The following is a 53,962-nucleotide window of genomic DNA, read 5'->3' on the forward strand; positions in this document are numbered from 1 at the left end:
CTGTTCTGCGGTCTCCGCACATCGATAAGAAATCGCGTGAGCAGTTCGAAATCCGTACGCATAAGCGTCTTCTCGACATTGTCGACCCGACTCCCCAGACCGTTGATGCTCTGATGAAGCTCGACCTGGCTGCAGGCGTCGACGTCGAGATCAAACTTTAATCGGGAGTAAGCCGCAATGCGTAGTGGACTTATTACCCAGAAGGTTGGCATGACTCGCGTCTTCACGGACGAAGGCGTGCACCTTCCTGTCACCGTTCTGAAAGTCGATAACCTTCAGGTCGTTGCTAATCGTACCAGCGACACCGACGGTTACGTTGCTGTTCAGCTTGGCTATGGCAAAGCAAAAGTGAAAAACGTATCGAAGCCGATGCGCGGTCACTTTGCAAAAGCCAAGGTTGAGCCGAAAGCCAAACTTGCTGAATTCCGCGTTAGCGAAGATGCGCTGATCGAAGTCGGTGCCGAACTTTCGGCAACCCACTTTGTTGAAGGCCAGTACGTTGACGTCATCGGCACCTCCATCGGTAAAGGTTTTGCCGGTGCGATGAAGCGCCATAACTTCGGTGGTCTGCGTGCGTCGCACGGTGTGTCTGTATCGCACCGTTCGCATGGTTCCACTGGTCAGTGCCAGGATCCGGGCCGCGTCTTCAAAGGTAAGAAGATGGCTGGTCATATGGGTGCGGCGCGCGTAACCGTTCAGTCCCTTAAAATCGTCTCTACCGACGAAGCAAAGGGTCTTGTTCTGGTTCACGGTGCTGTCCCGGGTCATGCCGGCGCTTATGTCCTTGTCAAGGATGCCGTGAAACGTGCTGCACCGGAAGGTCTGCCGTTCCCGGCCGCGCTAAAGGGTGCTGCCCCGGCTGCTGAAGAAGCTGCCGCCGAGGATAAGGAATAAGCATCATGAAGCTCGACATTCTTAAACTTGACGCGTCCAAGGCCGGTAACATCGATCTCGCAGAAGAGATCTTTGGTCTGGACGTTCGTCGTGACATCCTGCACCGCATGGTGAACTGGCAGTTGGCAAAACGCCGCGCCGGTACCCACAAGGTAAAGGAAAAAAGCGAGATCTCTGCGACCACGAAAAAGTTCGTACGTCAGAAGGGCAGTGGCGGTGCACGTCACGGTTCCCGTAAAGCCGTACAGTTCCGTGGTGGTGGTGTAGCGCATGGTCCGCGTGTTCGCGATCATTCGCACGATCTGACCAAGAAATTCCGTAAGCTCGCGCTGAAAACCGCTCTGTCGGCCAAAGCAAAGGACGGTAAGCTTATCGTTCTGGACTCCGCGGAATTCTCGGACGCCAAAACCAAGAATCTGGTCGCTGCTTTCGCTAAGCTCGGCTGGAAATCTGCACTGATCATTGACGGTGCGCAGATCAATGAGGGCTTTGCACGCGCTGCGCGCAACATCCCGCAGGTTGATGTGCTGCCAGAGATTGGTGCTAACGTCTATGACATCCTGCGCCGTGACACCCTGGTGCTGACCAAGGGTGCGGTCGAAGCGTTGGAGGCACGTCTCAAATGACGATCATCAGCAAAGAGCGGATGTACGAAGTCATCCGCGCCCCGCATATCACTGAAAAGTCGACGCTGATTTCTGAACACAACGCCGTTGCGTTCAAAGTTGCGATCGACGCCACCAAGCCGGAGATCAAGGCTGCTGTGGAAGGTCTGTTCGGGGTGAAGGTCAAGGCGGTCAATACCTCTGTGGTAAAAGGCAAGACCAAGCGTTTTCGCGGTACTGTCGGTCGCCGGAGCGATTTCAAGAAAGCGATGGTTACCCTCGAAGAGGGTCAGTCCATCGACGTGACGACGGGAATCTAAGACATGGCTTTGAAGAAGTTTAAACCAACCTCTCCTGGTCGCCGTCAGCTGGTTCTTGTCGATCGTTCCGATCTCCACAAGGGCAAGCCGATCAAAGCGTTGACCGAAGGTCTTCGCAAGAAAGGTGGCCGTAACAACTCTGGTCGTATCACCGCCCGCCGTATTGGTGGTGGTCACAAGCGTCGTTACCGCATTATCGACTTCAAACGTACCAAGTTTGATGTCGTTGGTACGGTCGAACGTCTGGAATATGATCCGAACCGCACGGCGTTTATCGCCCTGGTTCGTTATTCCGATGACGAGTTGGCCTACATCCTCGCACCGCAGCGTCTTGCTGTCGGCGACAACATTGTTGCAGCCGAACGCGTAGACATTAAGCCGGGTAATGCCGCACCGCTGAAGAATATTCCGGTCGGTACCATCGTCCATAACGTCGAACTGAAAGCCGGTAAAGGTGGTCAGATCGCACGTTCGGCAGGCACCTATGTGCAGCTTGTCGGCAAGGACCAGGGTTACGCCCAGCTTAAGCTGTCCTCCGGTGAGGTACGTTTGGTTCGTGGTGAATGCATGGCTACCATCGGTGCCGTGTCCAACCAGGACCAGCAGAACACAAACCTTGGTAAAGCAGGCCGCAATCGCTGGCTTGGCAAGCGTCCTTCGGTTCGTGGTGTTGCCATGAACCCGATCGATCACCCGCATGGTGGTGGTGAAGGTCGCACTTCGGGTGGTCGTCACCCGGTTACGCCGTGGGGCAAGCCTACCAAGGGCAAACGTACCCGCTCGAACAAAAAGACTGACGCGCTCATCATGCGCCGTCGTCATAAGAGCTAACGGAGGAGGCTAGACTATGGCGCGTTCCGTTTGGAAGGGTCCGTTTGTAGACGGATACCTTCTTAAGAAAGCCGAAACAGTCCGTGCTTCAGGCCGGAATGAGGTAATTAAGACCTGGTCGCGGCGCTCGACGATTTTGCCGCAATTCGTAGGCCTCACCTTTGGGGTTTACAATGGCCAGAAGTTTCTGCCGGTACTTGTGAACGAAGATATGATCGGTCATAAGTTCGGTGAGTTTTCGCCGACCCGTACCTACTATGGTCACGCGGCCGACAAGAAGGCGAAGAGGAAGTAACGATGGGTAAAAAAGCTGACATCCGTCGGCTGGCGGACAACGAGGCTGCGGCTTCGCTCCGGGCAGTACGCATTTCCCCGCGTAAGCTCAACCTCGTCGCCGAGTCGATCCGTGGTATGAAGGCAGAGGCTGCTTTGGCAGAGCTCACCTTCTCCAACAAACGCATTTCGCAGGACGTCAAAAAGCTGCTGGAATCGGCAATCGCTAATGCCGAGAACAACCACCAGCTCGATGTTGACCGTCTCTTTATCAAAGAGGCGACTGTTGGTAAGGCATTCGTGATGAAACGTTGGCGGGCCCGCGCACGCGGTCGCGTCGGCAAGATCATCAAGCCGTTCTCCAACATGCGCATCGTCGTCTGCGAACGTGAGGAGGCCGAGTAATGGGTCAGAAAGTAAATCCGATCGGTTTACGCGTTGGCATCAACCGCACGTGGGATTCCCGCTGGTACGCCAACAAGGCCGATTTCGCTGGCCTTCTTCATGAAGACCTGGCGATCCGTAAATACATCTTCGACCGTCTGAAACAGGCGGGTGTTTCGAAGGTGATTATCGAACGTCCGGCGAAAAAAGCCCGCATCTCGATCCACTCTGCCCGTCCGGGTGTTGTGATCGGGAAAAAAGGCCAGGACATCGAGAAGCTCAAGAACGATCTGCAGAAACTGACCAAGTCGGAAGTGCAGGTTAACATCATCGAAATCCGTAAACCGGAAATCGATGCCAAGCTGGTCGCTGACAACATCGCCCAGCAGCTTGAGCGCCGTGTTTCGTTCCGTCGCGCCATGAAGCGCTCGGTTCAGAACGCAATCCGTCTCGGTGCTGGTGGCATTCGTATTAATGCCGCTGGTCGTCTTGGTGGTGCTGAAATCGCTCGTACCGAATGGTACCGTGAAGGTCGCGTTCCGCTGCATACCCTGCGTGCGGACGTTGATTATGGCACTTCGGAAGCTCACACCACCTATGGTGTCTGCGGTCTGAAGGTCTGGATCTTCAAGGGCGAAATCATGGCTCACGATCCGTTGGCTTCCGAGCGTAAAGCGCTCGAGTCGGCTGGTTCAGGTCGTAAGTAAGGAGATAGAGAGATGCTTTCTCCAAAACGTACAAAGTTCCGTAAAGCACACAAGGGTCGCCTTAAAGGTGAGGCCAAAGGTGGTACGGAACTTAATTTCGGCGCTTATGGCTTGAAAGCCTTGGAGCCGGAGCGTATAACGGCGCGTCAGATCGAAGCGGCCCGCCGCGCGATCACCCGCCACATGCGCCGTCAAGGCCGTGTGTGGATCCGCGTTTTCCCGGATCTCCCGGTATCGCAAAAGCCTGCTGAAGTCCGTCAGGGTAAAGGCAAAGGCTCGGTCGAATATTGGGCGGCACGTGTAAAACCGGGTCGGATTATGTTTGAACTTGACGGTGTTCCGCTGGATCTTGCACGTCGGGCTTTCGAGCTCGCAGCGGCAAAATTGCCGATCAAGACCAAGTTTGTCACGCGTCTTGGTGAAGGGGAGTAATTAGTGATGAAAATTGCTGATCTCCGCGCGAAAAGCGCTGATGAACTAAAACAGATGCTGCTCGACCTGCGTAAGGAATCGTTCAATATGCGTTTCCAGCAGGCTTCCGGTCAGTTCGAGAACACTGCGCAGGTCCGTAAGGTCCGCCGTGATATCGCCCGCATCAAAACCCTTCTCGGAAACGAGAAGGGTGCTACTGCGGCCTAACTGGACACGCATAGGAGTTAAGACACATGCCGAGGCGTGTATTGCAGGGGACAGTCGTTTCGACAAAAAACGACAAGACTGTGGTGGTCCGTGTGGAACGCCAGGTCATGCACCCGCTGTATAAAAAGTATGTGCGCAAGTCGAAGAAATTCCACGCGCATGATGAAGAGAACCGCTTCAAGACGGGTGACGTCGTTCGTATTCGCGAATGCCGGCCGATCTCGAAATTGAAGTCTTGGGAAGTAGTGGTCGAGGAGTGAGTCCTCAGCCCAACCATAGTCAAGGGGTAAACCCATGATCCAGATGCAGTCCAATCTGGACGTTGCCGATAATAGCGGCGCTCGCCGTGTTCAGTGCATCAAGGTGCTGGGCGGCTCGAAGCGCAAAACCGCTAATGTCGGTGATGTTATCGTGGTTTCCGTCAAGGAAGCCATTCCGCGCGGTCGTGTTAAGAAGGGTGCAGTACACAAAGCTGTCATCGTTCGGACCGCAAAGGAAATTCGTCGTTCCGATGGTTCGGCGATCCGCTTTGACCGTAATGCTGCCGTTCTTATTAATGCGAACGGTGAGCCTATCGGTACGCGTATTTTCGGCCCGGTGACCCGTGAACTCCGTTCGCGTGGTTACATGAAGATCATTTCGCTTGCCCCGGAGGTGCTGTAATGGCTGCCAAGATTAAAAAGGGTGATCGCGTCATTGTTCTTACGGGTAAAGACAAAGGGAAAACCGGCGAAGTTATCGCCGCTTTCCCGACCGAGAACAAAGTTCTGGTTTCGGGCATCAACCTGGTGAAACGTCACCAGCGTCCGACCGGTGCTGATGCTGGCGGCATCGTCGAGAAGGAAGCGAAAATCAACGTTTCCAACGTGGCGATTGTCGACCCGAAAGAAAACAAGCCGACCCGCGTCGGTTTCAAGACCCTCGATGATGGTCGCAAGGTTCGCGTAGCGAAGCTCAGCGGCGAAGTCATCGACAACTGAGGGACGGAAAAATGACGCGCCTGCGCGAACATTACAAAGAAGTGGTGCGTGACGCACTCCAGAAGGAGTTCTCCTACGAGAACTCCATGGAGGTTCCGCGCCTCGAGAAGATCGTGATCAATATGGGTGTCGGCGACGCCACCCAGGATCGCAAAAAGCTGGAAGGTGCGGCTGCGGATCTCGCTGCCATCACCGGTCAGAAGCCTATCTTCACCAAGGCGAAAAAGTCGGTAGCGGCTTTCAAGCTTCGTGAAGGCATGAACATCGGTTGTAAAGTGACCCTGCGTCGCGACCGTATGTACGAGTTCCTGGACCGTCTGGTTTCGGTCGCGCTTCCGCGCGTTCGTGACTTCCGCGGCCTGAACAAAAAATCCTTCGATGGTCGTGGCAACTTTGCCATGGGCCTCAAGGAACAGTTCGTCTTTCCTGAAGTCGAGTACGACAAAGTCGACTCGGTCCGCGGGATGGACATCATCATTTGCACCACGGCAAAGTCCGACGCCGAAGCTCTCGCCCTTCTCAAGGGCTTTGATCTTCCGTTCGGAAACTAACTGGAGGTTGGCCCATGGCCAAGAAAAGCGCCGTTCAGCGCGAACTTAAACGTGAGCGCCTGGCTAAGCAGCATGCTGCCAAGCGTGCTGCCCTTAAAGCGGTCATTAACAATCGCGAGACCTCTCCTGAAGAGCGTATCGCGTGCGTGATCAAACTCGCCCAGCTGCCGCGTAACTCGGCCCGTATCCGTCAGCGTATCCGCTGCCAGGTTTCCGGTCGTCCGCGCGGTGTCTATCGCAAATTCCGCCTGTCCCGTATCGCGCTTCGTGAACTTGCTTCGCGTGGTCAGATCCCGGGCATGGTGAAGTCGAGCTGGTAAGGAGGACATCACATGTCGATGACTGATCCCGTAGGCGATATGCTCACGCGTATCCGCAACGGTCAGCGCGTTGGTAAATCCAACGTTGCTTCGCCGGCTTCAAAACTGCGTACCGGTGTGCTGGATGTTCTCCAGCGCGAAGGTTATATCCGCGGTTACAGCATTAATGAAATTCGCAAGGGCGTCAGCGAAATCAACATCGAACTCAAATATTTTGAGGGCGAAGGCGTGATTAAGCAGATCGACCGCGTCTCGACCCCGGGTCGTCGTGTGTATTCGAAGATCAAAGATCTTCCGAAAGTATACAACGGCTTGGGCATCGCAGTCCTATCCACTCCGAAAGGGGTTCTGTCGGATCAGGAGGCTCGCGAGCAGAATGTCGGCGGCGAAATCCTCTGCAAGGTATTCTAAGGAGGGCCAACGATGTCGCGAGTAGGAAAAAACCCGGTGGTCGTGCCTAGCGGCGTTACCATCACCCTGACCGAAGAACAGATCAGTGCAAAAGGCAAGCTCGGTGAGCTTCGTCTGCCGCTGACCTCGGACGTAACTGTTTCACAGGATGACAACCAGATCACCGTGAAACCGGCCAACGATACCAAGCGCGCCCGTGCCCTTTGGGGTACCACACGCGCCAATATCGCAAACCTCGTAACCGGGGTTTCGGACGGCTTCACCAAGAAACTGGAAATCACCGGTGTTGGTTACCGTGCGCAGGTCCAGGGCAATAAACTGGTTCTGCAGCTTGGCTTCTCTCATGACGTGGAAATGGAGATCCCCGCGGGTCTTAACGTCGTCGCAGAAAAGCCGACCCTTATCGCCATCTCTGGCGCAGATAAACAGCTCGTTGGTCAGTTCGCTGCAAATGCACGCGGCTGGCGCGGTCCGGAGCCTTACAAAGGCAAAGGTGTCCGTTACGAAGGCGAGTATATCTTGCGCAAAGAAGGCAAGAAGAAGTAAGGACTGGCACGATGAAAAACGCGAGAAACCTCTTCGAGCGCCGCAAACGCCGCGTTCGTTTTGCGATCCGCCAGAAAGCGGCCGGTCGCCCGCGCCTCAGCGTGCACCGTTCCAACGCGCATATCTATGCACAGATTATCGACGATCTGGCAGGCAAGACTCTTGTCTGCGCTTCGTCGGCCGAGAAAGATCTCGGTGGCAAAGGCAGCAATGCCGAAGCAGCTGTGCTGGTCGGTAAAGCTATTGCCGAACGTGCCGTTGCCGCTGGTGTGAAAACGGTCGTATTTGATCGTGGCGGGTATTTGTTCCATGGCCGGGTGAAAGCTCTGGCCGATGCCGCCCGTGAGGGCGGTCTGGACTTCTAAGGAGCACGACCATGGCACGTAATCAGAATACACAACAGCAGCAGCAGGCGCCGAAAGCCCGTGAAGAAAACGAACTCGTCGACAAGCTGGTTGGTATCAACCGCGTCGCGAAAGTCGTTAAGGGCGGCCGTCGCTTTGCTTTCTCCGCAATGGTTGTCGTCGGTGACCAGCGCGGTCGCGTCGGATACGGCACGGGCAAAGCCCGTGAAGTTCCGGAAGCGATCCGCAAGGCTACCGAAGCAGCCAAGCGCAACATGATCCGCGTTCCGTTGCGTGAAGGCCGTACCCTTCACCACGATGTGCAGGGCCACTTTGGTGCAGGTCGGGTTATTCTCCGTTCTGCTCCGGCTGGTACCGGTATCATTGCTGGCGGTGCGATGCGCGCAGTTTTCGAAACCATGGGTGTTCAGGACGTCGTGTCCAAATGCACCGGTTCGAACAACCCGCACAACGTTATCCGTGCAACTCTTGACGCTCTGGTCAACGGCGCTTCACCGCGTCAGGTCGCTGCAAAACGCGGCCTGAAGGTTGGCGAGATCGTTGCCCGTCGCGATAGCGGTTCGGCTGCGGCCGCCGTTCTCGAAAAGGAGTAATTCGATATGGCTGCTAAGAAAAAAGCGACCGTTCGCGTTACCCAGACGGGTTCGCCGATCGGACGTCCGGCTGATCAGCGCCAGACCCTTGTGGGTCTTGGCCTGAACAAACTGCACCGGACTCGTGAGCTGGAAGATACTCCGGCTGTTCGCGGTATGATCGCCAAGGTCAAGCACCTCGTCCGCGTGGACGAGGCCTGATTGGCCCCCAGATCGAAAAGGTGTTGATTAATGAAACTCAACGAACTTGCCGATAACCCGGGTGCCCGCAAGGCGCGCACCCGCGTCGGTCGCGGTATCGGTTCGGGCAAAGGCAAAACTTCTGGCGCAGGTCAGAAGGGTCAGACGTCCCGTTCCGGTGTAGCGATCAATGGCTTCGAAGGCGGGCAGATGCCAATCTACCGTCGTCTTCCGAAGCGCGGCTTTAAAAATCCGTTCCGGAAACTGTTCGGTGTCGTGAACCTTGGTACCCTTCAGACCGCCGTTGATAACGGTGTTCTTGAAGAAGGTGCGAATGTCACCATCGACGTTCTGGTCGAAAAAGGCCTGGCCCGTCCGCAGAAAGACGGTCTGCGTCTGCTCGCTAAAGGCGAACTGAAAGCGAAACTGAACATCGAAATCACCGGTGCTTCCAAGTCGGCTATCGAAGCCGTCGAGAAAGCGGGTGGCTCGGTCAAGGTTCTTGCTCCGGTTGCCGCAGCAGAAACCGCAGAATAAGCCTCTATGACTACGTGAGGGTCCGGTTCCCAAGATTACGGGACCGGACCCTCCAGTTTTAGCCTATTGGGAGATAAGTGCATGGCATCGGCCGCCGAGCAGCTTGCCGCGAACCTGAACTGGTCGTCTTTTTCTAAGGCAACCGAGCTTAAAAAGCGCATCTGGTTCACGTTGGGCGCGCTTATAGTTTACCGTCTGGGAACATATATCCCGATTCCCGGCGTTGACCCGTCCATTCTTGCTGATATTTTCCAGCAGAATGCTGGTGGCGTCCTGGGCATGTTCGACATGTTTGCTGGTGGTGCGCTAGGGCGTATGACCATCTTCGCGCTGAACATCATGCCTTACATCTCCGCCTCGATCATCATTCAGCTGATGACCACTGTTTCGCCAAGCCTTGAGGCTATGAAAAAAGAGGGCGAACAGGGGCGTAAAAAGATTAATCAATATACCCGTTATCTGACCGTTGTGATCGCCACGATCCAGGCTTGGGGCATTGCCGTTGGTCTTGAAAGCATGAGCGGTTCATCCGGCTCTGCAGTTCATGATCCGGGCATGTTCTTCCGCTTTACTGCGGTTGTGACCCTGGTTGGCGGCACCATGTTCCTGATGTGGCTGGGCGAACAGATCACCCAGCGCGGTATCGGTAACGGCATTTCGCTTATCATTTTCGCCGGTATTGTTGCGGGCCTTCCGGCCGCGATTGCGGGCACGCTTGAGCTTGGCCGTACCGGCGCGATTTCGGCACTGGTGATCGTTGCGATCATCGTGCTGGCGATTGCCGTCATTGCCTTCATCGTGTTCATGGAACGCGCCCAGCGCCGTGTTCTGATCCAGTACCCGAAACGCCAGGTCGGCATGAAGGTCATGGAAGGTCAGAGCTCGCATCTGCCGCTCAAGATCAACACGGCTGGCGTTATTCCGCCGATCTTTGCAAGCTCGCTTCTGCTGATGCCGCTGTCGGTTGCACAGTTCACTGCCGGTGCGGATGCGCCTGCGTGGCTTAGCACGGTGACAGCACTGCTTGGCCGTGGCCAGCCGCTTTATATCGGTCTGTATATCGCGCTGATCGTCTTCTTTGCCTTCTTCTATACGGCGGTTGTTTTCAACCCGGAAGATACGGCAGACAACCTGAAAAAGCATGGCGGCTTCATTCCGGGCATCCGCCCGGGCAAGAATACCGCCAACTATCTGGATTTCATCCTGACCCGCCTGACGGTCATCGGTGCAGCGTATCTGGCATTTGTCTGTATCCTGCCAGAGCTTCTGATCGCCGAATGGTCGGTGCCGTTCTACTTTGGTGGGACTAGCTTGCTGATCGTTGTCACGGTAACCATGGATACCGTAGCACAGATCCAGTCGCATATGCTGGCACACCAGTATGAAGGCCTGATCAAGAAATCCAAATTGCGTGGACGCCGCCGCTAAGGCGGCGCCACCAAGACCATCAGGGGGACGGACAACAATGAACATTATCCTTCTTGGCCCTCCGGGTGCTGGCAAAGGGACCCAGGCAAAGCGTCTTGAAACGGGACGCGGCATGATTCAGCTTTCGACCGGTGACATGCTGCGTGCAGCGGTCGCAGCCGGTACCGAGCTGGGGCAGAAGGCAAAGGAAGTCATGGATGCGGGCAAGCTCGTCTCCGACGATCTGATGATCGGTCTGATTTCCGAACGACTTGATCAGGATGATACCAAGAACGGTTTCATCCTGGACGGTTTTCCGCGCACCACAGCCCAGGCACATGCCCTGGATGTGATGCTGGAAACCAAGGGACTGGCACTTGATTATGTGATCGAGTTGCGGGTTGATGATGCCGCCCTTGTGGCACGTATCGTTGGTCGCTACACCTGCGCGAAATGCGGGCAGGGATACCATGACACGTTCCAGAAACCCAAGCAGGACGGTGTTTGCGACGTATGTGGCAGCACCGAATTCAAACGCCGTGCGGATGACAATGCCGAGACGGTCACCTCGCGACTGGAAGCTTATCACAAGCAGACAGCACCGATCATTCCCTACTATGAGAATGCCGGTAAGCTGAAAACAGTTGACGGGATGGCCGAAATCGACGAAGTTACGCGCGAGATAGAAGCCATCCTGGGGTAATTTCCCGGGCAGGGCATTTTTTTGCTGGCGGGTTGGCAGTATTGCTGGCCCGCTTTTGCAGCGCCCCGTCCTACCGGATCTGCCGCAGGGTTTGTTAACAGGAAACAGGAGTCTCACACAGTGGCTCGTATTGCTGGCGTAAACATCCCGACCGCTAAGCGCGTCGTGATTGCGCTTACCTACATCACCGGCATTGGCCCGGCGAAAGCTAAAGAAATTTGCGCAAAGGTTGGCATCGAAGCAGCAACCCGCGTTCATCAGCTCTCTGATGACCAGGTTCTCAAGGTGCGTGAAGTCATCGACGCTGATTACACCGTCGAAGGCGACCTTCGTCGTGAAACCGCAATGAACATTAAACGTCTGATGGATCTGGGTTGCTATCGCGGCCTGCGTCATCGTCGCGGTCTCCCGGTACGCGGTCAGCGTACCCACACCAACGCCCGCACCCGCAAGGGCCCGGCTAAGCCGATCGCTGGCAAGAAGAAGTAAGGTAGGGGACAGACAATGGCAAAAGCTCCTCAGACTCGCGTGCGTCGCCGCGAGCGGAAGAACATTACGAACGGTATCGCGCACGTAAACGCGACCTTCAACAACACCATGATCACCATCACCGACGTTCAGGGTAATACCATTTCCTGGTCGACCGCTGGTGGTATGGGTTTCCGCGGTTCGCGTAAATCGACCCCGTATGCTGCACAGGTTGCTGCCGAAGACGCAGGTAAAAAAGCTGCTGAACACGGCATGAAAACCCTTGAAGTTCAGGTTAAAGGCCCGGGTTCGGGACGTGAATCTGCTCTTCGTGCGCTTCAGGCGGTTGGTTTCACCATTACGTCGATCAAAGACGTAACGCCGATCCCGCATAACGGTTGCCGTCCGCGTAAACGTCGTCGCGTCTAATCGCGCCGATCTGCGGACGACCCCGCGTTTGGGCCCGGGCGACCGGGCCTCTTCGCGTTTCTCGCGGGGGCCAATTTTGTGCCCCCCTTACCATAGGCTCCAGTTGCGAAGGTGGGTCTCGTGATTCAAAAGAACTGGCAGGAACTGATTAAGCCGACCAAGCTTGATGTTACTCCGGGTACGGATGCCAGCCGCATCGGTACGATCGTGGCGGAACCGCTGGAGCGCGGTTTTGGTCAGACTCTGGGTAACGCGCTGCGTCGCATTCTGCTGTCGTCGCTCCAGGGTTCGGCGGTTACTGCGATCCAGATTGACGGTGTATTGCACGAATTTTCGTCGATCCCGGGTGTGCGTGAAGATGTCACCGACATCATCCTGAATATCAAGACCATGGGTGTGCGCATGCATGCCGAAGGTCCGAAGAAAATGGCGCTTAAAGCGACTGGTCCGGGTGCTGTCACCGCGGGTCAGATCGAAACCGGTGCCGACATCGAAATCCTTAACCCGGATCTCGAGCTGTGCCATCTTGATGATGGTGCGACGCTGAACATCGAATTTACCGTTGATAACGGTAAAGGCTATGTTGCGGCGACCTCGCATCGTTCGTCGGATGCGCCGATCGGTCTTATTCCGATCGATGCAATCTTCAGCCCGATCCGTAAAGTGGCCTACAAGGTGGAAAACACCCGTGTTGGTCAGGATACCGATTATGACAAGCTGTCGCTGACCGTTGAAACCAACGGCTCGGTCACCCCGGAAGATGCAATGGCACTTGCTGCCCGTATCCTTCAGGACCAGCTGTCGCTGTTCGTCAACTTCGACGAGCCGGAAGCGGTTGTCGAAGAGAAGAAAGAAGACGAACTGCCGTTCAACCGCAATCTGCTGCGCAAGGTCGACGAGCTCGAGCTCTCGGTCCGTTCGGCAAACTGCCTCAAGAACGACAACATCATCTATATCGGTGATCTGGTTCAGAAAACCGAAGCAGAAATGCTTCGTACGCCGAACTTCGGTCGTAAATCGCTGAACGAAATCAAGGATGTTCTGGCGCAGATGGGCCTGCATCTTGGTATGGAAGTCGGCGGTTGGCCGCCGGAAAACATCGAAGAACTGGCGCGTAAGTTCGAAGACCCGTTCTAAGACGGGGCTTCGGCCTTCGGGTCGGTGCTTTTTGACTGACGGGGCAGGCGTTCTGCCCCAACCAGAAACCCGGTTTTCGGAATTTCTGGCGGGCTGGTGCCCAAAACCGCACGTGCATGACCTGATTTAGTCAGGGTGGCGGCGCGGTATCACAATCGGTTTCGTGCGCGAAGCCAAGGCAATAAGGAGAGTTCCTATGCGTCACGGTATGCAAGGCCGTAAGCTTAATCGTACTTCGTCCCATCGTAAGGCGATGTTCTCTAACATGGCGGTTTCGCTGCTCACCCACGAGCAGATCAAAACCACTCTTCCGAAGGCCAAGGATCTTCGCCCGTATGTCGAAAAACTGATTACGCTGGGCAAGCGGGGCGACCTGCATGCACGCCGTCAGGCCATTTCGATCCTGCGTGACGAGAAAGTCGTTGCCAAGCTGTTCGGCGAAATTGCTGATCGCTACAAAGAGCGTTCGGGTGGTTACACCCGCGTTCTGAAGGCTGGCTTCCGTTATGGCGATGCTGCTCCGGTTGCTGTGATCGAACTCGTTGATCGCAACCCGGAAGCCAAAGGCGCGGAAGACCGTGCTCGCCTTGAAGCAGAGGGCGAAGGCGAAGAAGCGTCTGCTGAATAAGCAACGTTTCGGCCTTTAAGATAGAAACGGGCGGTGCCAATGGTGCCGCCCGTTTTCTTTTGGTTTTATCGCGGCAGCGAAATATTTCAAAATTCATCATATTTCCGCCAAGGTTGCGCGTAAATCCTGATCACCCTACTTTCTGTCGGGTATCCAGGGTTCTGACCCTGACCCTAACCAGACTGTTTTCCGCGCTGACCCGCTTTACGAAGAAAAGAGAGAGTTCGACGTGCAGGCACGATTGATTGCGACCGTCATGACCGGGATCATGATTGTATCAGGGGCCATGTTTGGCCAGATTGGCGTAGCATCCGCACAGGATCGGCGCCTGCCCGAAAGCCAGACCGAAATAAAGATGTCGCTGTCGCCGCTGGTGAAGCAAACCGCGCCGGCCGTTGTGAACATCTATACCAAAAAGGTCGTCACCACCCAGCAACGCAGCCCGTTTTTCAACGATCCATTCTTTCGGCAGTTCTTTGGCGAACGGTTCGGCGGGGCGTTTGGCGCCCCGCGCCAGCGGGTTGAACGGTCGCTTGGTTCCGGGGTGATTGTATCGTCGGACGGCACAATCGTGACCAACCATCACGTGATTGATGGTGCCAGCGAGATCCGCGTTGTTTTACATGACAATCGCGAATTCGATGCCGATCTGGTCGGTTCGGACGAACGCACCGACCTGGCTGTTCTGCGTCTGCGTGATGTGAAGGATGAATTGCCGGCCATCACGCTTGGCGATTCTGACGCGGTCGAGGTCGGCGACCTTGTCCTTGCCATCGGCAACCCGTTCGGGGTGGGACAGACCGTGACCAGCGGCATCGTTTCCGCACTGGCGCGTGCCGGTGTGACCGGGCAGGATTATCAATCCTTTATCCAGACCGATGCCGCGATCAATCCGGGGAACTCCGGCGGGGCGCTTGTTGATATTGATGGCAATCTGATCGGGGTGAATTCGGCAATCTTTACCAAATCGGGCGGGTCAAACGGCATCGGTTTTGCCGTGCCGGTCAATATGGTCAAGGTGGTGATGCGTGGCCTGATCAGTGGTGATCTGCGTCGTCCGTGGCTGGGGGCGGCAGGGCAGTCGGTAACCGCCGATCTGGCGGCGTCGCTTGATCTGGATCGCCCGCATGGTGTTCTGATCAACGAAGTCCGCGATGGTAGCCCGGCGGATCGTGGCGGCCTTAAACCCGGTGATGTGGTGGTTGCGGTGAATGGTCTTCCTGTCGATAACCCCAACGAGCTTAAATTCCGCATCGCAACACTGGAACTTGATCACAATGCCGAGCTTTCCGTGCTGCGCAAGGGGCAGGAAGTGATGCTCCGGATGCCGCTTGAAGTCGCACCCGAACTGCCTGCGCGTGATGAAACCGAGGTCGAAGGCCGCAATCCGTTCAGCGGATCAAAAATCGCCAATGTGAACCCCGCACTTGCCGATGAAATTGGCATTGATACGCTGAGCAACGGTGTCATCGTCCTTGCCGTACAGCGCGACAGCCTTGCGCGCCGTGCCCGCATTCAACCCGGTGATTATATCGTCGAGGTCAATGGTGTGCCGATTGACACGGTGGCCCGCCTGAAGGACGTTATCAAAGCCGGTGAACGCGGGCGTGACTGGTCGATTGCGGTCAAACGCGATGGCAAGGTTCTGACCGCTGAATTCCAGCTTTGATTCTTGTCAGCCAATAGATAGACAGAACCGGGGATCATTCCCCGGTTCTGTCGTTTTTGTCGCTGGCAATCGATAGCGGCCGATGGTCGATCTGGCTTTTCATGATGCCGCTGATCTGGCCGTATCGGTTTTAAGAAACATCATCGCCAGACAACTGAGTAAACCCAGCCCGACGGTCAGAAGTACTGCCCGGACGCCATATCCGTCGATCAGCAATCCGAACAGGAACGGGGCGGCGGCCTGCGCAAAGCGCGACGGTGCCATCAGAAACCCCTGCCGCAGGCCATAGCCAACCGGCCCGAACAGGGCAAGGGGCAAGGTCCCCTTGGCGATGGTCAGGATACCATTGCCCGCCCCATGCAGGCTTGTGAATATCATGCCGACGGGACCGGCAAAAACCAGCAGAAGCGATGCGCCAAGCGGATGGGCAAAGCCTGCTATCCGGGCGGAAATCAGTGGATGCATGCGTTGCAATACACCGAATTCCAGCAATCGTCCCGCGACCTGTGCCGGGCCGACGAGCGAGGCGGCAATAATCGCATCCGCCGTATCCATCCCCGAAATTTGCAACAATCGCGGCAAATGGGCGGCCATGGCGGTTGCGATAAACCAGCTTGCGGCGAAAATGAATGCCAGCAGGATCATCGGTACGGTGAAATATCCCGGCGTTACCGCCGTATCCGCTTTGACCCTGACATTATCGGGATTGTCAGCAGGGGCCTTGGCTGGGGCCATATGCTTGTCGTTTCCGGCCGGGATGATCAGGCGGTTTAGCGGCAACCCGACAAGCAAATGCATCGCTGCCCAGAAAAAGCAGGCGGCACGCCAACCATATTCGATTTCAAGCCCGGCCGATATCGGCCAGCAGATCGTGCTGGCAAATCCGGCAATCAATGTGATGCCGGTGATCGGCCCGCGTGCACCACGCCCAAAGATCCCGGCAAGGGTTGCGAAGGCCGCCTCGTAAAGCCCCATCGCCATACCGGCCCCGATGATGAGCCACGCCATGCACATGGCGATCATACCGTTCGACAGGCCAAGCAAACCAAGGCCAAGCGCGAAGACAAGGCTTGAAACCGTCAGGATATTGCGCCCGCCAAACCGGTCGATCCGCGCACCTGCCATCGGGCCCAGAAGGGCCGCAACCACAAGTGCCAGCGAAAAGGCACCAAACGCCCAGCCGGTCGGAATGCCGAATTCCTCTGCCATTGGGGCGGACAGAATGGCCGGCAGATAAAGTGTCGATCCGAACCCCAGTGTTTGTGCGCTGCCAAGTGCGATAATGATCGGCATTTTTTTGGGGGCTTTGGTCATGATTTGATGCCTCGATCATCGAGGTATGATGGCCTGAAAAAAGGACTACTCACAGCATGCCTTTCCCTGTGGTTGGGGGACCGGGGTGGTGGAGGATGCCGTGCGGGTCTGGGTTGCATCCCGGCTGGCAAGGATATGCTGGGTCACATCCATCCATGCCTCGGTCGCGACCCGGAATGCATCGCGCCCCTTGTTGGTCAGTTCGTAAACCTTGCGCTGACGGCCCTGAACGACTTCGGGGTGTGATGTCAGGTATCCACCGGCCTCGAATTCGTTCAGAACCGGATAGACGGTTCCTTCGGAAGGGGAACAGCAGCCATTGGTGGTTTTTTCGACGGCCTGAACGACCTCGTAGCCATGCATCGGCTTGCGATGCAAAACGCACAGCACGAAAAACTTCGACAAGGACATTTTGATTGTGCCCTGCCAATAGGAACGGTCAGTATAATCGGCAATCTGTTTCACGTCGGTGTTTCCGGCTGGTTTGACGGCGCGAACGGTATACCTCGATGGTCGAGGTGTCAATATTCTTGCCTTATCGCTATAAACGGGTCGATGTTCGTGATAAGTTCCGCGCAAAACCGGTCGCAAGATAACAATAGGAACATCTGCCCGATATGGCGTCACTGTTTGAAAGTCAGGCATCCCGGCCCTTGGCCGACAGGCTGCGTCCGGCCAAGCTGGATGAGGTTGTCGGACAGGGGCATCTGTTCGGGGATGAGGGACCGATCACGCGCATGATCAATACCGGGCGTGTGCCATCGGTCATTCTTTGGGGGCCGCCGGGCTGCGGCAAAACGACGCTGGCGCGCCTAATGGCCGATGTTGCCGATATGGCGTTCGAGCCCTTGTCGGCGATCTTTTCCGGGGTTGCGGACCTTCGCAAGGTGTTTGACCGGGCACGCGGGCGGCGGGCAACCGGGGCATCAACCCTTTTGTTCATTGATGAAATCCATCGTTTCAACAAGGCACAACAGGATAGCTTCCTACCGTTTGTTGAAGACGGCACCATTACCCTGATCGGGGCGACAACCGAAAACCCCTCGTTCGAGCTGAACGCGGCGTTGCTGTCACGCTGTCAGGTGCTGGTGCTTAAGCGGCTAGATGATCAGGGGCTTGAAGAGCTTCTGGTGCGTGCGGAAAAGGAAATGGGGTTCGAGCTGCCCCTGTCGCCCGAAGCACGGGTGACGTTGCGCGCCATGGCCGATGGGGATGGCCGTTATTTGCTGAACCTTGCCGAAGAGCTGTTTTTGCTGCCGCCCAGTGACGATGGGCCGCTTGGCGTTGCCGAACTGTCGCGTACCGTGCAAAAGCGCATGCCGCTTTATGACAAGGGCGATGACAGTCATTATAACCTGATCAGTGCGCTGCATAAATCGGTGCGCGGGTCGGACCCGGATGCGGCCCTGTACTGGTTTAATCGGATGCTGGCCGGGGGCGAGGACCCGAAATTCGTCGCGCGCCGCATCACCCGCATGGCGGTCGAGGATATCGGACTTGCCGATCCGCAGGCGCAGCAGATTTGTGTTGGCGCGTGGGAGGCGTATGAACGCCTTGGCAGTCCCGAAGGCGAACTGGCGCTGGCGCAGGCGGTGATCTATCTGGCGCTGGCCCCCAAATCAAATGCCGGTTATGCCGCCTATAAACGATCATTGAAGGTCGCGCGCGATACCGGGTCGCTGATGCCGCCGGCCCATATCCTCAATGCGCCGACCAAGCTGATGAAGGATATCGGCTATGGCAGTGGCTATGCCTATGACCATGATCAGGAAGACGGTTTTTCCGGGCAGAATTATTTTCCCGATGGCATGCGCCGCCAGAATTTTTACGAACCGGTCGAACGCGGTTTTGAACGTGATTTGAAAAAGCGGGCCGACTATTTCGATAAATTACGCCGGGAACGTCAAAAGCAGCGCGGCGAAGACTAATCGGCAGGTGTGTTGTTCTCTTTTGGTCAACAATCTGGTGAAAAGACATCGGATAATCATCGTCATGGAAACTGTTAAAGTCGGGGTAACAGAAACAAACCCGGACTTGGAGAATTCACATGACTTCGATCCTGCATATCAATGCCTCGGTTAACGGCGAAAATTCCAATTCGCGTCAGATCGCATCAAAGCTGATCGAACGTATTGTTGCCGCAACTCCGGCTGCCAATGTTGTTGAACGTGACCTGAACGACAAATCGATCCCGGCCCTGACCGGCGAGATTGTCGGCGCGTTCTATACCCCGGCTGAAAACCGTACCGAGGCACAGAAAGACGTGATCGCCGTTTCCGACAAACTGGTTGCCGAACTTCAGGCATCCGACGTCGTTGTGATCGGTGCGCCGATGTATAATTTCTCGGTCCCGTCGACGCTTAAGGCCTGGGTTGACCTGATCGCCCGTGTCGGTGTGACCTTCAACTACACTGAAAATGGCCCGAAAGGCCTGCTTGAAGGCAAGAAAGCCTATATCGTTGTTGCCACCGGCGGTGTTCCGGTCAACAGCCCGGCCGATTTCGCGACCCCGTATCTGAAACAGGTTCTTGGTTTCGTCGGTATTTCCGATATTGACGTTATCGATGCATCCGGTTTCGCGGTAAACGCCGAAGAAGCCATGGAACGTGCGATTGCCAATGTGGCTGCTGCACCGCTTCCGACGGCGGCATAACGCCTACCCCTGTTGCATTGCCCGCGGGAAATCGATCATCGCAATCCATCCCCCCCCGTTGCGGTCCATTGGTTTCCCAAAAATGCCCGAACGAGTATCTCGTTTGGGCATTTTCGTATTTGTTAACTTGACGAATTACAGGAATTAACCGGTATTTAGGGAGTCTTGCGTTACAGCAGGGCACGCAAAACGGGAACGGGGAATTTTTGTGAAACGCGTAGCGATTGTACTGGCATGGCTTCTGTTTGTCGGCGGACTGACATTTGCCGTAATCCGTTTCAGCGGATTGCTCGACAGTATGCTGATGGCAGATGAGCCGGCAGACATCAGTCTGGGACCGGATATCGACCTGCCGCAATCACCGACCTATTTCCTGGTCTGCCCGCCGGATGCCTGCCCATCGACCGATCGCAACGTGCCAAGCCCGGTATTCGATGCATCGCCCGATACCGTCGCAACCGCCTTGCAGGCAACCGCGGGCGCACAAGGCATGAAACTTGTCGAGGGGAATGGATTGGCGCTTGAATTGCGCTTCCTTGCCCGGACGCCTGTTTTCCGTTTTCCCGACTGGGTTGATGTCAAGGTCATTCCCGGTGAAAATGGCGGCAGCCGCGTTTTTGCCTATTCCCGATCCGTCTATGGCAGTGACGATTTCGGCCAGAATGAAAAACGCCTGAAATCATGGATGGCGGCAACCGTCGCCCTGATTGGCCGGCAGGCCGCGCCGCAGAACTGATTGTTCGTTTGCGACGGGGTTTGGTTGGTGTACCGGAATGCGACCCGCCCATGATGTTTTCACACGTGACTTTTCAGAACTGAAAGACTAGGTTCCGCGCCATGCAATTTTCACCGTTGTTTATCGCATCCATCGCATTGGGCGGGGCTATCGGGGCGGTTGCCCGATATGGTGTTTCGGCCCTGATGGGCGCGACACTTGGTCATGGATTTCCATGGGGGACTTTGACGGTCAATATCGTCGGCTCCTTCCTGATGGGACTTCTGATCGAGCTTTCGGCGGTCAAGCTGTCGCTCAGTCCTGAAATGCGGGCCTTCCTTGTGACCGGCTTTCTGGGGGCGTTTACAACGTTTTCGACTTTTTCGCTCGATGTCGCGACCTTATATCAACGCGGTAATATTGGCCTTTCTGGCCTTTATGTCGCGGTTTCGGTCTGCGTTGGCATCGCAGCATTGTTCGGCGCAATCGCGCTGGTAAGGGGAGTTCTGCAATGAGTGGCGTCACTCTGCGCAAGGTTAAGAATGACGAAGCCGAAATGCGGCTGGATCGCTGGTTCAAACGGAACTGCCCGGAATTTACCTTTGGGCAGGTTCAGAAGTTCCTGCGGGGTGGTCAGATCCGTGTTGATGGCAAACGTGCCAAGGCCGGTCAGCGCCTTGAGCCCGGTCAGGAAGTCCGTGTTCCCCCCGCGCCGGTCATGTCGGGCGGCGGTATGGGGCCATGGGCGGAGGGCAATTACGATGCGGCCAATGCGGCCCAGCATGTAAAATCCGGCCCGGCCAAATCGAACGCGACCGAGGAAGAACTTCAGGCGCTGCGCGATTCCGTCATTTTCTATGACGAGGTGGTTCTGGCGATCAACAAGCCCGCCGGTCTGGCGGTGCAGGGCGGGACCAATACCGACCTTCATGTTGATGGCATGCTTGATGCGTTAAAGCTTGATAGCAAGGAACGCCCGAAACTGGTGCATCGTCTTGATAAGGACACCAGCGGCGTGCTGTTGCTTGCACGGTCGGCATCGGCGGCCAATGCCCTGACCAAGGCATTCAAGGACAAGACCACGCGGAAATTGTACTGGGCGATTGTATCGGGTGCGCCCGATGAACGCGAAGGTCTGATTGATGCCCCGCTTGCCAAACATGGCGGTAAGGGCGGTGAAAAGATGGTCATCGACGAAAAAGAAGGCAAATCCGCCCAGACGATCTATCGTCAGTTGGCCCGTGCCGGTCGTCGGGCAGCGTGGCTTGCCCTGTCGCCATTGACCGGTCGTACCCACCAGCTGCGCGCCCATTGTCAGGCGATGGAATGCCCGATCCTTGGCGATGGGAAATATGGCGGCGCCAAAGCGTTTCTTGATGGACTGTCAAACCAGATGCATCTGCATGCGCGCGCGATTGACTTTCCCCATCCGGTGACCGGCCATCGCGTCGTGATCGAAGCCCCGGTGCCCGAACATTTCAGTGCAACCATCAAAGCGCTGAACTTTGATCCGAAAACGCCAACCAAATTCCTGACGCCGGAAATCCACCGGGAAAAGGAAATCAAACCGAAACCCAAGGCAAAGCCGTCCCGGTTGCGGAAAAGATAACGGATGCGGTCAGTGTCCGAAACGCGAAAAGCCGACGCAGTGCGTCGGCTTTTTCGTCCCTGTCAACGGCGTTGATGACAATCGATCTTTAAGGGCGCGCGACCATTTTGTCGAAGCGGTTGATAAACGCATCATGAACCCGGCGCAGATGTTGGGCGTGGACCGTATTTCCCGTACGTTCGCACATTTCCGCCTGGCTTTTGATCATAATAGCAATCCGTTTGCGCCCCCGTGGGGTGTGCACCATGCTTTCGCCTTCCTCAAGGGCGGTCAGAAGGGGGATGTGTTCACACTCGGCAATCGCGAGGATTTCCTCCTCGCTCAGATCGCTAAAATCGATGCAGTCCCGCAGTGTGAGCATGTTCAGCCTCCGCAGTTTGCGTGCTAACAGAATCATCCTAACTCTACCTTGGGGTGTTCGGAAGTGTGTTGAAATTCACCATTGGTTTCCATTGCTTGCCGCAGAGCAAAAAATGCGTCGACTTTGCATGGGCTAGAGACTCGATCTTTGGCGGACTTTGGAATAATCTCCGCCGCGATATGAACAGAACTGGATGACTTTTGATGGCGAACGATCCGCTCAGGCTTGTGGTATTTGATTGTGACGGTACGCTGGTTGATAGCCAGCATGCGATTGCGCATTGCATGGATCATGCCTTTGCCGCACATGACCTTGATTGCCCCGGCCTTGAAAAGACACGTACCATCATCGGTCTGAGCCTGCCTGAAGCGATCCGCAAGCTTGCCGCACCGGGCATGATCGATGACGCAATTATTGAAGGCGTCACCGCGGCCTATAAGGCGGCATTCTTTGAATTGCGCCAGACCCCGGATTTTTACGAGCCGCTTTTCCCCGGTGTGCGCGAAATGCTGGCCGCACTGGATACGCGCAACTGGCTTTTGGGGGTTGCGACGGGCAAGGCGCGCCGCGGTCTTGATGCCGTTCTGGCGCGCAACGCACTTGAAGGCCGGTTCGTTACCCTTCAGACATGCGACAATCATCCGAGCAAACCCCATCCGTCGATGTTGCACGCCGCCATGGATGAAACCGGCGTGGATGCGCCCAATGCGGTGATCATTGGCGATACCGCCTATGATATCGAAATGGGCCGGGCGGCGGGGATGCTGTCGATTGGTGTCAGTTGGGGCTATCACGATATTGAAACGCTGAACAATGCCGGGGCGCATGCCGTGATTGATCATTTCGATCAGCTGCCCGGATTGCTGGAAACCATGTGGGGAACTGGCCGCGATGTTGCCTGAAGCCGATCACAAAGATGACGACCTGAAACCGATCCGGGTGGAAATCACCGTTCCGGTCGAACCGGAATACGCGTTCGAGGCATTCACCAATGGCTTTGGCAATTGGTGGCCGACCGACAGCCATTCGCTGGCGCGTGAAAACTGCAAATCGGTCGAAATCAATCCGGGCCTTGGCGGCAAGATTGTCGAGCATGCCAAGGGCCGCGATCCGGTGGTCTGGGGCACTGTCGATATCTGGCAGGCAGGCGAACATGTTGCCTTTACCTGGCATCCGGGCTGGGAAGAAGGGGCTTATACCCGCATCAGTGTCACGTTCGAACAGAATGCCTTTGGCCGCTGTGTGATCCGGCTCAAGCATTGGGACTGGAAAAATCTGGGCGAAATCGCCCCGATGGTCCGCGACGGATACGAAAGCGGCTGGAAATATGTTTTCGAACAGTGCTTTGCCAATTACCTGACGGCCAAGCGGCACTGACTGTTTTTAAAGCAGGCCATATTCCATCAAATCACGACGCAGGCGGATCGGGTCACGGAACCAGTGGGTGGCAAAGCCCATTTCGCGCGCCTGCTGGATATTCTTTTCACTGTCGTCGATAAACAGGGTTTCGCGCGGATCAAGCTTGAACCGCGCGGCGGTAAGATCGAAAATCTGCGGGTCGGGCTTGGCCAGTTTTTCCTGACCCGAGACCAGAATGCCTTCGAAATGGCTTAGGAAACCGAACCGTTCAATCGCATGCGGCCAGGTATCCGCCGACCAGTTGGTCAGCGCAAACAAACGCACATTGCCGCGTGATTTCAGTTCTTCAAGAATATGAACGGTGCGGTCAATCGACCCCTTCATCATTTCCGGCCAGCGGTCCATCCATGCCGCGATCTGGTCGCTATATTCCGGATAGCGATGCTGAAGATCGGGGATCGATTTGGCAAAGCGAAGCGCACCCTTGTCATGCAGGAAATTCCAGTGCGGATGACAGATTTCTGTCAGGAAACGTTCCATTTCGGCATCATCTTTGAAAATCTTGCGATACAGATGCCGTGGATCCCAATCGACCAGAACGCCGCCCAGATCAAAAAGAACCGTTTCGATAGTACGCATGATTTCCTCGGATGATTGGGAACGGGATCGACGTTTGGCTGTTAAAGCAGGCAACAGCAGACAGGGCAAGGGGACATTTGCATGACAATTGCCAGGATGGCGGTACAAAGGGTTGATCTGTAACGGGTTTGAGTGCGTACTCTTTGGGGTGACAGGGATTTGTGACGCGCGCGTGATTTGCAAATTCTTCGCATCTTGCGAAATGATGACGCGAAGAGCATCATGCAAAATACAACCTGAAAAAAACGCCTGATCGTAACAAGACAGAGGAGGCTTGAATATGTGCACGCTTGACGGATGTGGCGTAAACGACCATCTCGGCCCGCCGCCGAAGGCCACGGATGAAGATCGCCGTCTGTTCCTTAAAGGCGCGGTTGCCTTGCCGCTTGCGGTTATTCTGGCCGATCCGATTTTGGCCCATGCCGCCGGATCGACATTGTCCCCCGTGACCATCACCACGCCGGGCGGGGAAAAAATGACCGCCGAAATCGCCATGCCGGCAACCCTTCCGGCCCCGACCGTCATTCTGATCCATGAATGGTGGGGGCTGAATGATCAAATCCGCGCGGTTGCGGCAGAATATGCCAAGCAGGGCTATATCGCGCTTGCGGTTGATCTGTATGGCAAGCCACCCGCAACCACGGCGGATGGGGCAAAGGCGCTGATGTCGGCGGTCAATCCGGCGATTGCCACCGAGAAATTGCAGGAATCCGTCAAATTCCTTAAAAATCACAAGGATTCAACCGGCAAGGTGGGAACGGTTGGCTGGTGCTTTGGTGGTGGCTGGTCGCTCAATACCGCGCTTGCCGCCGATGTTGATGCGGTTGTTGTCTATTACGGCAATGTCAAAAAGACCGCCGAGCAGGTTTCAACCCTGAACGCGCCGCTGATGGGGCATTTCGGCACCCTTGATAAAAGCATCAACAAATCGATGGTCAATGGGTTCGAGGAATCCCTCAAGGAAGCCGGGAAAACCGATTACCAGATTTTCTGGTACGAAGCCGACCACGCCTTTGCCAATCCGACCGGTGGCCGTTATGACGCCGAGGATGCCAAACTGTCGTGGGAACGCACGATGGGTTTCTTTGATACCCATCTGTCCTAAGGCTTTATCGCAATCGCCAGAACATCAAAAGGCCGGGGTTTTCCCGGCCTTTTGCGTGCCCAAGAGGTGCGATCTTAATTGGTCGGATTTCCGCGATTGGCCCATTTGGTGGACCGGCGTTCGATGATGTTAAACAGCTCGTACATCGCAATCCCCATCACCGCGATCACCAGCAACCCGGCAAACACCAGCGGCATGTTGAATTTCGATGATGCCGACAACATCAGATAGCCAACGCCAAGGTTCGATGCGACGGTTTCGGAAATCACCGAACCGACAAAGGCCAGCGTGATCGCGACCTTAAGCGATGCAAAGAAATAGGGCATGGCGCGAGGGAAGCCGACCTTGATCAGAATATCGCGCCGGGTCGCGCCAAGGGATCGCAACACATCGCGCAATTCGGGTTCAAGCGTTGCCAGTCCCGTCGCCACATTGACCACAATCGGGAAGAACGAAATCAGGAATGCGGTGATGATCGCGGGCACCGTACCGATGCCAAACCACATGACAAGAACCGGGACCAGTGCCACCTTTGGCACCGAATTGAACCCGACCAGAAGCGGGTTGGCCGCGTCATAAACCGCCTTGCTGGACCCGACAAGCGCGCCCAGAACCACGCCAAACACAACCGCAATGGCAAAGCCCGCCAGGGTCGTATAAAGCGTATGAACCGCATGCATCCAGATCGCACCGCGGAAATCCCAGCCGACCATGATGCTTTCCGACGGGGTCGGCAGGATATAGACCGGAATATTGAAAATCCGGACAATCAGTTCCCAGATCACGAAAAGCCCGATTGCACTGATCCAGGGAGTGGCTTTGGACAGGTCTTTTTTCTTGGCCATGATGCTTTCAACCTTCCCTTATGCCGCGCGCACGTCACGGATGTGACTGCGCAATTCGTGGACCAGATCGGTGAAGGGCTGCGTGAATGTCGTTTCCTGATCGCGCGGACGGGGCAGGGTGTTTTCGCGCTGGACCAAAATCGTACCCGGGCGCTTGGACATCACATAAATCGTATCGGCGAGATAGGCTGCTTCGCGCAGATCATGGGTGACAAGAATGACGGTAAAGGGCCGCACCATCCAAAGGTTCTGCAGAATGTCCCAAAGCTCTTCGCGGGTGAAGGCATCAAGGGCACCGAACGGCTCGTCGAGCATCAGAAGGTCCGGTTCATGGATCAATGACCGGCAGAGCGATGCGCGTTGCTGCATCCCGCCTGACAATTCCCACGGGTATTTGTCTTCGTGCCCGGCAAGCCCGACACTGGCGAGAAGCTCTCGCGCGCGGTCTTCATATTCGGCACGGTGCTTGCGCAGGCGGTTGCGATGCGGTTTGACGATTTCCATCGGCAGCAGGACGTTATCAAGGGTCGTTCGCCACGGCAGAAGGGTCGGGTTCTGAAACGCCATGCCGACGATCTTAAGCGGCCCGGAAACTTCCTTGTTATCGACGATAACCGTGCCTTCGCTGGGCGGCATCAGCCCCGATACCAGTTTCAGCAGCGATGACTTGCCACATCCCGAAGGTCCGACAACGGCAATGAATTCGCCCTTGTTGATCTTCATGTTTGTTGTTTCCAATGCCAGATCGTCACCTTCGCTGTAACGAAGCCGGACATTGTCGAGTTCGACAAAGCTTTTCGACACGGCAGTCATCCCCCTGCGTATCCTGATGATTTATTATGTATCGGGGCCGGTTTGCCCGGCCCCGTTTGCGTGGTCTGGCGTGCCAGTTATTTCAGCATCCGGTCTTTATCGCCGGGCATGAAAATGTCGGTGAAGATATCCGCAACGGTTGGCTTGTTTTCAATGCCAAATGCCAGGCTGACCTGGTCAATCGCCTTGTTCATGCGGTCGGTCTTGATCTGGCCCATGCCTTCTTTAAGCGTTACCTCGGTGACGACATTGTCATCAATCGTCATCTGAAGGCGCTGCAATTCAAGGGCCGGGTCAATCAGCGGATCGGTATCCTTAAGGGCCGCAATGGCTTCTTCGGGGTTGGCAATCGCATCCCGCCATCCCTTGACGACCGCACGCAGGAATGCGCGCAGTTCTTCCGGATGGTTTTCCATCATGTCGGGCGATGCAATCATCGCATTGCCATAGAAATCCATGCCGTAATCGAAATATTTGAAAACGGTCAGATCGTCCTTGGAAATGCCCTGTGCCTGAAGGTTCAGGATTGATGTGAAATAGTGACCGGTGATCGCATCAACGTCACCACGCACCAGCATCGGTTCGCGCAGCGGCGGGTCCATGCTTTCCCATTTGACATCGTCAAGCTTAAGTCCGGTTGCCTGTGCAAAGGCCGGGAAAAGTTTGCGCGATGCATCGAAAACCGGCGCGCCCAGCGTCTTGCCAATCAGGTCTTCGGGCTTGGTGATGCCGCTTTTTTTCAGCATGAACAACGAAAACGGCGGGCGGTCATAAACCATGAAGACCGACTTCATCGCGCGATCCGGGTTCGATGCATTGAATTCCAGCATCGAGTTGATATCGGCAAAGCCGACATCATAGGCGCCGCTGGCAACGCGTGTGATCGAACCGACCGATCCGTTACCCGAATCAATCGTCACATCAAGGCCCTCGTCGGCGAAATAGCCCTTTTTCTTGGCCAGCACATAGGGGGCTGCCGGGCCTTCGAATTTCCAGTCGAGTGTAAATTTGATCGCCATCTGGGCCATGGCGGATTGCGCACCAAGTGCAACGGCAATGCCGACGGTCGCGCCAAGTAGCCGCGCTTTAAGTCTCACCATTAATGAAGCCTCCTGTTTCGGGTCTTTTTGACGACCCATTGACCGAATGATACCCCTGATCGCACAGCAATGCCTGTGCCAAATCCCTTTTTTGCCGGTTTTCCTGATATGAAGGGACTGTTACGGGCAGAGTACGGTTGTTTAATAAATGGTCAATGGGGTAAATTGATCAAAAATTATACAGAAATTCTTGATAATCGCCTTTGAACATGGCGGTCCAATCAAATCGCTTGCACATGGAAACGGATTTGGGCATATCGCCATCATGCTTACAAAATCGATCAAACGTTTTTACAAAAAAGCCGAAGCCGTGCGCGACGAAGATGCGCAGGGCTGGCGTATCCATCTGGACGGAAGGCCGGTAAAATCGCCGTCCAAGGCCGAATTCGTGTTGCCGGCGGAACAGCTGGCGCATGAAATTGCGGCCGAATGGGATGCGCAGGGGGAAAAGGTTCTTCCGACCACGATGCCGATCATGCAACTGGCCGCAACCGCGATTGACCGCGTGCGCCCGCACCGGTTTGGCGTGATTGCGGAACTGACCGGATTTGGCCGGTCTGACCTGTTATGCTATCGCGCATCCTTCCCCGATGACCTTGTCCGCCAGCAGGCCGAAGCATGGCAGCCGTTGCTTGACTGGGCGCATCATGAACTGGGTGTGTCGCTTAAAGTGACCGAGGGCGTGATGCCGATCTCGCAGGAAGACGAAGCTCTTCTGCGTATTCAGGACGAGATCGAGGCGCTTGATGATTACTACCTGACAGCCCTTCACACCCTGACGACGGTGTCGGGATCGGTGATCATCGGGCTTGCGACCCTGCGCGGCCGGATCAGTGCCGAGCAGGCGTTTGAGGTTTCCCAGCTTGATGAAAGCTATTCCATCGAGCATTGGGGTGCTGATGCCGAGGCGGTTGCGCGCCGCGAACGTCATCGCGCGGAACTGCTGGCCGCGGGGCGGTATCTTGATCTGATCGGGCCGCGATAAACATTCGTTGCCCTGATCAATTCATCCATTTCGCGATCATGCGATGCTGTACGGCGGCCTGTGCCGCCATCCGGTAATAGGACAGCAACTCGCGCATTGGCGATGACATCCGGTCAAAACCGGAAATGAACGCGACAATAATCCCGACCGATGTTTCGCCCTTTATCGCAAGATAGCCGCCCACAATCAGCACCGAAAGCGGGGCAAGCGCATTAAGCAGATTGATCAGGGTTTTCATTCCGAACTTGAGGATGAAAAACCACATGCGGTTGTTATAAAGGTAACTGATGCCGCGATGGATCGGGTCCAGAAGTTCCTTGTGATCGTTATCTTCGTCGGGGTGGAGTTCGCTTAGTTCGTCGCTGACTTCGCGCATTTTTTCCACGCGCTTTTCAATCAGCTGGTTGATCTGTTTTTGAATGACCGGCACCAGCGCGATTTGCGGGATCAGCGCCAGAATACCGATCAGTCCGATGATCGGCTCGACACTGACCATATAACCGATCCCGAAAATCAGCATCCCCGCATTCACGACCGGCTGCGACAATCCATCGCCCACAAAGCCGCCCAGTTTTTCGATTTCCGATCCGATGATCGAAACTGCCCGGCCATTTTCGCCTTCGCCATTGCCGGTGCGGTCTTCGGCGTAAAGGCGGCTGAGATGGCGGCGGTTGTGGCGGATCGCACTTTCACTGAGCCAGCCTTCATACATCCGAAGCATGAATTTGGTCGCCGAATGAACCACAACAACCGCCAGATAGATCACCGCCAGCACGGTCAGAAGCGACATATCCTGTTTGCTGATCGCATCGTCGACCAAGCGGCGTTGCAGTTCCAGCGGCACGATGCCAAGGGCCGCCACCGATATGGCAATCAGGCAGACAACGATCTGGTGTCGGCCGCTCATAAGCCAGATATAACGCCATAAGGATTGCGCAGGGCGATCATCGCCGGTGGATTTCGGCTCGTGCGGGCGGATGCGAAACAGCTTCATGAAAGGACCGTTCTGATGGATATCATAAGGCCTTAACGCGCCAGAAGCCGTTTGGTGCCCGGCTTGTCCTGAATATTGGTATTTGTCGACCTGCTTCTAGACTTTAGTCCAGCCCGTCCTTACATATCGCAATGACGTTAGGGAAATCAGGCCTTTACAGGCTATTTTCATCTTGTGCCAGACTGTGAAAAATAATTGGCATTCCAGTACCGAATAATGCTATTCCAAATCATCATTCAGATTGCATCACCGGCATGACCATCGTCATGAACGCATTCCGGGCGGCCCAAAGTAAGGATCACGCAATATGCAGGATATTATCGCCAAGCTCGAAGTCAAACGCGCAGAGGCGGCCATGGGCGGCGGTCAGCGCCGCATCGACAATCAGCATGCCAAGGGCAAATTGACCGCGCGCGAACGGCTTGATGTTCTTCTTGACGAAGGCTCGTTCGAGGAATGGGACATGTTTGTCGAACATGATTGCGTTGATTTCGGCATGCCCGAAAACCGCATTCCCGGCGATGGCGTGGTCACCGGGCATGGCACGATCAATGGTCGGTTGGTGTTCGTCTTTTCCCAGGATTTCACCGTATTTGGCGGTGCGCTTTCGGGTGCCCATGCGCGCAAGATCTGCAAGATCATGGATCAGGCGATGAAAGTCGGCGCGCCCGTGATCGGGCTTAACGATTCCGGCGGGGCGCGTATTCAGGAAGGTGTCGAAAGCCTTGCGGGTTATGCCGATGTGTTCCAGCGCAATGTCGAGGCATCCGGCGTTATCCCGCAGATTTCCCTGATCATGGGGCCGTGTGCGGGTGGGGCTGTCTATAGCCCGGCCATGACCGACTTCATTTTCATGGTCAAGGACAGTTCCTATATGTTCGTGACCGGCCCCGATGTGGTCAAAACCGTCACGCACGAGGAAGTCACCCACGAGGAACTCGGCGGGGCGATGACCCATACCAGCATTTCCGGGGTGGCCGATCTGGCGTTTGAAAACGATGTTGATCTGTTGTTGCAGACCCGTCGTTTCATGGATTTCCTGCCGCTATCCAATAAGGAAAAACCGCCCGCACGCCTGTGCGAAGACCCGATCATGCGCGATGATTTCTCGCTTGATACGCTGGTGCCGGAAAATCCCAACATGCCCTATGACATGAAGGAACTGATCACAAAGGTCGTCGATGAAGGAGACTTTTATGAAATTCAGCCCGATCATGCCAAAAACATCATCATCGGCATGGCGCGCATGGATGGCCGCACGGTTGGCATCGTTGCCAATCAGCCGATGGTTCTGGCGGGATGTCTTGATATCGCCAGTTCGAAAAAGGCCGCGCGGTTTGTGCGGTTCTGCGATGCCTATAACATTCCGATTGTCACCTTTGTCGATGTGCCGGGCTTCATGCCGGGCACCGCACAGGAATATGGTGGCATCATCAAACACGGTGCCAAACTGCTTTATGCCTATGCCGAGGCGACGGTGCCGAAGGTCACCGTCATCACGCGCAAGGCTTATGGCGGGGCCTATGACGTGATGGCGTCCAAGCATCTGCGCGGTGATGTCAACTATGCCTGGCCGACAGCCGAAATCGCGGTGATGGGGCCAAAGGGCGCGGTGGAAATCATTTTCCGGGCCGATATGAACGATCCCGAAAAGATCGAGGCCCGCACGGAAGAATACCGTGAAAAATTTGCCAACCCGTTTGTCGCGGGGCGCAAGGGTTTCATTGACGATGTCATCATGCCGCATGGCACGCGCAGGCGCGTGTGCAAGTCGCTTGCGATGCTGCGCAACAAGGACATCAAAAACCCGGCCCGCAAACACGGCAACATTCCATTATAAAAGGAGTTGATTATGGGAATTCACGTTTTTTTTGATAACTCTAATGTATGGGGTGGCGCTCAAAATATTCGTTCAGAAAAAGAGCCACACGTACCTTGGTTTTTATTGAGAATATATTACAAAAACATCTTCTCGTTGGTTGAAGGCGGGCGAGAGGTGAAAACTAAAGTCATGGCTGGTTCAGTTCCTCCAGAATGTGATCAGTTATGGGAAAATGCTAAAGGCTTGGGTTGCGATGTAGATCTTTTGCACCGTGTAGAGGATGGAGCGCGTGTGCGAGAGCAGGGTGTTGACGAGCTTTTGCATTTAAAAATTGCGAATGCCATTCTTGATCATGATGCACCGCAGACTTTAGTGGTTGTGAGCGGTGATGGTTCAATATCGGAGTTCGGTACAGGGTTTATTACACAGGTAGAAAGGGCTCTTAAAAAGGGTTGGAAAGCGGAAATATGGTCGTGGTCTAATAGCCTGAAATCGAAATACTACGAATTGAGAGACCTCCATCAGGATACTGTGTCTATTAATACTTTTGATGAGTACTATGATGCGCTGACGTTTGTTAGGGAGGGCATTTACGAGGCTGATGGTAGTCAAATCAAAGTAAGAGAAAGAATCGTTTCTCCTTTGTATTCGTAACATGGAGGCAGTCATGTTCAAGAAAATCCTGATTGCCAACCGCGGTGAAATTGCCTGCCGCGTGATCAAATCGGCCCGCAAAATGGGCATTGCCACGGTGGCGGTTTATTCCGACGCCGATAAAAACGCCCTGCATGTGCAGATGGCCGACGAGGCCGTGCATATCGGCCCGGCACCCTCCAACCAGTCCTATCTGGTGATTGATAAAATCATCGATGCCTGCAAATCCACGGGGGCCGAGGCCGTCCATCCCGGTTATGGGTTCCTTTCGGAAAATCAGGCCTTTGCCAAGGCGCTTGATGCCGCCAAAATCGCCTTTATCGGCCCGCCGGTCGGCGCGATTGCCGCGATGGGCGATAAGATCACGTCCAAGAAAATCGCATCTGAGGCCGGTGTTTCAACCGTTCCGGGCTATATGGGCGTGATCAAGGACACCGACGAGGCGATCAAAATCGCCAATGATGTCGGCTATCCGGTGATGTTGAAGGCATCGGCGGGCGGTGGCGGCAAGGGCATGCGCATTGCGCGCAATGACGCCGAATGCCGCGAAGGGTTCGAGCGTGCCACGTCAGAAGCCGCAAGCTCGTTTGGTGATGATCGTGTCTTTATCGAAAAATTCGTCGAAGAACCGCGCCATATCGAAATTCAGGTGCTTTGCGATAAACACGGGCATGGCATTTACCTTGGCGAACGCGAATGTTCGATCCAGCGCCGCCATCAGAAGGTCGTCGAAGAAGCGCCGTCACCCTTTATTGATCCCGAAACCCGCAAGGCGATGGGCGAACAGGCCGTGGCACTGGCGCATGCGGTGGATTACTGCTCCGCCGGGACGGTGGAATTCATCGTCGACAAGGACAAGAATTTCTACTTCCTTGAAATGAACACAAGGCTTCAGGTCGAACATCCGGTGACCGAACTGGTGACTGGCGAGGATCTTGTGGAATGGATGATCCGCATCGCCAATGACGAAAAACTGACGCTCGCGCAGGATGATGTCAAGCTGACCGGCTGGGCGATGGAAACCCGCATTTATGCCGAGGACCCGTTCCGCGAATTCCTGCCTTCCACCGGGCGTCTGGTGCGGTATCAGCCGCCAGCCGAGAGCGCATCCGTGCGTGTTGATACCGGTGTGTTCGAAGGCGGCGAGATTTCGATGTATTACGACCCGATGGTCGCAAAACTGGTGACGTATGGCGAAACCCGCGATGATGCGATTGCGGAAATGCGGGCCGCCCTTGATGCCTATTACATCCGCGGCATTTCGCACAATATCCCGTTTGTTGCCGCCGTTATGGCCAATAAACGGTTCCAGTCGGGCAATATCACCACCAATTTCATCGCCGAAGAATATCCCGACGGCTTTTCTGCTGATGATCTGCCCAATGATGATCCGGCGATGCTGGTGGTTGTTGCCGGATACCTCAATCAGCGTGTTGCCGAACGCAATGCGCGCGTGACCGGACAGGTCAGCGATCATCCGTTGCAGGTTGCCGAAAGCTGGGTCGCGGTATCGGGTGATGATCACACCGCGTTCGATATCGAAATTGACGGTGTTAACAACGACTATATCGTCGCCATCGGGGACCGCAGCTATGGCGTGTCATCCGACTGGAAAATCGGTGATGCGATGTTTGTTGGCGACATTGACGGCGCGCCGGTCTGCGTGCAGATCGACCTCGAAGGTGTCGGCTATCGCCTGTCGGCCAACGGCATCCAGCGCAGCTTCAAGGTGATGCTGCCCCGTGTCGCCGAATTGCAAAAACTGATGCCGTTCAAGGCACCGCCCGATATGTCAAACTTCCTGCTGTCCCCGATGCCGGGGCTGCTGGTCAAGGTATCGGTGACCGAAGGCCAGACCGTCCAGCCGGGCGAGGAACTTTGCATCCTTGAAGCGATGAAAATGGAAAATGTGCTCAAGGCCGAAAGCAAAGGTGTCGTCAAAAAAATCCACGCCGAGCAGGGCGCGAACCTTTCGGTGGATGCGATCATCATCGAGTTCGAGAAGGACGAATAAGCCGCCTGATCCCTTGAAGGTGCAATAAAAGGTGCTAGTCTTCGGGCCAGCGCCTTTTCCTTTCGGAGCAGAAATCCTATGGGTTGGAGTGCGTCGGTATCCCACCCGCCAGACGCTTCGCTGCGGCAATGGCTTTTGCGCCGTGCAGGGTGAAGCTTTGCGTTAATCCTTCAAGGATCAGGTTCAGCTCGATCTCGTATCCCTGTCGCCCTGTGGCGATGGCGGCTTTGGTTGCGACCTCGACCTTATGGCGTGATAGCAAATCGCGCAGCACCTGATCGCCCGGTGATGCGGCAACGGCGGCGTGGAACAGGCAGCCGTGGCTTGCCTCTGTTTCCATCCAGACACCGACGCGATCAATGATTGCCGAGAGGGCTCTGTCGGGGGCTTCGGGCAAATCGGTAAACAGCAAATCAATGTAGCGCTGATGGCGGTGTTCAAGGGCGAGATGCACCATGTCGGCCCGCGATGGTGTGTATTTATAGAGCGTGCGCAGGCTGACATCGGCGGCTTCGCGCAGGTCGTCAACACTGGGTTCGGCAAAGCCGCCCTTGGCAAAGGCCCGCTCAAGACCGGCGGCGATTTTCAGTTTTGTATCCGTCATGTTGACAAATGTAGAACGTTCCCTTTACCGTGGCAAGTAGAGTAATCGTTCTACATGGAGTGACCAATGACCGATATCCCGACAAAAATGCATGGCGTTGTTCTGACCGGGCATGGCGGGCTTGATAAGCTCGAATGGCGCGAAGACCTGGAAACGCCAACCCCCGAAGCCGGGCAGGTTCTGATCAAAGTCGGGGCATCGTCGGTCAACAATACCGATATCAATACGCGCATCGCCTGGTATTCAAAGGCCGTTCGCGGTTCCACGAGCGAGGGCAGCGATGCCGGTTTTGGCGAGGATGCCCTTGCCGATGCCACCTGGTCGGGCGGTACTTTGGCCTTTCCCCATATTCAGGGGGCGGATTGTTGCGGCACGATTGTCGCACTCGGGCAGGGTGTTGATCCCGCGCGCCTTGGGCAGCGTGTTCTGGTTCGGGCCCTGCAATCCGTTCCCAACGAGGACGGAACACACCGGGTCGAAACATTCGGCAGCGAGACGAACGGGGCCTTTGCGCAATATGCCGTGGTTGCGGATAAAAACGCGATTGCCATCAAATCGGACCTGTCGGACACCGATCTTGCATCCTTCCCATGCGCGTTTTCAACCGCCGAGGGGATTATCCAGCGCACAGGCCTTGGGGCGGAACGCGTCCTTGTAACCGGGGCATCGGGCGGTGTCGGTTCTGCGGCGATTCAGCTTGCCAAGCGGCGCGGGGCCTATGTTGTTGCGGTGTCAAGCGCGTCAAAGGCCAATGCCCTGCGTGATCTTGGCGCGGATGAGGTTCTTGACCGTGCAGATGAATTGCCGCGCAACCGCTTTGATGTCGTGATCGATCTGGTTGGCGGGCCGCGCTGGCCCGAACTGCTTGAAACCCTTGTTTCTGATGGTCGGTATGCCACTGCCGGGGCAATCGCCGGGCCGATTGTCGAGCTTGATCTGCGCACGCTTTATCTTAGGGATTTAACACTTTATGGCTGCACCCATCAGGAAGATCGCGTTTTCACCGATCTGGTGAAATATATCGAAAAGGGTGAAATTCGTCCGCTGGTCGCGGAGGTTTACGACCTTCGCGATCTCGCCAAGGCACAGGAAGCATTCGTTGCGAAATCGCATATCGGCAAGATCGGTATCCTTGTCAGCTAGGGCCGGGTCCGCCGGGAGATGGCCCGGAAATGGGCCGGGAAATGCGCCGGGGGAGAGTTCCCCCGGCGCTTTTTGTTTCATACCTGTTCGATCCGACGGGTTTGCAACCCCTTTCGAACAGTTGTTGCGCATATTAAATACAGGAAACGGGGCTTTACGGGGATTTCCGGCTGACTTATGGTCGCGGATTGAGGCCGGGTGCTTTCTGCAAGGCCATCCAAGAACAAGAAACGAGGCGTGAATATGTATAAACTGATTGCTTTTGATGGCGACGATACGCTGTGGCATAACGAACCGCTGTTTCGTGACGCCCATATCCGCCTGCGCGAAATGCTTTCCCACTATGTCGATGCTGATACGGTCAATGATCGCCTCTATCAGGCGGAACTGTCCAACCTTTCGATTTATGGATACGGTATTACCGGCTTTACCCTGTCGATGATCGAAACCGCGATTGAGCTTTCTGATAAGAAAATCAGTGCTGCCGACATTCATGAACTGGCCGAAATCGGCAAATCCATGCTGCGCGCGCCAACCCGTCTGATTGACGGGGCAGAAGAGGTTTTGCGCCATTATGCTGCTCATCCCGAACGCAAGATCGTCCTCATCACCAAGGGTGATCTGATTGCCCAGCAGCTCAAGATCGAGCGTTCCGGCCTTGAAAGCCTGTTTGCCGGTGTTGAAATCGTTTCGGAAAAAGATCCGCTGACCTATCGCAATATCTTTGGTCGTTATGGTGTGGAGCCATCCGAAGCCGTGATGATCGGCAATTCGTTGAAGTCCGATATCCTGCCGGTGCTTGCGTGTGGCGGGTCGGCGATCCACATTCCCTATGAAATCACCTGGGTCCATGAAATGGTCGATCAGACCGAAATCGACAATGATCATTTCGTGACGGTCGAAAGCATTGCCGAGGTCCCGGAAAATATCGAAAAACTTGAACAGGACCTGCCAGCCTATGGCAAGGTCGGGAGTATGGAAAATGTCTGATTGCGCCGGTTCGGAAATGTCGACCGAGGCATCCCTTGCCAATGGCCCGGCGGCAAAGCTTGACCCGCAAATCAAGCTGGAACTTGAAGCCGCCGCCTTTCGCGGCCTTGTGCAGCATCTTCAGGACCGCAAGGATGTGCAGAATATCGATCTGATGAACCTTGCCGGGTTCTGCCGCAACTGCCTTGCCAAATGGTATCTGGCGGCAGCGCGTGAACGCGATGTGGCCATGGATTATGACGGCGCGCGCGAGGTCGTTTACGGCATGACATACGATCAATGGAAAGACAATCATCAGGCTCCGGCAACAGCGGAACAGAAACAGAAGTTTCAGGATACCGCCCATCTGCACGCCAATATTCCCGGTGCGAAGTAAACATCACATCAAAGGATGTTGCCATGACCACCACCGAACCCGACCCGCAAACAGGCACCGGAAACATTTCCGTCCTTGCCCGGATCGAAGGCCGGGTGCAGGGCGTGTGGTATCGCGCCTGGACGGTCGAGGAAGCGCGCAAACGCGATCTGACCGGCTGGGTGCGCAACCGTGCGGATGGTACGGTCGAGGCGCTGTTTTGTGGCTCGGTGGCCGGGGTGCAATCCATGATCGCGGCCTGCCATGATGGCCCGACGCATGCGAATGTCACCCGCGTGCATGAAGAACCCGGCCTTGAAGACGGTTTCACCACTTTTGAAAAACGCCCGACTGTCTGACTGCGGGCCGCCGGATTGGCGCCTTTATCCAATCGCGTCCAAAACCTTTTTCCGCCCCTATGCAGAAAAAGGCTTTTTCTTTGGTGCGGTGCGGTGGCATGCTCTTGCAATCCTGTCCGGCTGGTCAGATCGCTGTTTTGCGTATCGGGTGTGCTATGGCCGGATCGGGAACCAAACAGGGAGAATAAAACATGAAATTGACGACGAAATCATTTGGCGTTGCTGTTCTTCTGGCGGGATCGGCCTTTGGTGCGCAGGCCCAGGAACCGGCACAGAATGACGGTTTGAACGCATCGCTTTGGTATCAGACCTCGGTCGAATATAAAACCACGGCCCTTTCGGTTTATGCAGGCGCGCAGCGTCTTCTCGATGCGGCGATTGGTGATCATGGCTGGACCGCCGCCCTTGAACAGGATGGCAACTATTCGGCCAAGCCGCCCGCGATCATCCTTGATGTTGATGAAACCGTGCTCGATAACTCGGCCTATCAGTCATGGGTTGTGACGGCCAATACGTCTTACAGCTCCAAAACCTGGGCGGCGTTTGTCGACGATGCGATTTCAACCCCGACCCCGGGCGCGCTGGAACTGACCAAGGCGGCCGCCGACAAGGGCGTTGAAGTCTTCTATGTCACCAACCGCAAGGCCGCCGAAGAAGCCGCGACAATCAAAAACCTTCAGGAATACGGCTTCCCTTACGCCGATGCCGACCATGTGATGGTGCGCGGTGAAAAGGAAGAATGGGGTTCTGCCAAGGCCACCCGCCGCGAAGCGGTGGCGGCGGATTTCCGCGTCATCATGATGTTTGGCGATAACTTCGGCGATTTCACCGACGATATCGATGGCACCATCGACGAACGCCTCGAAGTCATGGACAAATACGCGACCTATTGGGGGGAACGCTGGTTCATGCTGCCAAACCCGACCTATGGATCATGGGAATCCGCGGCATTTGGCAATGACTGGAAAAAATCCCCCGAAGCCCGCCGTCAGGACAAGCTTGACGCGCTCAATAGCTGGGGCGGCCCGAAAGAATAATTTCTTTCGAATCTGGCGATCAAACGGGGGCGTGCCATGATCGGCGCGCCCCTTATTTCATGACCCAGCGGAATGCGCGTTTAAGCTCGGCTGTGCCGTTGTGATCATACCAGCGGCCATGCGCCATAATCACCCGTTCCGGTGCCCAGTCGATCATCTGATCGACTGCCTTGCGAAGGCTTTCCTTATGCCCGGCAAAGGTCATGCGTATATCACGCGGCGCACATCCATCCGGGTCCATCGAGCCAAACATCCGCACCAGCCACCGCCAGATCGGGCTTTTGATTTTGTGGGCTTCGAAATTCTCGATCAGGTCGGTAAGGATCAGGCTGTTTGATTTCGGGTGATAAAACACGGCCTCGGATAAATAGCCGCCGCGTACCATCACCTGTTTGATTTCATCCGCCCATTCCGGTTCGGCACTATCTGCCAGTTCGGCGTCAAACGATACCGTCATGCCGACCGATTTTGCCCGTCTGATCACACCGGGCGCACAGAAACTTTGCGCCGCCGGATAGGCCGCCTGCCATTCCGGCACCCCGGCATAATGGATGGTGTTGGGTGCAATCAGACAGGCAACTTCGCCCAGTGCATCAACACTGGCCTTAAGCTCTGCCGTCAAGCGGATCGGTGAATGGACAAACAGCTTCTCTGACGCCAGCCGAATGATCGTCATCCGGGTCGGAAACGGCAATTTCATGCCGAGATACTGAAACCCGATCACCGGGCCGTCAATGATCCAGATTTCGTCCCCAACAGCCTTGGGAACATTCAGCGGATCATAGGTATCAATCGAAAACATCGCGGACCTTTATGGGGTTGGGGGCGCCCATGATGTGGTTTATTTCACGATCTTGCCGGGATTGAGCATACCATCGGGATCAATCGCGTCCTTGATCACACGCAAAAGCTTCATCTTTTCCGGGCTGGCGTAACGGGCGAGTTCATCAAGCTTCAGCTTGCCAATGCCATGTTCGGCACTGATGGAGCCGCCAAGATCGGCGACAATGTCATGGATCAGACGGTTAAGCGTTTCCCAGCAATCGAGAAATGCCTGTTTTTCCATCTCGACCGGCTGGGTGAAGTTGAAATGGATATTGCCATCGCCGACATGGCCAAACGGGCAGGGGCGAATGCCCGGAATCAGATCCCCGGCGGCTGCCATGCCGCGCACAAGCAATTCCGGCACCCTGGAAACCGGGACCGATACATCATGCTTGATGCTGCCGCCTTCAAAACCTTGCGCCTCGGGGATGCCTTCGCGGATCGCCCAAAGATTGGCGCGCTGGGCTTCGGACTGCGCCAATGCCGCATCGCTGGCAAGGCCAGCCTCAAGGGCGGCTTCCAGAAGGTCGCTTAGGACCTCGTTCAGATCATCCTTGGGCCGTGACGAGGTCAGTTCGATCATCACATACCAGTCCGAAGGGGCGGCAAGCGGGGCGGATAGACCCGGCAGGTGGGCCACCGTCATATCATGGGCAAAGCCGCAGATCAGCTCGAACGCGGCAATCGCATCACCGCTTTCACGCCGGGCAAGCGCCAGAAGGTCAAGAGCCGCATTCGGTCCGGGGACGGCAACCCACGCGGTCGCGACATGGCGGGGCTTTGGAAACAGTTTCAAACTCGCCTTGGTGATAATGCCAAGCGTCCCTTCGGCCCCGATAAACAGATCGCGCAGGTCATAGCCGGTATTGTCCTTGCGCAATTTCGAAAGCCCGTTCCACACGCTGCCATCGGGCAGAACAACCTCAAGCCCCAGCACCAGATCGCGGGTATTGCCATACCGGATGACGTTCAGCCCGCCGGCATTGGTCGCAAGGTTGCCGCCAATCTGGCAGGTTCCCTCCGACCCAAGGCTAAGCGGGAAGATCAGATCACGATCAAGGGCAGCTTCCTGAAGAGTTTGCAGGATCGCACCGGCTTCGACGGTGGCGGTAAAATCGCGCGCATCGATATCAATGATCCGGTTCATCCGTTTCAGGTTCAGGATCACCTCGGCTGCATTGGCAACCGCCCCGCCGCATCGCCCGGTATTGCCGCCCTGGGGCACAATCGCAATGCCATGGGTTGCACAGATCGCGACACATTTGGCGACTTCATCGGTATTGGCGGGATAAAGCACCATGCCCGCGTCGCCTGCAAACTTGCCACGTGCCTCGGCATTGTGCGTGGCCAGTATATCGGCCTCCATGCTCCAGCCTTTCGGGCCAAGGGCATCCTGAAGTTCCTTGATCGCGCTGGCGGGCAGGATGTGCATGGGGGCTGTTTTCCGCTCGGCTGAGGTTGGAAGAATTACGGGGTCGGATGAAGGGTGCGGGGCGCGCTGGCGCGTTTCATCCGGTCATTGATCGCAAGCCCAAGACCGTGATCCGGGATTGGCGCAATCGCGATCCCGTCAAAGCGCTTCTGATCGGCTTCGTGCAGTTTGGCAAACAGGTTGGCGGCGGCCTCGCGGTCATCGCCGGTTATCGAAAGCCACAGGACCTTGTCAAACCCCTTTGTCACGCAATCCCCGAATGCCAGCAATATTTCATGGCCGTATTTCTTCTGATCCGGTGCCGTCGCATTCAGCCGCACCGGCAATCCCGGCGCATAATGGCTGGTCAGCATTCCGGGGCTTTTGGGGGCGTTGTCATCGGTTTCGGCCATCACGACGTCGCATCCCAGAACTTCCGCCACCTGATCGCGGGTAATCCCGCCGGGGCGGAGCATCACGACGCGGTCGGTGGTCAGATCAATCACCGTGCTTTCAAGCCCGACCCCACATGGGCCACCATCCAAGATCATGCCAATCGCATTGCCAAGGGATGCTGCCACATGGGCGGCTGTCGTCGGGCTGATCCGGCCGGACCGGTTGGCCGAAGGTGCTGCAATCGGGCGGCCGACCGCGCGCAACAATGCGCGCGCCATTTCATGTGCGGGCACACGCACCGCAATGCTGGGCAACCCGGCGGTGGTCAATTGCGATACATTGCTGTCGGAACGCTTTGGTAAAACAAGCGTCAGCGCACCGGGCCAGAACGCATCGGCAAGCTTATCGGCACGCGCATCGAAAATCGCATGTTTGGCGGCGGCATCGCGATCAGGGAAATGGCTGATCAGCGGGTTGAAGCTTGGCCGTTGCTTGGCGGCAAAAATGCCCGCAACCGCATCGTCATTGGTGGCATCCGCACCCAGCCCGTAAACCGTTTCGGTCGGAAACGCGACAAGTTCGCCCGCGCGCAACTTGGCCGCGGCCTGCGTCAGGGCACCTTCGGAATAGGGGCGGATCGTCAAAGCCGGGGACATCAAGCATTCCATAAAAAATATAGCTCTATGAAATACCTAGCGATGATAGTCGGGAATGACAAGCTGGAAGCGACTTTATCGCTGTTTGCATTGATCGAATGATCGTCCCGGTTTAGGGTGTCGGTCGCAGGAAGAACCCCATGATTGATCCTGGTTCGCGCGTGGTGCGTGTCAAAGCCTGCATCCTTCATATCCGGCCTGCTGCAAACACCCGCTCAGGCCCTCGGAACGGTGTAATCCATCGCAAGGAGGGCCATTATGCCTTTGCACATGCCATCACTCTCCAAGGCCGCAACGATCCCGACCCATATTGCCGTGCCGCTGGCCCTGATTAATCTGGCGTCGTTTGTTTCGCAGATCATTCAGATCGGCGTGATCGACACGCTTTTGCCGCTGGCACTGACCAATGCCGGATTAGGGGAACGGCATGGCGGCATGATGCTGTCGCTTTACTGGATTGCCGATCTGATCGGCGGGTTCTTTGTCGCGGCGGTTTTGCGCAAAACCCATCCCGTCATCCCGCTTGTCGTCAGTGGCCTGTCGTTTTTCACCCTGATTATCGTGGTGATGTATGCGCCGCAATCGGCGTTTGTCCTGCCCGCAACCCTGTTTGCCGGGGTGGGGCTGATTTTGCGGTGGGTGGTGTGTGACGGGCTGATCGTGCAACTGGCCCCGCGTGATAAACTGGGCCGGGTGGTTGGTTTTCATGAAACCCTGATGGGGCTTGGCATTGTTCTGGGCCCGATCCTGATTGGCTGGTTTGGATCGGATGCATTCGCCATGTCTGGCATTGCCCTTGCCGCTGCCATCATCCCGCTTTTCTGTGCTGTTGCCATGCCGCGCCTTGAAATGACATCAACCCAGAAGGGCGCGGGGGCAGCATTGCGACGCTGGATTGATCATTGGGATCTGGTGCTGATTGCCTTTGTCGCGGGGTTTGTTGAAATCTGCTTTTTATCGGTCCTGCCGTTGCAATCGCAACGTGACACCGGCCTTGCCGAAGCTGGTTTGTGGCTGGCGGCGGTCTTTGTGTTTGGCGGCACGATCTGCCAGCCGCTTGTCGGTTATGTTTCGGATAAAAGCGGTCCGATCAAACTGGCTTGGCTGTGCTTTGGTCTGCTTCTGGTTGGCGCGGTGCCCATGGCGCTTGCCGGATATGGCATCACGGCGGCAATTATCCTGTTTGCGCTGGGTGTCGCGGTGGCCGGGCTTTATACCGCCGCTGTCCTGATCGCGGCCAGCGGCCGGGGGAAAGGACAAGGCGCAGGAGGAGGAGCGGGGCAGGGATATCAGGTCGGCGTTCTGGTGATTGTCTCGCAAAGCTATACGCTGGGTGCGATTGTTGGCCCGTCGGCGGGGACGTCGCTTCTGGTGATGATCGGGAACTGGGCCCTGCCGGTTCTGGTCTTGCTGGCGGCGGGGATTTCGGTGCTGCTTTTGATGATGCGCCGGACCACACCTGCACCGGGAACCTAACCCCAAACAGCGCAGAGCCGCCATCAAGATGGCGGCTCCATTTTACGCTCTAGCCCGGTGGTCGCCCTGCAGCAGTGACCCGGACCGCGTCGCCGTGATTCCGGCGGCTATTTACGTCACCTACACGTTGTGTGGCGATAAAGATTGTATAGCAAAAAATACGCTAAAAGTCAACAAAACTGCGGGATTCAGTTCTTTCAATAAAAGCCATAAAAGAAGCTGCAGGTGCCTGTTGCGCCGCATCAAGGACAAGCTGCTGATCGGGCTTTGCTATTCGTTTTGATGCCGCGTTCGCGAAATGATTTTCGAAGGAGCATAGCTGCTTTCGTCACCAAAAGATCGGGCAGCGTGCATAAGGCCGCTGCCCGATTTTTCTATCTGACGTTGCTTGGAGACATCGGATCGATCAGATGCCCCTGACCCGGGACAGGAATTCTTCAACCTCCCGTCCAAGGGCATCCGCCTGACTTGAAAGCTCTGACGATGCTTTCAGGACTTCGGCAGACATTTGCCGAGTGTCGCGGGCCATCTCGGTCACAGACGCAATGTTATCTGAAACCTCTGATGTGCCGGTCGCGGCATGCTGGACATTTCGGGCAATTTCCTGCGTCGCCGAAGATTGTTCTTCGGTGGCCGCCGCAATCGCCGAAATCGCCTCGTTGATGGTGTGGATTTTGGTGCCGATTCCGGTAATCGCCTCAATGCAAAGCCCAACGGCGGTTTGCATGCCGCCAATCTGGCCCGAAATTTCCTCGGTTGCCTTGTGCGTCTGGGTGGCAAGGGTTTTGACCTCGTTGGCGACCACGGCAAAACCCTTGCCCGCGTCGCCGGCTCTTGCCGCCTCAATCGTCGCATTCAACGCCAGAAGGTTGGTCTGCGATGCGATGTTCTGAATAAGCTCGACAACCTCGCCAATCTTTTCGGCCGCTTCCTTAAGATCCGAGAACGACTGATTGGTTTGTTCAACCTCGTCAACCGCATCATTGGCCATGCGTGATGATCCATTGATCTGCTGATTGACTTCGATGATCGATGCGCTCAGTTCTTCGGACGCGGCGGCAACGGTCTGCACATTGCCCGATGCCTCGCCCGATGCCTTGGCAACGACCTGGGTACGCTGATCGGTGTTTTCGGCAATGGTGGACAATTGTTCGGCATTGCCCTGCATATCCCCCGATGCATGGCGAACTGCCTGTACGATCCTTGCTGATCCCTGTTCAAACGCACTGACCGCCTCGGCCAGTTTCTTGCCTTTCTCGATTTGCTCCTGCTGGGCTTTTTGCTGTGCCTGTCGCAGTTCTTCGGTCTGCAACGCATTTTTTCGCAACTCTTCAAGGGCCTCCGCCAGACGACCCAGCTCGTCAGGGGTGCCGGTTTCCGTGACCTTGGTTTTATAATCAGCGTGTGACAGGCGTTCGACATCGGCCATAAGATGGCCAATCGGAGTTGAAAAACGCCGCAGCACGGATGCAATCGCAATCGCCGAAAGCCCGAGGGCGATGACAAGCCCGATGCTGACGGTCACAAGCCCGATATTTGCCGATGCTTTTTTGCTTTCCGCACTTAACACGGCCTCTTTCATGGCGGTGTGACCGATTTCGACAATCTGGTCAAACGGCCCATTGCAAAGGGCGGTATATTCGGTCGGTGGCATGGCTGGTGCCGTGCCACCATTCAAACCGGTATAAAGGGCATCGAGCTGCGTCTGTGCTGAGGTCGTGGCACTTTGAGCCGCTTTTACTTCATTTAAAAGACGCTGTGGAATGCCCGGGCGGGCCATGACGGAATCAATCTCGTCCCACATAAGCTGATAACCGCCTTTAAGCTGGTTCCAACGCGCGAAGGATTCGGGGCTTAAAGGTTCGTTTTTCGAGACATTCGGACGCAAAAGCGAACATTGGCTGCCGAACTTGTCGCGCACCATCCATGCCGCACGCCGGACCTGAATCATTTCGCCGACAAACGGGTCAAGCAGCCGAACGTCATTTCCAACCGCAAGCGACACACCCAGAATGGTGTCAACGACGTTACGGACGGAATCTGACCATTCCTTGACTTCGGGGACGCTGCGCTGATCTTTGGGCCGCTTTGCCAGTGCATCAATATTTTCTTCAAGGCGGTTCTGTTCCGCCCATGCTGCCTGAAGGTCGGAAATATATTTATCAACCCCGTCGACCTCGACATCTTCAAGGGCCGCCATTGCGGTGTCAAAACTCTGGTCGGCAATCGCGCGCGTTCTGGCAAAGGCCCCGGTCGGATCGTCTTGCGACACCAACGCGGTTTGGGTGCCGGAAATCTGCTGTCGGACGCCAAGGACTGCGGAAAACAAAAGCTGGTCTGCACGGGTTGCATTCAGGATTTCCGATGCATTGTCCGAGTCATGCCAACTGATAAAGGCCAGAACGCCCGTAACACTTACAAAGCCAATAAGCAAAAGGCTCTGCAAGGAAATGATCAGGCGCGAAATTGAATTCCGGAACATCAATTCTCTCTCCCAAAGGGGAAAATATCTCAACCCAAACGTATAGCGATTTTTCGGTGTTATACAGTTTGTGCCGCAGAATTGAATTTCAACCAGAGAACTGAAATAGCGCGCTTTTTTCCTTCAGCGAAGATTTACGCGTGATCAGCAGACGTGATCAATCATGCAATCACGCCTTGCGGGATGCGTAAATCGTGCCTTGATCCTGCAATGCGGAAAGTGACGAAGCTTAACCTTGGTATTTCACCGGCACGCTTGGGCTGCGCGCGATGAAGAACGGATTGCGGAAATCGGCCTTGCCATAGGCAAACCGGGTGCCGTCCATATTCTCGACCACGCCACCCGCCGCCGCCAGAACCGCATGACCGGCCCCGATATCCCATTCCATGGTCGGGCCAAGCCGTGGGTAAAGGTCGGCCACCCCTTCGGCCAGAAGGCAGAGTTTAAGCGAACTTCCCGCCGGGCGCAGTTCCTTGACCGCAAGATCGCCCAAAAATGCTTTCATTGCCTCGGGATCGCCATGCGAACGCGAGCCGACGACAACCACACCATCGTCAGGCATGTCGCGCACCGTGATGGCGCGGGTTGTGTCATCAATATCGCCATTGCCTTCAATCAGCTTCGCGCCATCCGGCCCGCCGTAATAAAGCTTTTCAATTGCCGGGGCATAAACCACGCCCAGAACCGGGACGCCCTTGGCAATCAGGGCGATATTGACGGTGAATTCGCCGTTGCGTTTGATGAACTCCTTGGTCCCGTCCAGCGGATCCACCAGCCAGAAGAAATCGGTATCCCCGTTTACATCGGGAATGTCACCCGCAGCCGCACTTTCCTCGGACACGATTTTGACATTCGGGGTCAGGGCGCGAAGACCGGGCAGGATCACCGCCTCGGCGGCGTCGTCGGCCTCGGTCACCGGGGATGCATCATCCTTGGACCGGACTTCGAAATCGGTGTCATAGATTTTCATCATGGCGGCACCGGCACGGCGCGCAATTTCAATCAACCCGTTTTCAAGGGCACTGGCATCGGCCGGAAGGGCAATCGTCATGGCAATCTCGTCTGGTTAATCTTTTTGCGTGCAAAGGGCATAGGGAATTTTGCCCATCACGTCCAGTAAGACCGTTCCATTATGGCGAGATCACGTTCACTTTCCTGTTCACGTTCATCATCGCCATCGCCTCTCATCAGGCCCTATGCCCGGTCACGCCGGTTGACCGATCCGAAACCGGTTGCGATAGCGGGCCGGGGGCACGTGGGCGATATCGCGAAACGCGATGCGAAATGTTTCCATCGACTGGAACCCGCATTGCTCGGCAATGTCACCCAGCGGCAAACTGGTTTCTTCAAGCAATTTCATCGCCCGCAATACCCGTTCACGCCGCAGCCATTTAAGCGGCGCCATGCCGGTGCCTTCGCGGAAACGCCGTAAAAACGTTCTTTCGCTTAGTCCCGAAAAGTTGGCCATTTCGCCGATTTCAATCGGTTCGGCCAGTTTGCCGCGTGCCCAGTCCAGAACGGCTGCAATCGATTTGCCCGGTCGTTCCTGTACCGGCGCTTCGACATATTGTGCCTGCCCCCCATCACGATGGGGCGGCATCACCAACCGCCGTGCGACCACATTGGCAACCTGCGCGCCATGATCGGACCGGATCACATGCAAACAGGCATCAATCCCCGCACTGCTGCCCGCCGATGTGATGATCTGGCTGTTTTCGACATATAAAACATCATCGACAATCTCGATATCGGGATACATCGCGTGCAGCCGGTCGGTATATCGCCAATGCGTCGTCGCCCGCCCGTTTGCCAGCAACCCGCTTGCCGCCAGAACAAACACGCCCGAACAGATGCTTACCAACCGGCATCCGCGGCCATGAGCACGCCTTAACGCATCACAAAGTGCCACATCGGGCATCACATCCGCCCCGCGCCAGCCGGGGATGATCACGGTATCGGCCTGATCAATCAATTCGATCCCGGCATCGGTCGCCACCCGAAATCCGCCCATCGCGCGGATTTCCGGGTCAATTCCCGCAATCGAACAGCGATACCACGGAAAATCAAATTCCGGCCGGGGCAGGGCAAATGCCTCTAGGGCGATGCCGAATTCAAATGTGCAAAGCCCGTCATAGGCCAGCACCACAACATGATGCAGGGCGTCGGTTGGTTTGATATCTGCGGCACGATGATCGGGCATGACCGGATTTGATTCCGTTAAAATGCGGTTTGGCGAAAAATTACCGAATAATGGCATTTTGGCCACTATCACAAAAAATGGCAATCGTTACGATCATCCCATCACCCATGATGATTGAAAACGGAGCCACCCGAATGAAAAGCCTGATCAATGAAATCAACCCCGCACCGTCGCATATTGCTCGCGCCCATTTTGATGCGATGCTGCAATTTGAAACCGATTGCTGGGATACACATGCAAGCCTGCAATCAGGGATCGATGATTTCATTCTTGTCGATGTCCGGTCCCCCGCGCTGTATCACGGCGGCCATATCGAAGGCGCGATCAACATCCCGCACGGCAAGATGACCGAACGCCGCATGGCCGAATATCCCGCCGGTAAAACCTTTGTGGTTTATTGCGCCGGTCCGCATTGCAATGGTGCCAACAAAGCCGCCTGTCGGCTGGCCGCCCTTGGCATGCCGGTCAAACTGATGATTGGCGGTGTGACCGGATGGATCGACGAAGGCTTCAACCTGACGGAACCGGTTGCCTGATCTGACGGTAACCATCTCTAATACTGGCCGACAGGATCGCTGCCTGTCGGCCCATCCTATTCTTTGCCACCGGATCGCACCAATGACGTCATCACCAGTGCCATATGAAATCCGCACCGCCGCCCCGGATGATCTGCCCCGTCTGATTGACCTGATTGCCGATCACGCGGATTTTGAACGCCAGAAGGTCAATCGCACCCACCTGGCCGAAAACCTGCCCCGATATCTGTTTGGCGCGGATGCCCGCCTGAGCGTGATGGTGGCGGGCAGGGGTGGGGAACTGGTCGGCTATGGTGCTGCCAGTATCGAATTTTCAACATGGAAGGCCGCCTGCTTCCTGCATCTGGATTGTCTTTACCTCGCGCCGCAAAGCCGTGGGGCCGGGCTTGGCGCGCGGATGCTGGCCGCGTTTGAAAATCTGGCACGTCAGCAGAACCTTGGCTGGATGGAATGGCAAACGCCCGACTGGAATATCGATGCTGCCCGGTTTTATGAACGCAATGGGGCACGGGCCCTGCCAAAGCTGCGCTTTGCGAAAACGCTGTCCCACATCCCTAGCCGGTGATCGATTTCTTTAACGCGGCCATCAAATCATCATGCAATGCCAAATGCCCCGGCAGGATCGGGCCATCATCGCCGGTCGGTGAAATACCGGGTTCAATCCTGTTCCGGGCAAGATCGGGCAGCAGCTTTTCGGTCAGTTCAACCAGGGTGATCGCGGTCGGGACATAGCCGGTTTGCGCTATCTCGGTCCACGCATCCGCATGGTCGCGGCTTGCGAAAAACGGGCAATATCGGGTGCCTTCATTGCCGGGGTACAACAGCCAGCCCTTGTCATAAAGCCCCCAAACCCCTTCCCACGCGATCACGCTTTCAATGAAGTAACGATAGCGTCCTTCACGGACATTGATGCTGTCCGATCCTGCAATGCTCATGACATCGGGGTCGGTTGCTGCCAGAAATCCCTGGGCGAGATGTCCTTGCCCGAGATGCCGCGCGTCACAAACCGTTGTGCGCGCATGCGATCCGACCAGTGATCCGTCGAAAGCCCGGCCTTGCGTTTCAATTGTGCCACGAAATCCGCCGGATCGGGCAACTGTTCCCAGACTTGAGGCAGGAACAAGCCACGATGATTGCCATCCGACAGGATAATGCCATCCTCATCGGGTGTCAGTTTGGCGATCAGATCGGCCTCGTTTTCAAACGGAAAATCACGCGGCGGGGAGAGGACCGAGATCGATAATTCCAGATCGTCATTCAGTTCATCTTGGCGAAGGGCCGGAAAGCGCGGGTCGCCAAATCCGGCCTTAAACGCATTTTCGCACAGATCCGTCGCCAGATCGCGATGCGCCATCACCGATCCGATGCAGCCGCGAAGCTGGCCGGATTTCTTTAATGTCACAAAACACGCGCCCGGTGCCAGAAGGGCCGGGGAAACCGATGCCGGATCAATGCGAAGCGGCCCGCCATGCGTGATCCCGTGCCAGATCGATTGCCTTGCAAGGTCGATCATCTCCGCCCCGTGATCGGCCAGAAGCTTTTCGGTCATGCCGACAAAGCCGCCTGATGATTTGCTCGTCTTTTCATCCTCGCGCATGTCTTTTGATCCTGCATAAACCGCCCACGCGCCATAGCCGACAACGCGCGATTTATCGCCCGTCACATCGCCGGAATTGCACATGCCAAGTGTCCTGATCCGCATGCCGCGTTTGCGGGCCGACATCAACATGCCCGCAATTGGCAACGCGCCGCATGCATCGCCGCTTGTGATGCTTTCGGCGTCAAACCGTTCGATCATGACGCGCGTATTGTCGTCGATGCGCTTGGCGGTATCGTAATCATGAAAATGCGACAGGTCCGATGAAATCACGATCAGGGTTTCCGGCCCACCCCAAAGCGCCTCGATCACCTCATGCACCTGCCGCGCGCTGCATCGGCTGACCAGCAGGGGCACAATGCCGATATCGGCATCTTCGCCAAACAATCGCTGGATAAACGGCAATTCGATCTCAAGCCCGTGTTCATGGGCGTGCGCCTCGTCCAGGACCTGCACCTGCGGCCATGCAAGGGCCGCCTGCAACCCGGCCAGATCGCACCTCACATCGCCAAGCGGTGTGGCAAACCCGTCCGCCTTGGCAATCGCAATCCCCTGAAACGCCATGCGATGCGCCGGGCCAATGATCACGATCCGTTTGACCGTGCCCTTTAACGCCCGAACCGTGGCAAAACCCAGACCGGCAATCGCCCCTGAAAACATCAGCCCGGCATGGGGCACAATGATTGCCTTGGGGATTGGCGTATCATTCCCTGTCTGGCTCTCGACCGCCGCATGGATCAACCCGTCAATCTCGCTGCGCAGCACATCGGGCGCTGCGGGATAAAACGTTCCGGCAATGGCGGGCGGGCGGATAATCGTCATGACGCTTCCAATGATGGGCTTCCTTTGAAAAAGATAGCGATCAGGACTACACTTTGAAAGGACAAGCTAACAATCGTGAACCCGGTCAGGGTCCAAAGCGCCATGAATGTCACGACCCCGCAAATAGGAACCGTCCCCGGACGCTACTGGCACCATCTTGAGGATGGTCGTATCCAGTGTGATGTCTGCCCGCGCTTTTGCAAGCTGAAGGACGGGCAGCGGGGCTTGTGCTTTGTCCGGGCGCGCGAGGGCGATCAGGTGGTTTTGACCACATGGGGCCGGTCATCGGGTTTTTGCATTGATCCGATCGAGAAAAAGCCGCTTAATCATTTCCTGCCCGGCACACCGATCCTGTCATTCGGTACGGCGGGCTGCAATCTGACCTGCAAGTTCTGCCAGAATTACGAGATTTCCAAGGCGCGTGAAATGGACAGGCTGGGATCGCTCGCGACGCCTGAAATGATTGCCAGAACGGCAAAGGAATATGGCTGTTCGGCAGTCGCCTTTACCTATAACGATCCGGTGATTTTTCTGGAATATGCGGTGGATGTGGCGCAGGCCTGCCGCGAAGCCGGCATTCGCACCGTCGCCGTCACGGCGGGATATATTGGCGATAAAGCCCGCGAGGAATTCTTTCGCCATATGGACGCGGCCAATGTCGACCTTAAGGGCTTTACCGAGGATTTCTATCACAAGCTTTGTTCCGCCCATCTGGCCGATGTTCTTGAAACGCTGAAATACCTTAAACATGAAACCGGGGTGTGGTTTGAACTGACCAATCTGGTGATCCCCGGCGAGAATGACAGCGACGCCGAATTCAATGAAATGACGTCATGGGTGGCGGGTGAACTCGGCCCCGATGTTCCGATGCATTTCACCGCCTTTCATCCCGACTGGAAAATGATGGATCATCCGCGCACCCCGCCCACGACCCTGATCCGGGCGCGCGAGATCGCGATGAAAAACGGCATTCGCTATGCTTATGTCGGCAATGTCCATGACAAGGCGGGATCAAGCACCTTTTGCCATCATTGCGGTCACATCCTGATCGGGCGGGACTGGTATCAGTTATCGGACTGGAACCTTGATGCAAACGGGGCTTGCACCCATTGCGGTACCCATTGTGCGGGTGTGTTCCAACCGCGCCCCGGCACATGGGGGCCAAAGCGCCAGCCGGTGCGTTTGGTCGCGCCAAGTGCGGGTTCGGCACCTGCATCCTGATGGCGTTTTTGCTTCCATTATGGGCAAAGAAGGCTAAATTGCCGCCAGTTTCGTTTGGACCCAAAATCACCCCATGAAAATCCGCAAAGCCAGCATTTCCGACGTCAGCGCCATTTTCGCCATCCGAAGCCGGGTGCGCGAAAACCATCTGTCCGTCGATCAGTTGGCCGAACGCGGCATCACCAAGGCCGCCTTTGGCAAATGGCTTGCCGATGGCTATGGCATGTGGGTGGCCGATCTGGACGGGGCCGCGGCGGGCTTTGCCATTGCCATCCCGTGTGAGGCAACATTATGGGCGCTGTTCGTTGATCCCGATTTTGAAGGCCGCGGGGTGGGCAGAGCGCTTTTGCGCGTGGCCGAAGAATGGCTGTTTGCCCAAGGCTGCAACGACATATCACTGACCACCGATGCCGATCCCAAAATCCGCGCGCACCGCTTTTATGAAAACAATGGCTGGCACTGCACCGGCGATGCAGACAAGGGGCAGGTCGAATACATTAAATCCAACCCGACCCTGTCGCTGTTTGATTTTGGTTAACGCCGTTCACTTTACCGGAATGCCGCGCGTTTTCTTCTGGCTCGGCCCTATCAGGATCGGCGCATAGCCAATCAGAAACGCCAACCACCCGACCAGCCAGCACAGGGTCGCCGCTGCCAGAACCGGAAGGTAAGCATCGGGGAACTGCCCGACCAGAAGCCGCAGCACGGTCGAAATCCACACCAACCCGAATGCCGCATTCAAGGCCCGGCTTGCGCGCAATTCCCGCCCGGTATGGCCAAGGGCGGCCCGCCCGCCAATCGCGATGATCATGCAGGCCATCGCCCCGCCGGTAAGCCCGTGCAGGGCATCACGCGCTGCCATCACGTCCGGCCAGATATGGGCGATGCCAAACGCCGCCAATCCGGCAGGCACCCAGAAATAGGCGAAATGCAACATCGCCACCAACGGATCGCGTAGCGTCAGGTGCCCGCGCCAGCGCGCCATGCGAAACCCGTGCAGGATGGCCGTAATCAGCAACGCCGCGCCAAAGATGACGCCATCCGTATCCACCATCCCGATCACGATGGTGATGGCAAGGGCGGCAAGGCACACGCCGTCAAAGCGGGTAAACATCACCGGCATCGTGGCATCCGGCCGTTCGCGTTGCAGCCAGTTGCGCGTAAAGGCCGGGATGATCCGCCCGCCGATCAGCGCGATCAGAAGCACGATCAGCAAAATTGCACTTTGATAAATCACCATCGCATCAAGCGCGATCAGGTCAAGTGCGCTTGCAATAAACATCCCGTCAAAGG

General features: G+C 56.1%; 68 protein-coding genes (2 of these 68 running past the window's edge). 50 read left to right on the top strand and 18 right to left on the bottom strand.

All coding sequences use genetic code 11. The features are described 5' to 3' along the window. The 28 genes from rpsJ to IT971_RS05905 form a co-directional block, all read left to right on the top strand. Positions 1-161, top strand: the 3' portion of a protein-coding gene (gene rpsJ / locus IT971_RS05770; RefSeq protein ID WP_007091508.1) for a 30S ribosomal protein S10. Its footprint begins 148 nt before the window's first position; 161 of the gene's 309 nt are visible here — the last part of the coding sequence; the start codon falls outside the window, past its left edge; it ends in the stop codon at positions 159-161. A 16-nt stretch (positions 162-177) separates the two neighbouring features. Beyond that, positions 178-894 (top strand): 50S ribosomal protein L3, encoded by a 717-nt coding sequence (gene rplC / locus IT971_RS05775; RefSeq protein WP_007091507.1) that lies wholly within the window; start codon positions 178-180, stop codon positions 892-894. Positions 895-899: 5 nt separating this feature from the next. After that, positions 900-1,520 (top strand): 50S ribosomal protein L4, encoded by a 621-nt coding sequence (gene rplD, locus IT971_RS05780; protein ID WP_007091506.1) that lies wholly within the window; start codon positions 900-902, stop codon positions 1,518-1,520. Further along, on the top strand, positions 1,517-1,819 hold the full coding sequence (locus IT971_RS05785) for a 50S ribosomal protein L23 (RefSeq protein ID WP_007091505.1): 303 nt from the start codon (positions 1,517-1,519) through the stop codon (positions 1,817-1,819). Before rplD ends, IT971_RS05785 begins: the two co-directional genes overlap by 4 nt. Before the next feature lie 3 nt (positions 1,820-1,822). Beyond that, on the top strand, positions 1,823-2,650 hold the full coding sequence (rplB, locus tag IT971_RS05790) for a 50S ribosomal protein L2 (protein ID WP_007091504.1): 828 nt from the start codon (positions 1,823-1,825) through the stop codon (positions 2,648-2,650). Between the two features lie 16 nt (positions 2,651-2,666). Further along, positions 2,667-2,945, top strand: coding sequence for a 30S ribosomal protein S19 (gene rpsS / locus IT971_RS05795; protein ID WP_007091503.1), 279 nt, complete (start codon positions 2,667-2,669; stop codon positions 2,943-2,945). Between the two features lie 2 nt (positions 2,946-2,947). Further along, positions 2,948-3,328, top strand: coding sequence for a 50S ribosomal protein L22 (rplV, locus tag IT971_RS05800; protein ID WP_007091502.1), 381 nt, complete (start codon positions 2,948-2,950; stop codon positions 3,326-3,328). After that, complete coding sequence (gene rpsC / locus IT971_RS05805; RefSeq protein WP_007091501.1) at positions 3,328-4,014, top strand: 30S ribosomal protein S3; 687 nt, start codon at positions 3,328-3,330, stop codon at positions 4,012-4,014. The genes rplV and rpsC overlap by 1 nt, the downstream gene beginning before the upstream one ends. Before the next feature lie 12 nt (positions 4,015-4,026). Next, positions 4,027-4,446 (top strand): 50S ribosomal protein L16, encoded by a 420-nt coding sequence (gene rplP, locus IT971_RS05810; RefSeq protein ID WP_007091500.1) that lies wholly within the window; start codon positions 4,027-4,029, stop codon positions 4,444-4,446. A gap of 6 nt (positions 4,447-4,452) precedes the next feature. Continuing rightward, positions 4,453-4,653, top strand: coding sequence for a 50S ribosomal protein L29 (rpmC, locus tag IT971_RS05815; RefSeq protein WP_007091499.1), 201 nt, complete (start codon positions 4,453-4,455; stop codon positions 4,651-4,653). Between the two features lie 26 nt (positions 4,654-4,679). Further along, positions 4,680-4,913 (top strand): 30S ribosomal protein S17, encoded by a 234-nt coding sequence (rpsQ, locus tag IT971_RS05820; protein WP_007091498.1) that lies wholly within the window; start codon positions 4,680-4,682, stop codon positions 4,911-4,913. Between the two features lie 34 nt (positions 4,914-4,947). Next, a complete protein-coding gene (gene rplN / locus IT971_RS05825; RefSeq protein ID WP_007091497.1) occupies positions 4,948-5,316 on the top strand; it encodes a 50S ribosomal protein L14 in 369 nt (122 codons plus the stop codon). Then, positions 5,316-5,633: a 50S ribosomal protein L24 gene (gene rplX, locus IT971_RS05830; RefSeq protein ID WP_007091496.1), complete on the top strand. Its 318-nt coding sequence runs from the start codon at positions 5,316-5,318 to the stop codon at positions 5,631-5,633. The genes rplN and rplX overlap by 1 nt, the downstream gene beginning before the upstream one ends. 11 nt (positions 5,634-5,644) lie before the next feature. Further along, positions 5,645-6,184 carry a 50S ribosomal protein L5 gene (gene rplE / locus IT971_RS05835; RefSeq protein WP_007091495.1) on the top strand — a complete coding sequence of 180 codons (540 nt, stop codon included), beginning with the start codon at positions 5,645-5,647 and terminating at the stop codon, positions 6,182-6,184. Between the two features lie 14 nt (positions 6,185-6,198). Beyond that, entirely contained in the window at positions 6,199-6,504 is a 306-nt protein-coding gene (rpsN, locus tag IT971_RS05840; RefSeq protein ID WP_007091494.1) for a 30S ribosomal protein S14, read from the top strand. Between the two features lie 12 nt (positions 6,505-6,516). Continuing rightward, positions 6,517-6,915, top strand: coding sequence for a 30S ribosomal protein S8 (gene rpsH / locus IT971_RS05845; RefSeq protein ID WP_007091493.1), 399 nt, complete (start codon positions 6,517-6,519; stop codon positions 6,913-6,915). A gap of 12 nt (positions 6,916-6,927) precedes the next feature. Next, the gene (gene rplF / locus IT971_RS05850; protein ID WP_007091492.1) at positions 6,928-7,461 is read left to right on the top strand and encodes a 50S ribosomal protein L6; all 534 of its coding nucleotides are present in this window, start codon (positions 6,928-6,930) and stop codon (positions 7,459-7,461) included. Between the two features lie 11 nt (positions 7,462-7,472). Then, positions 7,473-7,826 carry a 50S ribosomal protein L18 gene (rplR, locus tag IT971_RS05855; RefSeq protein ID WP_007091491.1) on the top strand — a complete coding sequence of 118 codons (354 nt, stop codon included), beginning with the start codon at positions 7,473-7,475 and terminating at the stop codon, positions 7,824-7,826. Between the two features lie 11 nt (positions 7,827-7,837). Then, positions 7,838-8,419 carry a 30S ribosomal protein S5 gene (gene rpsE, locus IT971_RS05860; RefSeq protein WP_007091490.1) on the top strand — a complete coding sequence of 194 codons (582 nt, stop codon included), beginning with the start codon at positions 7,838-7,840 and terminating at the stop codon, positions 8,417-8,419. A 6-nt stretch (positions 8,420-8,425) separates the two neighbouring features. Beyond that, positions 8,426-8,620, top strand: a complete 195-nt coding sequence (rpmD, locus tag IT971_RS05865) for a 50S ribosomal protein L30 (RefSeq protein WP_007091489.1) — start codon at positions 8,426-8,428, stop codon at positions 8,618-8,620. Between the two features lie 30 nt (positions 8,621-8,650). Further along, positions 8,651-9,136, top strand: coding sequence for a 50S ribosomal protein L15 (gene rplO, locus IT971_RS05870; protein WP_037990970.1), 486 nt, complete (start codon positions 8,651-8,653; stop codon positions 9,134-9,136). Positions 9,137-9,217: 81 nt separating this feature from the next. After that, entirely contained in the window at positions 9,218-10,564 is a 1,347-nt protein-coding gene (secY, locus tag IT971_RS05875; RefSeq protein WP_007091487.1) for a preprotein translocase subunit SecY, read from the top strand. A 37-nt stretch (positions 10,565-10,601) separates the two neighbouring features. Next, complete coding sequence (locus tag IT971_RS05880; RefSeq protein WP_007091486.1) at positions 10,602-11,246, top strand: adenylate kinase; 645 nt, start codon at positions 10,602-10,604, stop codon at positions 11,244-11,246. A 120-nt stretch (positions 11,247-11,366) separates the two neighbouring features. After that, the gene (gene rpsM, locus IT971_RS05885) at positions 11,367-11,735 is read left to right on the top strand and encodes a 30S ribosomal protein S13 (RefSeq protein WP_007091485.1); all 369 of its coding nucleotides are present in this window, start codon (positions 11,367-11,369) and stop codon (positions 11,733-11,735) included. A gap of 15 nt (positions 11,736-11,750) precedes the next feature. Further along, positions 11,751-12,143 (top strand): 30S ribosomal protein S11, encoded by a 393-nt coding sequence (gene rpsK, locus IT971_RS05890; protein WP_007091484.1) that lies wholly within the window; start codon positions 11,751-11,753, stop codon positions 12,141-12,143. Positions 12,144-12,263: 120 nt separating this feature from the next. After that, positions 12,264-13,280 (top strand): DNA-directed RNA polymerase subunit alpha, encoded by a 1,017-nt coding sequence (locus IT971_RS05895; protein ID WP_007091483.1) that lies wholly within the window; start codon positions 12,264-12,266, stop codon positions 13,278-13,280. Between the two features lie 196 nt (positions 13,281-13,476). Next, positions 13,477-13,908 carry a 50S ribosomal protein L17 gene (rplQ, locus tag IT971_RS05900; protein WP_007091482.1) on the top strand — a complete coding sequence of 144 codons (432 nt, stop codon included), beginning with the start codon at positions 13,477-13,479 and terminating at the stop codon, positions 13,906-13,908. 229 nt (positions 13,909-14,137) lie between these two features. Beyond that, positions 14,138-15,577: a DegQ family serine endoprotease gene (locus IT971_RS05905; protein WP_007091481.1), complete on the top strand. Its 1,440-nt coding sequence runs from the start codon at positions 14,138-14,140 to the stop codon at positions 15,575-15,577. 99 nt (positions 15,578-15,676) lie between these two features. Here IT971_RS05905 and IT971_RS05910 read toward each other — a convergent pair whose 3' ends face one another. Both IT971_RS05910 and IT971_RS05915 read right to left on the bottom strand, forming a co-directional pair. Continuing rightward, positions 15,677-16,891 (bottom strand): MFS transporter, encoded by a 1,215-nt coding sequence (locus IT971_RS05910; RefSeq protein WP_063093721.1) that lies wholly within the window; start codon positions 16,889-16,891, stop codon positions 15,677-15,679. Between the two features lie 45 nt (positions 16,892-16,936). Continuing rightward, entirely contained in the window at positions 16,937-17,356 is a 420-nt protein-coding gene (locus IT971_RS05915; protein WP_007091479.1) for a PadR family transcriptional regulator, read from the bottom strand. 152 nt (positions 17,357-17,508) lie between these two features. On the opposite strand from IT971_RS05915, the gene IT971_RS05920 reads away from it, so the two are divergent. The 5 genes from IT971_RS05920 (at position 17,509) to IT971_RS05940 (ending at position 21,868) form a co-directional block, all read left to right on the top strand. Further along, the gene (locus IT971_RS05920) at positions 17,509-18,819 is read left to right on the top strand and encodes a replication-associated recombination protein A (protein WP_063093723.1); all 1,311 of its coding nucleotides are present in this window, start codon (positions 17,509-17,511) and stop codon (positions 18,817-18,819) included. Positions 18,820-18,938: 119 nt separating this feature from the next. Beyond that, complete coding sequence (locus IT971_RS05925; RefSeq protein WP_007091477.1) at positions 18,939-19,544, top strand: FMN-dependent NADH-azoreductase; 606 nt, start codon at positions 18,939-18,941, stop codon at positions 19,542-19,544. A gap of 208 nt (positions 19,545-19,752) precedes the next feature. After that, entirely contained in the window at positions 19,753-20,280 is a 528-nt protein-coding gene (locus IT971_RS05930) for a DUF1499 domain-containing protein (protein WP_051682309.1), read from the top strand. A 101-nt stretch (positions 20,281-20,381) separates the two neighbouring features. Next, positions 20,382-20,774 (top strand): fluoride efflux transporter CrcB, encoded by a 393-nt coding sequence (gene crcB / locus IT971_RS05935; protein ID WP_063093726.1) that lies wholly within the window; start codon positions 20,382-20,384, stop codon positions 20,772-20,774. After that, on the top strand, positions 20,771-21,868 hold the full coding sequence (locus IT971_RS05940) for an RluA family pseudouridine synthase (protein WP_037990960.1): 1,098 nt from the start codon (positions 20,771-20,773) through the stop codon (positions 21,866-21,868). Before crcB ends, IT971_RS05940 begins: the two co-directional genes overlap by 4 nt. Positions 21,869-21,956: 88 nt before the next feature. Here the strand turns inward: IT971_RS05940 and IT971_RS05945 are convergent, their stop codons facing one another. After that, positions 21,957-22,229 (bottom strand): hypothetical protein, encoded by a 273-nt coding sequence (locus IT971_RS05945; RefSeq protein ID WP_007091473.1) that lies wholly within the window; start codon positions 22,227-22,229, stop codon positions 21,957-21,959. Between the two features lie 203 nt (positions 22,230-22,432). Between IT971_RS05945 and IT971_RS05950 the strand changes: the two genes are divergently transcribed. After that, a complete protein-coding gene (locus IT971_RS05950) occupies positions 22,433-23,131 on the top strand; it encodes an HAD-IA family hydrolase (protein ID WP_063093728.1) in 699 nt (232 codons plus the stop codon). After that, complete coding sequence (locus IT971_RS05955) at positions 23,121-23,606, top strand: SRPBCC domain-containing protein (protein WP_037990958.1); 486 nt, start codon at positions 23,121-23,123, stop codon at positions 23,604-23,606. Before IT971_RS05950 ends, IT971_RS05955 begins: the two co-directional genes overlap by 11 nt. Before the next feature lie 6 nt (positions 23,607-23,612). Here the strand turns inward: IT971_RS05955 and IT971_RS05960 are convergent, their stop codons facing one another. Further along, on the bottom strand, positions 23,613-24,227 hold the full coding sequence (locus IT971_RS05960) for an HAD family phosphatase (protein ID WP_037990956.1): 615 nt from the start codon (positions 24,225-24,227) through the stop codon (positions 23,613-23,615). Positions 24,228-24,507: 280 nt separating this feature from the next. Here IT971_RS05960 and IT971_RS05965 point away from each other — a divergent pair, with 280 nt between their 5' ends. Next, positions 24,508-25,332 carry a dienelactone hydrolase family protein gene (locus tag IT971_RS05965; protein ID WP_007091469.1) on the top strand — a complete coding sequence of 275 codons (825 nt, stop codon included), beginning with the start codon at positions 24,508-24,510 and terminating at the stop codon, positions 25,330-25,332. A 74-nt stretch (positions 25,333-25,406) separates the two neighbouring features. On the opposite strand, the gene IT971_RS05970 is transcribed toward IT971_RS05965, so the two are convergent. The 3 genes from IT971_RS05970 to IT971_RS05980 form a co-directional block, all read right to left on the bottom strand. Next, positions 25,407-26,177, bottom strand: a complete 771-nt coding sequence (locus tag IT971_RS05970) for an ABC transporter permease (protein WP_037990952.1) — start codon at positions 26,175-26,177, stop codon at positions 25,407-25,409. Between the two features lie 18 nt (positions 26,178-26,195). Then, positions 26,196-26,990 (bottom strand): ABC transporter ATP-binding protein, encoded by a 795-nt coding sequence (locus tag IT971_RS05975; protein WP_074624806.1) that lies wholly within the window; start codon positions 26,988-26,990, stop codon positions 26,196-26,198. A gap of 77 nt (positions 26,991-27,067) precedes the next feature. After that, positions 27,068-28,090: an ABC transporter substrate-binding protein gene (locus IT971_RS05980; protein WP_063093731.1), complete on the bottom strand. Its 1,023-nt coding sequence runs from the start codon at positions 28,088-28,090 to the stop codon at positions 27,068-27,070. Positions 28,091-28,355: 265 nt separating this feature from the next. Between IT971_RS05980 and IT971_RS05985 the strand changes: the two genes are divergently transcribed. Further along, positions 28,356-29,075, top strand: a complete 720-nt coding sequence (locus IT971_RS05985; RefSeq protein WP_223305035.1) for an ATP12 family chaperone protein — start codon at positions 28,356-28,358, stop codon at positions 29,073-29,075. 16 nt (positions 29,076-29,091) lie between these two features. On the opposite strand, the gene IT971_RS05990 is transcribed toward IT971_RS05985, so the two are convergent. Then, positions 29,092-30,069 (bottom strand): ABC transporter ATP-binding protein, encoded by a 978-nt coding sequence (locus tag IT971_RS05990; RefSeq protein WP_063093736.1) that lies wholly within the window; start codon positions 30,067-30,069, stop codon positions 29,092-29,094. A 307-nt stretch (positions 30,070-30,376) separates the two neighbouring features. On the opposite strand from IT971_RS05990, the gene IT971_RS05995 reads away from it, so the two are divergent. From IT971_RS05995 to IT971_RS06005, 3 genes are read left to right on the top strand one after another with little or no spacing between them, the layout of a single operon-like run. Then, the gene (locus IT971_RS05995) at positions 30,377-31,909 is read left to right on the top strand and encodes an acyl-CoA carboxylase subunit beta (protein ID WP_007091463.1); all 1,533 of its coding nucleotides are present in this window, start codon (positions 30,377-30,379) and stop codon (positions 31,907-31,909) included. A gap of 12 nt (positions 31,910-31,921) precedes the next feature. Further along, positions 31,922-32,545: an NYN domain-containing protein gene (locus IT971_RS06000; RefSeq protein ID WP_063093738.1), complete on the top strand. Its 624-nt coding sequence runs from the start codon at positions 31,922-31,924 to the stop codon at positions 32,543-32,545. Positions 32,546-32,558: 13 nt separating this feature from the next. Next, entirely contained in the window at positions 32,559-34,559 is a 2,001-nt protein-coding gene (locus IT971_RS06005; RefSeq protein WP_063093866.1) for an acetyl/propionyl/methylcrotonyl-CoA carboxylase subunit alpha, read from the top strand. A 76-nt stretch (positions 34,560-34,635) separates the two neighbouring features. Here the strand turns inward: IT971_RS06005 and IT971_RS06010 are convergent, their stop codons facing one another. Continuing rightward, the gene (locus tag IT971_RS06010) at positions 34,636-35,163 is read right to left on the bottom strand and encodes a TetR/AcrR family transcriptional regulator (protein ID WP_063093740.1); all 528 of its coding nucleotides are present in this window, start codon (positions 35,161-35,163) and stop codon (positions 34,636-34,638) included. A 66-nt stretch (positions 35,164-35,229) separates the two neighbouring features. Here IT971_RS06010 and IT971_RS06015 point away from each other — a divergent pair, with 66 nt between their 5' ends. The 5 genes from IT971_RS06015 (at position 35,230) to IT971_RS06035 (ending at position 39,047) form a co-directional block, all read left to right on the top strand. After that, entirely contained in the window at positions 35,230-36,306 is a 1,077-nt protein-coding gene (locus IT971_RS06015; RefSeq protein WP_063093742.1) for an alcohol dehydrogenase family protein, read from the top strand. 243 nt (positions 36,307-36,549) lie between these two features. After that, positions 36,550-37,296 (top strand): HAD family hydrolase, encoded by a 747-nt coding sequence (locus IT971_RS06020; RefSeq protein ID WP_063093743.1) that lies wholly within the window; start codon positions 36,550-36,552, stop codon positions 37,294-37,296. A gap of 16 nt (positions 37,297-37,312) precedes the next feature. Then, a complete protein-coding gene (locus tag IT971_RS06025) occupies positions 37,313-37,672 on the top strand; it encodes a DUF1244 domain-containing protein (RefSeq protein WP_063093871.1) in 360 nt (119 codons plus the stop codon). A 23-nt stretch (positions 37,673-37,695) separates the two neighbouring features. Next, positions 37,696-38,010 (top strand): acylphosphatase, encoded by a 315-nt coding sequence (locus IT971_RS06030; protein WP_063093745.1) that lies wholly within the window; start codon positions 37,696-37,698, stop codon positions 38,008-38,010. Between the two features lie 191 nt (positions 38,011-38,201). Then, positions 38,202-39,047 (top strand): 5'-nucleotidase, lipoprotein e(P4) family, encoded by an 846-nt coding sequence (locus tag IT971_RS06035; protein WP_063093747.1) that lies wholly within the window; start codon positions 38,202-38,204, stop codon positions 39,045-39,047. 52 nt (positions 39,048-39,099) lie between these two features. Here IT971_RS06035 and IT971_RS06040 read toward each other — a convergent pair whose 3' ends face one another. Genes IT971_RS06040 through IT971_RS06050 form a run of 3 tightly spaced genes read right to left on the bottom strand, consistent with a single transcriptional unit; the run spans position 39,100 to position 42,335 of the window. Further along, the gene (locus IT971_RS06040) at positions 39,100-39,849 is read right to left on the bottom strand and encodes a DUF4336 domain-containing protein (protein WP_063093749.1); all 750 of its coding nucleotides are present in this window, start codon (positions 39,847-39,849) and stop codon (positions 39,100-39,102) included. A gap of 39 nt (positions 39,850-39,888) precedes the next feature. Then, complete coding sequence (locus tag IT971_RS06045; protein ID WP_063093751.1) at positions 39,889-41,304, bottom strand: FAD-binding oxidoreductase; 1,416 nt, start codon at positions 41,302-41,304, stop codon at positions 39,889-39,891. 35 nt (positions 41,305-41,339) lie between these two features. After that, positions 41,340-42,335 (bottom strand): L-threonylcarbamoyladenylate synthase, encoded by a 996-nt coding sequence (locus IT971_RS06050; RefSeq protein WP_063093753.1) that lies wholly within the window; start codon positions 42,333-42,335, stop codon positions 41,340-41,342. Positions 42,336-42,593: 258 nt separating this feature from the next. Here IT971_RS06050 and IT971_RS06055 point away from each other — a divergent pair, with 258 nt between their 5' ends. Then, on the top strand, positions 42,594-43,811 hold the full coding sequence (locus IT971_RS06055; RefSeq protein WP_063093757.1) for an MFS transporter: 1,218 nt from the start codon (positions 42,594-42,596) through the stop codon (positions 43,809-43,811). 406 nt (positions 43,812-44,217) lie between these two features. On the opposite strand, the gene IT971_RS06060 is transcribed toward IT971_RS06055, so the two are convergent. The 3 genes from IT971_RS06060 to ftrA form a co-directional block, all read right to left on the bottom strand. After that, positions 44,218-46,293, bottom strand: coding sequence for a methyl-accepting chemotaxis protein (locus IT971_RS06060; protein ID WP_063093759.1), 2,076 nt, complete (start codon positions 46,291-46,293; stop codon positions 44,218-44,220). A 229-nt stretch (positions 46,294-46,522) separates the two neighbouring features. After that, positions 46,523-47,344, bottom strand: coding sequence for a 3'(2'),5'-bisphosphate nucleotidase CysQ (gene cysQ / locus IT971_RS06065; protein WP_063093761.1), 822 nt, complete (start codon positions 47,342-47,344; stop codon positions 46,523-46,525). A gap of 153 nt (positions 47,345-47,497) precedes the next feature. Further along, positions 47,498-48,493 (bottom strand): transcriptional regulator FtrA, encoded by a 996-nt coding sequence (ftrA, locus tag IT971_RS06070; protein WP_063093763.1) that lies wholly within the window; start codon positions 48,491-48,493, stop codon positions 47,498-47,500. 134 nt (positions 48,494-48,627) lie between these two features. Here ftrA and IT971_RS06075 point away from each other — a divergent pair, with 134 nt between their 5' ends. Together IT971_RS06075 and IT971_RS06080 are read left to right on the top strand one after the other, a co-directional pair. Continuing rightward, positions 48,628-49,029: a rhodanese-like domain-containing protein gene (locus IT971_RS06075; protein WP_063093765.1), complete on the top strand. Its 402-nt coding sequence runs from the start codon at positions 48,628-48,630 to the stop codon at positions 49,027-49,029. 82 nt (positions 49,030-49,111) lie between these two features. Then, complete coding sequence (locus IT971_RS06080; protein WP_063093767.1) at positions 49,112-49,594, top strand: GNAT family N-acetyltransferase; 483 nt, start codon at positions 49,112-49,114, stop codon at positions 49,592-49,594. Here the strand turns inward: IT971_RS06080 and IT971_RS06085 are convergent. After that, positions 49,584-49,964, bottom strand: coding sequence for a DUF2750 domain-containing protein (locus tag IT971_RS06085; protein WP_063093770.1), 381 nt, complete (start codon positions 49,962-49,964; stop codon positions 49,584-49,586). The genes IT971_RS06080 and IT971_RS06085 overlap by 11 nt on opposite strands. Further along, positions 49,961-51,448: an AmmeMemoRadiSam system protein B gene (amrB, locus tag IT971_RS06090; protein WP_063093772.1), complete on the bottom strand. Its 1,488-nt coding sequence runs from the start codon at positions 51,446-51,448 to the stop codon at positions 49,961-49,963. Before amrB ends, IT971_RS06085 begins: the two co-directional genes overlap by 4 nt. A gap of 102 nt (positions 51,449-51,550) precedes the next feature. Here amrB and amrS point away from each other — a divergent pair, with 102 nt between their 5' ends. Both amrS and IT971_RS06100 read left to right on the top strand, forming a co-directional pair. Next, the gene (gene amrS, locus IT971_RS06095) at positions 51,551-52,669 is read left to right on the top strand and encodes an AmmeMemoRadiSam system radical SAM enzyme (RefSeq protein WP_063093774.1); all 1,119 of its coding nucleotides are present in this window, start codon (positions 51,551-51,553) and stop codon (positions 52,667-52,669) included. Between the two features lie 73 nt (positions 52,670-52,742). Next, positions 52,743-53,207: a GNAT family N-acetyltransferase gene (locus IT971_RS06100; RefSeq protein WP_063093777.1), complete on the top strand. Its 465-nt coding sequence runs from the start codon at positions 52,743-52,745 to the stop codon at positions 53,205-53,207. 6 nt (positions 53,208-53,213) lie between these two features. Here the strand turns inward: IT971_RS06100 and IT971_RS06105 are convergent, their stop codons facing one another. After that, positions 53,214-53,962 carry the 3' portion of an NnrS family protein gene (locus IT971_RS06105; RefSeq protein ID WP_063093873.1) on the bottom strand. The gene runs 487 nt beyond the window's last position, so 749 of the gene's 1,236 nt are visible here — the last part of the coding sequence; its start codon lies beyond the right edge, outside the window — the gene reads right to left on this strand; it ends in the stop codon at positions 53,214-53,216.

Source organism: Thalassospira sp. B30-1, assembly GCF_015767575.1.
In the GTDB taxonomy this organism is placed as follows: domain Bacteria; phylum Pseudomonadota; class Alphaproteobacteria; order Rhodospirillales; family Thalassospiraceae; genus Thalassospira; species Thalassospira xiamenensis.

Excerpts from the sequence above, each read along its gene's own strand:
- IT971_RS06060 (WP_063093759.1), bottom strand. The coding sequence starts at position 46,293 with ATGTTCCGGAATTCAATTTCGCGCCTGATCATTTCCTTGCAGAGCCTT.
- IT971_RS05985 (WP_223305035.1), top strand. The coding sequence starts at position 28,356 with ATGCTTACAAAATCGATCAAACGTTTTTACAAAAAAGCCGAAGCCGTG.
- rpsN (WP_007091494.1), top strand. The coding sequence starts at position 6,199 with ATGGCCAAGAAAAGCGCCGTTCAGCGCGAACTTAAACGTGAGCGCCTG.
- crcB (WP_063093726.1), top strand. The coding sequence starts at position 20,382 with ATGCAATTTTCACCGTTGTTTATCGCATCCATCGCATTGGGCGGGGCT.
- IT971_RS06020 (WP_063093743.1), top strand. The coding sequence starts at position 36,550 with ATGTATAAACTGATTGCTTTTGATGGCGACGATACGCTGTGGCATAAC.
- rplP (WP_007091500.1), top strand. The coding sequence starts at position 4,027 with ATGCTTTCTCCAAAACGTACAAAGTTCCGTAAAGCACACAAGGGTCGC.
- rplX (WP_007091496.1), top strand. The coding sequence starts at position 5,316 with ATGGCTGCCAAGATTAAAAAGGGTGATCGCGTCATTGTTCTTACGGGT.
- IT971_RS06015 (WP_063093742.1), top strand. The coding sequence starts at position 35,230 with ATGACCGATATCCCGACAAAAATGCATGGCGTTGTTCTGACCGGGCAT.
- IT971_RS05965 (WP_007091469.1), top strand. The coding sequence starts at position 24,508 with ATGTGCACGCTTGACGGATGTGGCGTAAACGACCATCTCGGCCCGCCG.
- rpsK (WP_007091484.1), top strand. The coding sequence starts at position 11,751 with ATGGCAAAAGCTCCTCAGACTCGCGTGCGTCGCCGCGAGCGGAAGAAC.
- IT971_RS06025 (WP_063093871.1), top strand. The coding sequence starts at position 37,313 with ATGTCGACCGAGGCATCCCTTGCCAATGGCCCGGCGGCAAAGCTTGAC.
- IT971_RS05785 (WP_007091505.1), top strand. The coding sequence starts at position 1,517 with ATGACGATCATCAGCAAAGAGCGGATGTACGAAGTCATCCGCGCCCCG.
- rplC (WP_007091507.1), top strand. The coding sequence starts at position 178 with ATGCGTAGTGGACTTATTACCCAGAAGGTTGGCATGACTCGCGTCTTC.
- IT971_RS05980 (WP_063093731.1), bottom strand. The coding sequence starts at position 28,090 with ATGGTGAGACTTAAAGCGCGGCTACTTGGCGCGACCGTCGGCATTGCC.
- rplQ (WP_007091482.1), top strand. The coding sequence starts at position 13,477 with ATGCGTCACGGTATGCAAGGCCGTAAGCTTAATCGTACTTCGTCCCAT.
- rplF (WP_007091492.1), top strand. The coding sequence starts at position 6,928 with ATGTCGCGAGTAGGAAAAAACCCGGTGGTCGTGCCTAGCGGCGTTACC.
- IT971_RS06040 (WP_063093749.1), bottom strand. The coding sequence starts at position 39,849 with ATGTTTTCGATTGATACCTATGATCCGCTGAATGTTCCCAAGGCTGTT.
- rpsH (WP_007091493.1), top strand. The coding sequence starts at position 6,517 with ATGTCGATGACTGATCCCGTAGGCGATATGCTCACGCGTATCCGCAAC.
- IT971_RS05955 (WP_037990958.1), top strand. The coding sequence starts at position 23,121 with ATGTTGCCTGAAGCCGATCACAAAGATGACGACCTGAAACCGATCCGG.
- IT971_RS06035 (WP_063093747.1), top strand. The coding sequence starts at position 38,202 with ATGAAATTGACGACGAAATCATTTGGCGTTGCTGTTCTTCTGGCGGGA.
- rpsQ (WP_007091498.1), top strand. The coding sequence starts at position 4,680 with ATGCCGAGGCGTGTATTGCAGGGGACAGTCGTTTCGACAAAAAACGAC.
- rplR (WP_007091491.1), top strand. The coding sequence starts at position 7,473 with ATGAAAAACGCGAGAAACCTCTTCGAGCGCCGCAAACGCCGCGTTCGT.
- IT971_RS05925 (WP_007091477.1), top strand. The coding sequence starts at position 18,939 with ATGACTTCGATCCTGCATATCAATGCCTCGGTTAACGGCGAAAATTCC.
- amrS (WP_063093774.1), top strand. The coding sequence starts at position 51,551 with ATGAATGTCACGACCCCGCAAATAGGAACCGTCCCCGGACGCTACTGG.
- amrB (WP_063093772.1), bottom strand. The coding sequence starts at position 51,448 with ATGACGATTATCCGCCCGCCCGCCATTGCCGGAACGTTTTATCCCGCA.
- rplB (WP_007091504.1), top strand. The coding sequence starts at position 1,823 with ATGGCTTTGAAGAAGTTTAAACCAACCTCTCCTGGTCGCCGTCAGCTG.
- IT971_RS05920 (WP_063093723.1), top strand. The coding sequence starts at position 17,509 with ATGGCGTCACTGTTTGAAAGTCAGGCATCCCGGCCCTTGGCCGACAGG.
- IT971_RS06045 (WP_063093751.1), bottom strand. The coding sequence starts at position 41,304 with ATGCACATCCTGCCCGCCAGCGCGATCAAGGAACTTCAGGATGCCCTT.
- IT971_RS06030 (WP_063093745.1), top strand. The coding sequence starts at position 37,696 with ATGACCACCACCGAACCCGACCCGCAAACAGGCACCGGAAACATTTCC.
- IT971_RS06100 (WP_063093777.1), top strand. The coding sequence starts at position 52,743 with ATGAAAATCCGCAAAGCCAGCATTTCCGACGTCAGCGCCATTTTCGCC.
- IT971_RS06075 (WP_063093765.1), top strand. The coding sequence starts at position 48,628 with ATGAAAAGCCTGATCAATGAAATCAACCCCGCACCGTCGCATATTGCT.
- IT971_RS06010 (WP_063093740.1), bottom strand. The coding sequence starts at position 35,163 with ATGACGGATACAAAACTGAAAATCGCCGCCGGTCTTGAGCGGGCCTTT.
- rpmC (WP_007091499.1), top strand. The coding sequence starts at position 4,453 with ATGAAAATTGCTGATCTCCGCGCGAAAAGCGCTGATGAACTAAAACAG.
- cysQ (WP_063093761.1), bottom strand. The coding sequence starts at position 47,344 with ATGACGATTGCCCTTCCGGCCGATGCCAGTGCCCTTGAAAACGGGTTG.
- IT971_RS05975 (WP_074624806.1), bottom strand. The coding sequence starts at position 26,990 with ATGACTGCCGTGTCGAAAAGCTTTGTCGAACTCGACAATGTCCGGCTT.
- rplE (WP_007091495.1), top strand. The coding sequence starts at position 5,645 with ATGACGCGCCTGCGCGAACATTACAAAGAAGTGGTGCGTGACGCACTC.
- IT971_RS05990 (WP_063093736.1), bottom strand. The coding sequence starts at position 30,069 with ATGAAGCTGTTTCGCATCCGCCCGCACGAGCCGAAATCCACCGGCGAT.
- IT971_RS05970 (WP_037990952.1), bottom strand. The coding sequence starts at position 26,177 with ATGGCCAAGAAAAAAGACCTGTCCAAAGCCACTCCCTGGATCAGTGCA.
- rpsE (WP_007091490.1), top strand. The coding sequence starts at position 7,838 with ATGGCACGTAATCAGAATACACAACAGCAGCAGCAGGCGCCGAAAGCC.
- rplO (WP_037990970.1), top strand. The coding sequence starts at position 8,651 with ATGAAACTCAACGAACTTGCCGATAACCCGGGTGCCCGCAAGGCGCGC.
- IT971_RS05995 (WP_007091463.1), top strand. The coding sequence starts at position 30,377 with ATGCAGGATATTATCGCCAAGCTCGAAGTCAAACGCGCAGAGGCGGCC.
- IT971_RS06085 (WP_063093770.1), bottom strand. The coding sequence starts at position 49,964 with ATGAGCATTGCAGGATCGGACAGCATCAATGTCCGTGAAGGACGCTAT.
- rplN (WP_007091497.1), top strand. The coding sequence starts at position 4,948 with ATGATCCAGATGCAGTCCAATCTGGACGTTGCCGATAATAGCGGCGCT.
- IT971_RS06000 (WP_063093738.1), top strand. The coding sequence starts at position 31,922 with ATGGGAATTCACGTTTTTTTTGATAACTCTAATGTATGGGGTGGCGCT.
- IT971_RS05950 (WP_063093728.1), top strand. The coding sequence starts at position 22,433 with ATGGCGAACGATCCGCTCAGGCTTGTGGTATTTGATTGTGACGGTACG.
- IT971_RS05880 (WP_007091486.1), top strand. The coding sequence starts at position 10,602 with ATGAACATTATCCTTCTTGGCCCTCCGGGTGCTGGCAAAGGGACCCAG.
- IT971_RS05960 (WP_037990956.1), bottom strand. The coding sequence starts at position 24,227 with ATGCGTACTATCGAAACGGTTCTTTTTGATCTGGGCGGCGTTCTGGTC.
- secY (WP_007091487.1), top strand. The coding sequence starts at position 9,218 with ATGGCATCGGCCGCCGAGCAGCTTGCCGCGAACCTGAACTGGTCGTCT.
- IT971_RS05940 (WP_037990960.1), top strand. The coding sequence starts at position 20,771 with ATGAGTGGCGTCACTCTGCGCAAGGTTAAGAATGACGAAGCCGAAATG.
- IT971_RS06080 (WP_063093767.1), top strand. The coding sequence starts at position 49,112 with ATGACGTCATCACCAGTGCCATATGAAATCCGCACCGCCGCCCCGGAT.
- IT971_RS05910 (WP_063093721.1), bottom strand. The coding sequence starts at position 16,891 with ATGACCAAAGCCCCCAAAAAAATGCCGATCATTATCGCACTTGGCAGC.
- IT971_RS06005 (WP_063093866.1), top strand. The coding sequence starts at position 32,559 with ATGTTCAAGAAAATCCTGATTGCCAACCGCGGTGAAATTGCCTGCCGC.
- ftrA (WP_063093763.1), bottom strand. The coding sequence starts at position 48,493 with ATGCCCGATCATCGTGCCGCAGATATCAAACCAACCGACGCCCTGCAT.
- rpmD (WP_007091489.1), top strand. The coding sequence starts at position 8,426 with ATGGCTGCTAAGAAAAAAGCGACCGTTCGCGTTACCCAGACGGGTTCG.
- rpsS (WP_007091503.1), top strand. The coding sequence starts at position 2,667 with ATGGCGCGTTCCGTTTGGAAGGGTCCGTTTGTAGACGGATACCTTCTT.
- rplD (WP_007091506.1), top strand. The coding sequence starts at position 900 with ATGAAGCTCGACATTCTTAAACTTGACGCGTCCAAGGCCGGTAACATC.
- IT971_RS05945 (WP_007091473.1), bottom strand. The coding sequence starts at position 22,229 with ATGCTCACACTGCGGGACTGCATCGATTTTAGCGATCTGAGCGAGGAG.
- rplV (WP_007091502.1), top strand. The coding sequence starts at position 2,948 with ATGGGTAAAAAAGCTGACATCCGTCGGCTGGCGGACAACGAGGCTGCG.
- rpsC (WP_007091501.1), top strand. The coding sequence starts at position 3,328 with ATGGGTCAGAAAGTAAATCCGATCGGTTTACGCGTTGGCATCAACCGC.
- IT971_RS06050 (WP_063093753.1), bottom strand. The coding sequence starts at position 42,335 with ATGTCCCCGGCTTTGACGATCCGCCCCTATTCCGAAGGTGCCCTGACG.
- IT971_RS06055 (WP_063093757.1), top strand. The coding sequence starts at position 42,594 with ATGCCTTTGCACATGCCATCACTCTCCAAGGCCGCAACGATCCCGACC.